Raw genomic sequence first — 57671 nt, 5'->3', positions numbered from 1 at the left:
GTTAACTGAGCGCTCAGTTGCTCTTTATTTTCGCCGCTTTGCATTTGTACTGGTGAGAGCTTTTTAAGTTTAATACTGGCACCAGGTAGGGTGAGTATACCGCCTTTAACATTTTCGCTCAGCTGTGATAAAAATTCACCAAAGGCATCTTCGTCATCAATGGTTATATCGCCATTGCTGGTGGTGGCAAAGGAGAGCAGATCGGGGTTTAATAGTCGTGATATTTCTTCTACCTCTTTAAGTGATAAGTCTTCACGCATACGGGTGAATAAATTAAATTCTAAGTTTTTAAGTTGTAACTTTAAGCTCTTAATTTGTTTTTGTGTTTCACCAATACGGAAATCAAGGGTGTGCAGGCTTTGCCCTTGAGCACTCGTAATAGAGTGTGACAACGACTCGTAGTCATTTTTTAACTGCCTTAGGTTACTTTTGAGAGTGGCTTTATTAACCAGCTCAAATTCACTTTTAAGAGCGTTGAAATCTAAAAACCATTGTTCAATTTGAGTTTGCTTGCGCTCTATATCGCGCGATTGTTGCACGTATAGGCTTTGTTTTTGTTCAAAATCGTGTTTTTCGTGCTCAATGTCTTCAAGGGCGATGTTGAGCTCGCTTAGTTGCTCTTCCTGGTACGTATCAAAATCAATCAGTGCTTGGTCAATTTTTGGCGCATAAGCGGCCAGTTTACCTTTAAGCACGGTTTGGTTTTCTAGCATAGATTCAAGAGCGGCTATGGGCTCTTGCATTGATTCTAGTGCTTTTAATTCGCGTTTTGCGCGGTTTACTTTATCGAATGAACGGCGCCATACTTCGTAAAAGTCGACCTTTGAATTTGACATGTGGCGCTCAAACACACGCAACATAAAGCGCTTAACGTCGTTTGCGCCTAATTTATGTAAATTAAGAATACGACGAAATATTTCTTTGTATATTGCAGAGTCTTGAACGTTGTTGAGGGGGATCATTTTTAAATTGATCTCACCGTCAAATTGCGTTGCTCCGCCTGTCAGTAGGGCGTTTAATTCTTGTGCCTTAAGCTCTATTGGGTTGTAACCTTGCTGCTTTAAGTGGTTAAACAGCTTGGTAAACTTAATAATGGTATTGCCTTGGGTGTACTGGGCTAAATCAAGCTTACCTTGATAGCAAAAGTATTGGTGCGCATAACCGGCAATTTTACCTAAGCCTGCTACACCAATGACAACTGAGCCATGGGGTAAATCGGCTTGCAGTAAAATGTACGATTGATCTGATGAAAAATAAAACTTACGGGTTTCATCTAAATCGTGGCCATCCCACTCGGTAAGGCGTAAATCGTTAATTAGCGGAAATTGCAGTGCATTAATTACTGAGCTTTTACCTGTGTTGTTAGGTGCACAAATCGAGCTACTTTTATCCAGTGGGATCACACATTTGGCATAGCCTGCGGTATTGAGTAGGGCGAGTTTAATCAGTCCGTATAAATTTTTCATTGCTCGTCCTCACTAATAAAGGTCTCTTCGTTTACTTCCATTAAGGCATCAATATAGCGATGAATAGGGGCTTGCAACATAAAGCCACCTTCTAACTCGCGGGCAAGACCTAAACGTACCATGCGTAAATACACATCTTTTCGTAAGTCAGATCCCGAAAATATCTCAAGCTGATCGAACAAATGTTTATTAAGCTGTACCAAGGTTTGCATTAGCTCTAAATCGTTTGGCTCGTCAAATAATGCGCGCATTGGGTCTTTACCTGTATTGGCAAAATGCTCTATTAAAATGTAAATAGTGAGCGCTACAGCGCGTGAAATCTTACCCATGTTTGGGGTGCTTTCATCGCTGGCAAAATAATAAAAACCACGGCTATCGTGTTTTAACTCGTGGCCTAATGCTGTAAATAAGGCAGTATAAGCGTCTATTTGTTGGTCAAGCTCTTGCCACATTACGGTGTCTTGTTCGCAAATGTGGTAACCGGCGACTAATTTTTTATTAATGGCTTGTAAGTGAGAAAGCTCATCTAAGTTTATATGGGTCATGGTAATTACTCGTGCTCGGCTTTATCAGCCTGAGGCTCTGAATTAAAGGGATATAAATTAAAGTGCTGGCCTGCAATGTTAACGCGGGCTTTTTTATCGCTTTGGCTAATTTCTAGGGTGTTATCGCTTACCAACTTTTGATACAAAAACAGCATTTCATCGGCTTCAAGCTCAGGGTAGCTTTCGTCTAAAAATTGCAGCAGAGGCTGTGGTTTTTTACGCTGCTTTTTAAAGCGTTTGGTAAACTGCGCTTTTACATCGTGGTAGTCAGGAATGTTTGGCGTGACAAACGCGGGCACATCATTTTGTTCTGGTAGCTGATATTCATGGTGTTCAAACTCAGCTAGGCTTGCCATATAGGCAACAATATGACGCTGTTGACCCAATGAATACTTTTGCGCATCGCTTACAAAATGGGGTTGCACGGCGCTGAGCATATTATCCACCCCGTTTTTACGAATTAGCCCTAATACTTTTGCTGCTTGGCGGGTAATAAGGTTATTACGGCGCAGCTCTTCACGCAGTGGCATTAGCATATCGGCACTTTTGCGTAAGCTTGTCCGGCCAACTAGGTGCATTTCGAGAATACGGGTACGTAATTGCTCAAGCATACGTTTATCGTTGTACGCCTTGCCTGAGCGTTCAATATGTTCTATTTGGGTGCTAATTTGTTGCTCAATTAGAGTAAAACAGGCATGAAAGTCGCCTCTAATATCGACCATTTCTAGCATGGGTTCTATATATTCATCAAACGCTTCTATCACGGCTTTATAGCGCTTTTGCAGCGATTGCACCGCGTTATTTGATTTGGCTTGTTCAACAATATTTAAAATGGCGTTTTCGTTGTGTAAAAACAGTTTAATTATTTTACGAACCCGATCATCCATAATGCGGCTAAAGCGGCGTAAATCATCAAAATCTTCCATTTCACCAGCATTAGATAGCCGATTACCTAAGCGAGCTAAATCATCAACCAATACGCTAATTTCTTGTGCTAAGCCTAAATGCTCTTCTTGCAGTAAAAAGGTAGCAAAGTCAGCAATAGCACGGTTAATTTCTAGTTGTGACGATTTAGCCAAGGGAATAATAATTTCTTGATTTAATAACCGATTGGTTTCTTTATAAATGCGCTCATTATTCCACGTCGGTTGCTTTTGCTTAATGGCATTTTGAAGATCTTTAATACTAAAGTCGGCCATTTTAAAGCGTTTAAATAATAGCTCTAATACACCCCAATGCTCAGTGAGGGTATTAAGTAGCTTTTTAGCTGGGATCATAAGGCGTTACAACATCCTAGTATTCGTTATTTTATATTTCTTGAGCTTATATGGTATTCGTTTTTGCGACGATTTAATAATAGTTTTTACACCCACATAGTGATAGTATCCGCGCCGAATATAGGCACATAGAATATGTGGGTATATTTTTTACATGGTTTCAATTTTTACTTAACCCCGAAGGTTGTTTAATATCATGGTTTCCTCGATTATCCTGACGCTGATAGCGATTGCATTCTTGCTTATCGTTATTGAGGATGTGATTCACGTTAACAAAGCCAAAACGACATTATTTTTTGGTACGCTTTGTTGGATTATCTCCTTTATTTTTCCTCTTAATGGGCAAAGCCCCGAAACGATTCAAACCCTCCTAGACCACAATATTTTAGAAATTGCTTCCTTATGGCTGTTTTTAATGGCCGCAATGACCTTTGTTGCCTATTTAAACTCCAAAGGACTCATCGAAAATGTTGTGAACCGGATTATGCCAACCAGCATTAGTGAGCGAAAGCTGATGTTTTTGGTGGGGAGTTTTGCGTTTCTATTTTCATCTATTTCCGACAACGTTACAGCCACATTGATTTCCTTGGCAGTGATTATGTCATTAAAGCTTGAAGCCAAAAAACTAGTTAAGTACGCCACCTTAATTGTATTTGCAGTGAACTCCGGCGGTGTTTCACTTATAACGGGTGATGTAACCACGTTAATGATTTTCCTTGATGGTAAAGTCACCATTAGTCACTTATTACTGTTAATTGTGCCAGCGTTATTAAGCGTATTATTACTGGCTACCTTGTTATCAATTGGTATGAACAAGCAGTTAGAGTTTAAAAAGACTAAATTCAAACGCATCGAAAAAACCGACATTACTATTGCTGTTATTTTCTTCACTACGGTTATTTCTACCCTCACTTTAAGTGTTTTATATAGTGTGCCGCCATTACTTACTTTTTTACTCGGCCTGTCTATTATGTTTTTAGTCGCGCAATTTTTAATGCGTAAAAAAGACATCAATAAAGATATGATCGACTTTATACGTGACATAGAGTACGACACCTTATTGTTTTTCGTAGGTGTGTTATTACTTGTTGGCGCATTAAAAGAAGTGGGCGTGCTAAGCCAATTTACAAACCTGTATACAGTGATGGCGCCAGAGTACGCTAACTACTTAATGGGTATTTTATCGGCCGGTGTTGATAACGTGCCACTAACGGCTGCGTTACTAAAAGCTGACATTGTAATGAGTCAACAGCATTGGTTGTCGTTTACGTATGCAACTGGTGTGGGTGGTTCAATGCTGATCATTGGTTCGGCGGCTGGTATTATTGCTATGAGTAAGGTTAAAGAACTTACTTTTGCAAGTTACCTTCGTTTGTCGTTGTATTTGTTAGTGTGTTACACCTTTGGTTATGCTGGCTCTTACTTTATGGGTAGTTTTATTTGATTTTATAATAAAACGACTTGACAGCTAGACGTCTAAACGATAACTTTCAAAGCCGCACTCTTAGTGCGGTTTTGTTTTATTAGCCACTGGTTAATAATACATTCAGAAGAGGTGCGATACTTAGGTACTTAATGCGAGGCAACGACAGCCTACGACCATTAAGGAGGGAAGTACTCGCCGAGGAAAACAATGGGTCGTTACTATTGTTTTTCGGTTTATGGGGCTGAATCCTCAAAACTGTCACCAATTTAGGTGGAGAGCTTCTGGCAGTAGATTTTTCTTATCTTTATTTCCTGCCAAGTTCTTCTTGTTTTATTGCGGTTTGGATGCCGCGAAAGGAGACGAAATGACTACCCAATCAGTGCCACAAGGTTTACAGAGCACAAAATCAGATTACATTGTTGCCAAATTTGGTGGCACCAGCGTGGCTAATTTTGAGGCCATGAGCCGTTGTAGCGAAATCATTGTAAACGATAACAGCGTTCGAATTGTTGCAGTGAGCGCCAGTGCCGGTGTAACTAATCACTTGGTGGCACTTTGCAAAGCCGATATTGATGCCGCAGAGCGTCAACAGCATATTGATGGTGTACTTGCGATTCAGCAGGCAATTTTAACTGATCTGACCCTAGATAATGATTTAGCGCTTGGTTTTAATAACACCCTTGATGAGTTTCAAACTCTGGCACATCAAATACTGACAACAGAGCAGCAACACGATGAGCTACTTAGCTTTGGCGAGCGTTTATCGTCGTATTTATTTACTCAAGTATTACGCTTAAAAGGCTTAAATTCGCAGCGTTTTGATGTTCGCCAGGTGCTTAAAACTGATAGCCAATTTGGTAAAGCCACGCCAAATGTAGCCGCTACAGCGCTTGCAGCTAAAGAGCATTTAATTCCTTTACTAGAGAACACGGTTATTGTTACTCAGGGTTTTATTGGCAGTGATGAAAACAATGTAACCACCACACTGGGTCGCGGTGGCTCTGATTACAGTGCCGCCTTGTTAGCTGAAGCAATTAACGCTAAAAGTGTGCATATTTGGACCGACGTAGTGGGGATTTTTAGTACCGATCCGCGTTTGTGTGCTAAAGCGACACCTATTGCGCGTTTAAGCTTTGATGAAGCGGCAGAAATGGCCACTTTTGGCGCTAAAGTGCTGCACCCAGCTACAATTTTGCCAGCCAGTCGCAGCCATATAAATGTGTTTGTTGGCTCAAGCACAGAGCCAGAGCGTGGGGGCACGTGGATTGAACGTGAAAAATCGCAGCTACCAGGTATTCGTGCGGTCACGCAACGTAAAAACCAAATACTACTGACCTTAAAAAGCCCTGAAATGCTATTAGCGAGTGGTTTTTTAGCGCGTATCTTTACTATTTTAAGTGAATGCAATATTTCGGTAGATTTGGTTACCACCTCTGAAATTAGTGTAGCAATTACCCTTGATAATGCGCCAAATGCATCACGCCCAGAGCTAGATCAAGAGTGCTTAGATAAACTGGCTGAGTTTTGCCATGTATCGGTTGAGAACAATCTAACCCTAGTAGCACTTATTGGGTCTGAAATTGTATTGCGTCAGCACGAAATGAATTTAATGCAGGTGTTGAGCGAATTTAACATTCGTCTTATTTGCCATGGTGCGAGTAAACACAACCTGTGCTTTTTAGTTGAGCAAAATGAGTCCGATGCTGTGGTTCAAGCTATTCATAGCCGACTACTTGAAGGCGAGCTGGCTGCTTAACGTTTTCAATGAGATAAATGAGCACCGCCAGTCGGTGCTTTTTTTTGCCACAACGCTTATATCAAACTGCTCGTTTACATCATTTGTTAATGTGGTGCTGGTTGCATTTAATTGCGTGTTGCCAAGCTCACAAAATACATTAGGGCTTAATAGCTGGGCAATAGGGCGGCTGGTTGCTTTTGCTAATGCCTCTTTTAATGTCCAAAGTCTGAAAAATGTCGCCGCTTTAGCAGCTGTGCACGGTTGCTTAGTTATAAGTGCCACTTCTGCAGCATCATAAAAGTGCTTTGCGAGTTTTTCAAATGGTCGTTTCAAACTGATTTTTTCTATATCAAAACCAAATAGCGAATTATTAATATTTAGGGCCACGCCTACCAAACCATGAGAGTGTGACACACAGCAACTACACACAAAGTTATTATTTATATTTAGCTCAAGCTTGCTGGTTTGTTGATTAAATTCAGAGCTGATGTTGCTCAGCGCTATATCACTGCTGTTAGGTAATACGCTTTTGACTAAATATTTTAGCAATAGTCGCGTTGCTACATACTCTTTTTTTGCTTGTGGTGTTTTACGACGCGCGATGACACTTAATTCAAACGGGCTTAAAAACTGCGTGAGTGTTAGCTCATCAACCTGCAATTGGCTGGCATCAAATAATAAAATGGTGTGGTTATTATTCTCAGCAAGCGGTGTTTGTAATAACTGATTGTCGAAGTAAGCTGAACTCATTATTGCTCGTTAAAAGTGAATACCGATTACATAGTTATCGTTATAAGCTGGATAGTTTGTGAGCGGTTGTTTGCTGTTATGTGCGCTAAGTACATTTTTATTACTCAGTCGCCCTTAAATATGGTTTAATTCACATTCGATAAAATAATAACAGATTTGTAGGTGTATGACACAAGTGCGTGATGGTTTTCAAAGTCGACTTGGTTTTGTATTGGCAGCAGCCGGTGCTGCGGTAGGTTTAGGCAATATATGGGGTTTTCCTACACAGGCTGCTAATCATGGTGGCGGCGCATTTTTATTGGTGTATTTTATTGTTATTTTTTTGCTAGCGCTGCCTGCATTATACACCGAGTTGTATTTAGGCTACAAAGCCCAAGCTAATCCGGTTAAAGCCCTAGGCCAAGCATGGCAAGACCATGCGCCTAAAGTTGGCGCTGCTGCAGGTTATATAGGCTTAGCAGGCGCAATAGTCATGTTAAGCTTTTATTCAATAGTGGCAGGTTGGATGCTTTCTTACGCCATAGAGCCTATAACCACCTTTTTAGGCTTGCAGAGCTTGAGTGAGTTTTTACATAGCGACTCTATGCTACGTAATTTTATATTTACGCCGCTGATGCTTATTTTAACCGCCAGCATTATTTTAAAAGGGGTTAAATCAGGAATTGAAACCTGGTCACGCCGTTTAATGCCATTATTACTTGTTTTATTGGTTGGCCTAATTGCTTACATTGCCACCTTAGATGGCGCAAGCGAAGGGTTTGCTGCCTATTTAGTGCCTGATTTTAGCAAAATACTCGACCCTGATTTAATTATTGCCGCAATGGGGCAAGCGTTTTTCTCATTATCACTGGGTGTGGGCTGTATGATGATTTATGGCTCTTATTTAAAGCCCGGTGCTAACTTACCAAAATTGACTGCAAGTGTTGCTTTACTCGACACCAGCGTGGCATTTTTAGCAGGACTATTAATTATACCGGCTATTTATGTGGCTCAGTTCAATGGCGTTGAAGTATTTAGCAACGGTAAACTAATCGGTGAAGGACAGCTTATTTTTGCCATATTACCTGAGTTATTTGGCACCATGGGCGAAATTGGTTTATTAGTTGGCTTACTATTTTTTGTGTTGATGTCGATTGCTTCAGTTACATCAACCATTTCATCGACTGAAATTCCGGTGGCATTCTTAGTAGAAAACCACAGTGTTGATAGAACCAAAGCCACATGGGCCGTTAGTGCCATTGTACTTATTTGTGCCAGTACTATTATTGTTAATTTTGATTGGCTATTTGGTTTGGTTATTATGGTCTTTACCCAATACCAACTACCGCTGATGGGACTATTTTACTTTGTTACAGTAGGCTGGTTATGGCAGCGTGGTAATAAGCTTCATCAAGCAAGTTCTGGTGCACATTATTGGTTTGCTCAGTACATTCGTTTTGTCTGCCCAGTGCTAATGACCTTAGTATTTGCAAACGTTGCGTTTGGCTAGAATACAGCAATAACTCATGTGTTATAGATAACAAAAAAGCGAACACTATATTTTGTTCGCTTTTTTGTCTTTTTGGTTTAGCAGCGCTATAGCACCTCGTTTGTTAAGCTCTTTCCTTGAGTAACCTCAAATGCATTTTGTAAGGTGATATTGGCAATTTCTGTAAGCGCTTCTTGAGTAAAAAAGCCTTGATGGCCGGTGATCAATACATTTTTAAAGCTTACCAAGCGAGAGAAAATATCGTCTTGGTTTATATCGTCACTGTGGTTTTTAAAAAACAGCTCTGATTCTTGCTCGTACACATCAAGCCCTAAATAACCTAGTTTTTGTGATTTAAGCGCTTTAATACACGCTTTACTATTAACCAAGGCACCTCGCGAAGTGTTTATTAGCATAACCCCTGTTTTCATGGCGGCAAATGCGTCATCGTCTATTAAATGATGAGTGTGCTCGTTTAGCGGGCAATGCAAAGAAATGATATCGCTTTGTGTAAGCAGGGTGTTTAAATCGGTAATAGTGTAATTACCAGCTTGTGCATTAGGGTCGCATACTAAAATGTGAGCGCCAAAACCGGTTAATATATTACACAATGCTTGGCCAATTTTACCGCAGCCAATAATACCCACCGTTTTATTATGCAAGTTAAAGCCAAGTAAGCCGTTTAAGTCAAAATTGTCTTCACGTACGCGGTTATAAGCTTTATGGGTTTTACGGCTAAGCGTAAGCATAAGTGCAATACAATGCTCTGCGACTGCCTCAGGGCTGTAAGCCGGAACGCGCAGAACACGCATACCATGCTGTTTAGCAGCGGCTAAATCTACATTATTAAAACCCGCACAGCGCAGTAAAATGGTGTTAACCCCAAATATAGCCAGTTGATCAATAACCGCTTTATCTACCGAATCGTTTACAAATACGCATACCGCATCAAATTCTTTAGCTAAAACCGCAGTGTGCGTCGATAAACTTTGCTCAAAATAGGTAATAGCGATGTTAGAAAAGCCAGTTAAGCTTTGTTCGAAAAAAGGGCGCTCGTATTTTTGAGCACTAAAAAAAGCAATCTTCATTTATTACTATCCAACTAACCTAGTTACATCAACCATAAACCATTTTTATTATAGATGCCTAACCAAAACGAGTGTTTGCTGTTTTTATAACCGGTGTTGACCCTAAACTGCTTGTTATTACGCTGTGTAATGACTCTGGTTTAGTACGCGGGGCATAGCGCGCAATTAGCTGTCCTTGAGCATTAACTAAAAACTTAGTGAAATTCCATTTTATGGCACGGTTTTGTGCAATTCCACGCGTATGTGATTTTAAATAACTAAACAGGGGATGCGTATCGGGGCCATTCACCATAACCTTATCAAATACTTCAAAATTAATTGCAAAGTGTTTTTGATAGTAGTCTTTTATTGCCATGCCCTCTAATGGTTCGTTTTTATCAAACTGATTACATGGAAAGGCTAGAATAGCAAACCCATCGCTTTTGTATTGTTGGTATAGCTTTTCAAGCGCACATAATTGCGTCGAAAAATGACATTTACTTGCTGTATTTACAATAAGAACCGTTTTTCCTTTTAACTGGCTCAAAGGAAAATCACTGTTATTACAAAGTGGTGCGTTAAATTGATAAATGCTATCCATAGATTACCTACCTAATTTCCTTATCAGGGAAATTTTAAAAGACTTTCATTCGCTTTTTTAGCGGCCGATTGACATAATCGAGCTTATGTTTCTAAGTTATCAGTTAAATAGGTCATTTTTATGTCAGTTAAAATTGCATTTATAGGTTTAGGCGTAATGGGTTACCCAATGGCAGGGCATCTAGCAAAAGCAGGGCACAGCGTATGTGTTTATAACCGCACAGCAGCTAAAGCACAAAAATGGGTCGAAGATTTTAACGGCAGTTTTGCACCTACCCCGCGTGAAGCCGCAAATGGTGCCGATATGGTTTTTATGTGTGTAGGCAATGACGACGATTTACGTTCAGTGGTATACGGCAATGACGGTGTGCTAGCAGGCATGCAGGAAAACACAATTTTAATCGACCACACAACTACTTCTGCTGAGGTAGCGCGTGAAGTTGCGGCAAAAGCGGCTTTACAGCATATCGACTTTATTGATGCGCCGGTATCGGGCGGTCAAGCTGGAGCTGAAAATGGGGTGTTAACCGTGATGGCGGGTGGCAACGAAGCAGTATTTGCTAAAGCACAACCTATCATGGCGGCATTTAGCCGTTTTAGTCAGCTTTTAGGCGAAGCGGGCTCAGGGCAATTATGTAAAATGGTTAATCAAATTTGTATTGCTGGTGTAGTGCAAGGGTTAGCTGAGGGCTTACATTTTGCTAAACAAGCGGGGCTTGATGGCGAAAAAGTAATAGAAACCATTTCTAAAGGCGCAGCCGGTTCGTGGCAAATGGAAAACCGCTACAAAACAATGTGGGCAGGCGAATACGAGTTTGGTTTTGCTGTAGATTGGATGCGCAAAGATTTAGGCATTGCCCTTGATGAAGCTAAAAATAACGGTGCAACACTGCCAATGACAGCAACGGTTGATCAATATTACGCTGATGTACAAGCTCTTGGCGGCGGGCGATACGATACCTCAAGCTTATTAGCACGTATAGAAGCACTGCATAAAAAGTAATGTAATTGGTAAAAGTAAATTATTCACAAAGAGGATAAGAGGCGCTGCGCTTTTAGAGAAAGTGATAAACATAAACAGTAAATGTTGGTTTTATGTGTTTCTCATTCGCTTCTTTTGGTGGAATTTACTTTCGCTTACCTAACTATATACAAAAAACGCGACGCTTTAATTATAAAGGGTCGCGTTTTTATGCATTATATAAACTACAGTAAATTACATGCTTTGCGCGTAGTTATATAAGGCTTTTAAAATTGTAAGATTTTTTTCGCTGTCATCATGTTCATGCGCTAAGTTTTCAAGGGTGATCATAAAATCTTGTGCGCTGATTGATGGCTGATCTTCGCCATGCATTAACTTGCTTTGGCAATATTGACGCCATTGATCAAGCTCTTGCTGGTTGAGCGTTTGTGGCCAGTTACGGGCGCGGTACCTAAATAGCAAAGTATTAAATTTAGGATCTTCAAATTCAAGTTTCAAGCTTGCTAAGTCTTCTGGCTTTGCATCACGAATAATCGCAAATTTGGCTTTATCAGCATGGCTAGTAAAGCCATCATATAATAAATAATCTACATTTGTGGTCGCGCTGTAATCGCCTTGCTCATTAAATACCTCAGTGACTTTATCGCGAAGCTCGGTATTGGCTTTTAAAATGGCTAAATTAGCTAGGCATTGCTCACGATCAATACCCAAGCGAGCAGCGTTCTCAGGCAGCAGCGTTTTAGCAGGCGCTAAAATAGGGCACTTGTTTAAATGCACTAATTTTAAACCTACGGGTAAATCACCCTCCGCTAAATCTATACGTTTGGTGTATAAACGCTTGCGTAATTGCTCTACATTTAAATCAAGTAACACCTGCGGGTTTTGGGTTAAATCAAAACAAATAACTGCGTTTTTATTTACCGGGTGAAAACTCATTGGTGCCACCCAAGTGGTACAACCTTGGGTTGCTGGAATACGAGACGAGGTGTGCACTAACGGGGTCATATTAAATACATCAACCATTTCAGCGAGTGCTTTTTTACCACGAAGGCTAAAAAAGAACTGGTACAGTTTAGGTTGCTTCTCTTTAATTAGCTTTGCCAAGGCAATGGTGGCCGTTACATCACTTAACGCGTCGTGCGCAGCGGCATGTTCAATACCATTAGCGACAGTTAAATGCTCAAGCTTAAAACTAGGGCTACCATCTTCTTTTAACGGCCATTCAATACCCTCAGGGCGCAGTGCATAGCAGGCACGCACTAAATCTATAATATCCCAACGGCTGTTATTGTTTTTATATTCACGCTCGTACGGGTCGTAAAAGTTACGATAAAAGCTATATCGGCTTACTTCATCATCAAAGCGAATACTGTTATAACCAGCCACACAGGTATTGGGCACGCTAAATTCTGCATGAATTTTTGCAATAAATTCAGCCTCAACTAAGCCTTTTTGCATCGCCACTTGTGGGGTAATACCGGTAATTAAACACGCTTCAGGATGCGGTAAATAATCCGCTTGTGGCTTACAGTACTCAATAAGCGGCTCGCCAATAATATTTAAATCAAGATCGGTGCGTACACCTGCAAATTGGCTCGGCTTATCTTTCTGTGGGCTCGCCCCCCAGGTCTCGTAGTCGTGCCAATAGATTGTTGCTTGGTTTTGCTCTTGATAAGCCATTAAAAAACCCTATAAGTTAGCTTGAAACGGTTTATATACCGCCAAGTTACTAAATTTATGAATTATTTAGATTATGGCATAGGGTCACAGAGGTTTATAGGTTTGAATAAGGAAATCTATCAGTCAAAACATGATTTAAGAGTGATTGAAGTGATTATTTATTTTTGAGGTTCTGCGTTAGAGAATTTATTTATAAACATAGTGCTTAATGCTATAAACTTAAACTAACTACTAATCTATTTTAACAATATGAAACTAATAATAAAAACGATTCTATTTTGGGTATTAATCACCTCTACCGCTGTGTTTGCTGAGCTTGCTAAAGTTAAAGTAAATGGCTTTGATATTGAATATGAAATGGCGGGTAGTGGCAAACACACTATTTTACTCGAGGCGGGTGGCTCTGCAGGGCTTAGTGATTGGGATCCCATTTATAAAGCGCTTATTAAGCATGCAAAAGTAATTCGCTATTCTCGAATTGGTAATGGCGGCTCTTCGCAAATAAAGAAAAACTATAGCTCAGAGCAGTATGCTACTGAGGCTTTGCTATTACTTAAAGCGTTAAAAATTGAAGAACCAGTAGTTTATGTGGCGCATTCTTATGGTGCTTATATCGCAAGGGTATTTGCGGCAAGCTACCCTGATAACATTAAAGCGTTAATGTTAATTGAACCGGCCTCAGAGCATGATGTTGATATTATGCGTAAGGTTGATTTACCGCGCGCTGAAAAAGAAATTGCCGCTATAAAACGCGATGATATGAAAAATGGCATGTCGAATCAGTATTTAGACTTTTGGTCGAAGCGACCTTTGCCCGATTACCCACAAATAGCTGATATTCCTGTGACGGTTATTGCCTCAGTTAAAAAATATGAAAATCCATCGGTGTTATTTTTTACTGATAAAGGGCGTGAAATGTGGGGAGAACTGCATGCAAACTGGGCTAATGCTTTTCCTCAAGGTGAGATAGTGCTAACCAGTAAAAGTTACCACTATCCACTATCCACAAAATGATGAGCCAGAGATGGTGAACGCGCAAATCCAAAAATTGCTAAAGCGTACTCATTAAATAAAAAGCTAAGGCAGTTTTTTAGATTGTTTAATCAGTTTAATTAAAATGATAGTGAGTACCACAGCTGGAAGTAACCAAATAAAATCACTCATTGTTATAACTCCTTACAGTAATTCACTTAAGCTTTAGTGTTTAAAAGTAAAGTTAGATCAAAATTTTGGACACAAAGCGTGGCTAAAGCCTTTTTCAGTTAGCAAAAAGGTAGCGCTGGGCGTTGAAAATATATACTCCTCATGAATAAGAAAGGCAATAGTGCCTTTAATTTCTTCACTTTGTTGATCTGAGGCATCGCTAATTACTTGTTTAGGATCTAACTGACTTGGGCTTGGAAAATTATTATAAAGATGCTTAAAAATTAACGTAGCAATGGTGTTAAAGGTTTCGTTATTTTTCATTATTGGAAGTCCTTAATGTATTTTTTAGCAGCAAGCTTGCTGATTTACGTATGATTTTTGCAAATAATAGCACACTATAATAGGTACATTAGCATCCTGTTATTTTTCCAACTTTAATTTTTTCAACTTACTGCTTTCATTTATAAAAATATGATTAATTCTCATGGTTACCCAGCTAAAAAGTAGTTTGTGTGTTACTGATCTGTTGCGCAAAATCATAAAGTGTAATTGAAGAGTTGTAAAAATACGTTATCATTGTAAAACAACATGTAAAATCAAGCAGGTACTTAGCTCACGCTGACCAAGTTCGAGTTAATAATATCAACAAGGCAAGCAAGGACAAATTATGACACCTATGAAACCTTTAGCACTGGCAGTGGCTATGGTTGTATTTTCACATCCGGCACATGCAGATACAGATCTCGATAAAGTAAAGCAGCAATTAAGCAGCTTACAAAAACAAGTGGAAATGCTGCAAAAGCAACTTGCAAAAGCAGAGCAAAAAAGTGAAAAATCAATCGACCGCACCATTGAAGAGAAAGAAGATATAGCCGAAACTCAAGTGGCAAAGCATGATCACAAGCCACAGGGAATTAAAGTTGGCGGCGCTGTGCGAACCAACTACAGCCATACCTCGTATGATGACGACAATAAAAATCGCGGTGGCGATTTTGATTTTGATATTTTTCGTCTAAATTTCTCAGGCGACGTTGGTGATGTAAAATTAAACGCTGAAATTCGTTTTTTTGACTACATGACTGCCGTTAAATACGCTTATGCCGCCTATGATTTTGCTGATGATTGGCAAGTCCAAGCAGGTATTACCAAGGTTCCTTTTGGTAACTGGCCATACAATTCACATAACTACTTTTTCAGCACTAACTATTATGTTGGCCTTGAAGACGATCACGATTTAGGGGTGTTATTTAAGCGTAAGATTGCTGATAACTGGCAGCTTGATCTGGGCTTTTTCAAAAATGATGAATTAGGTGGTGTTGATGGTTATGTAGATAACCGCAGCGATCGTTATTCTTACGACATTGTTGGTTTTAGAGAAGCCGGCGATGGTGTTTATGCTGAGCCAACTAATGCTATAGGCGAGTACAATACGTTCTCAGGCCGTTACGGCTATCACCTAGAACATGAAGGTGGTAAAACTGAAATTGGTGTATCAGCACTTGCTGGTGGTTTACATGATGGTGTTGACCGCGCAGGTGATTACAACGCTTGGGCATTACATTTAAACAGTAATATAGGCCCATGGAACTTACAACTTCAACACGGCGAATACAATTACGATATTGATAACGTAAACCGCATTGCTGTAGGCGCTTACTCGTTTTACGACAGCATGGCGGCAGAGGCAACAATGTCGAGTGCAAACGTAGCATACAGCGTACCGGTACAATGGGGCGCGGTGACAAACTTACAGTTTTACAACGACTACAGTGCTATTTACGACAAATCTGACAACAGCAGAGATACCTGGATGAACGTAACTGGTTTCTCGGTAGCTGCAGGTGGTTTATTCACTTACTTTGACTTAGTTCATGGTAAAAATATGCCGTTTGTTGGCGGTTCATTAGCGGGCGACAGCAGCGAAACTGAGCGTCGCTTTAACATTAATATTGGCTATTATTTCTAAGCCAATATTAATAAATACACGCCCACACATGGGCGTGTGTTGCTATTGTTTTAAATTTTATTTTTATCCTACCAATTTCAGCACTTACAAATTGATAAATCCCTAATCAACTTCTAGTATAAAAGTTCAAATGGACTTAAATAAATAATCCATATAGCTTAGCTGGAGGCTAGACATCGATGATTGTAGTTAATGAGCAGGTATTATCAGATGTAAATAAAAACTTTATTATTCCACCAAAGCCACAAATCTTAAATGAGCTTGAAATATTAGCATCTGCTCAAGAACCCTCACTTTCAGACGCCGCAGAGATCATTGCTAAAGATGTGGCTATTTCATCGGCTATTCTAAAAATTATTAATTCACCATCGTATGGCTTAGTGCGCAGTGTGTCTGATATTAAACAGGCCATTATGTTTTTAGGTTGGAACGGTATTGAGGCGCTAGTACCAAGCTTAAAATTAAAGCAAATGTTCACCCAAAAAGAATGCTGCATTAGCTTAGAACGCTTTTGGGATACCGCCACCGAAATTGCAGAGGTAAATATGATTGTTGGCCAATGTATAAAAGATAAAGTGCCAATAGAATATTTGTATACGCTGGGTTTATTTCATGATTGTGGCATTGTGCCGATGGCAGTTAAATTCGATAACTACGTGAGTGCTTTGCATACTTCAAATAATACTCATAAAGAAAGCTTGATAGATATAGAAGAGCGTTTATTTGGAACTAATCATGCCACTGTGGGTTATTACTTAGCGACCAGCTGGCATTTACCCATAGATATTTGTCAGCTTATTTTACGTCATCACGATTTGAGCATGCTAAGTAACATAACTGGAAGTAACCAACAATTGTGTTATAGCGTTTTAAAAATGTCTGAAAATTTGGTCAATAGTGTTTTACGCGGCGACACCACCAAAGATTGGGATGATATAGAAAAACGCGTATTAGCAACACTAAATATGTCAGAAGATGATTATATTGATGTGCAAGAAGAGGTGATTGATTTTTTGAACTGTTAAACGCTTTTTATCAGCGTAAAGTCTATAGGTTAGTTTTTTTCACTTATTGGTTTGTTTTTAATCGTTTGTCGAAATGAAGTAAAAACTCTAAAGTTCAGTTGTCGGCAACAAGCACGACTAACCAAATAGGAAATTAATCATGAAACGCTCACTTATCAAAACCATCGCTCTTGGCTCTTTATTAACTTGCTCAGCTGCTGTAATGGCTGATCAAAGTGATTACAAGTTAATGGTTATTGAAGAGGCTAAAACAGCCCCTCAAGAATTCGAAGTTGCATTTAACGACTGCGCATTAAATGTAAAATCAAAAAATTACAGCCAAGCTGAAGCAATCTGCTCAAAAGCAATTACTTTATTACAACAAAGCACTGGCCCACGCTTTAAAGTACGTGAGCTTACGTCATTTGCTTTAAGTAACCGTGGTGTAGGACGTTTAATGGCTAAAAACGAAACGGCTGCATTATCAGACTTTTACGAAGCACAGCAAATGTCTGGTAACGAGTTAGTGTCGCACAACTTAACACGCGCTAAGCAAGACCTCGCACTGTAATATTTATTACTGATTCAAAAAGCCCATGCTGTTTTAGCATGGGCTTTTGCGTTTTTAAGGGTTAAATATTATTTAGTATAATTTGGGTCAGCTGTTTTAAGCCTTTACCTTTGTTTGTTATTTTCCATGCAAGGTATAAGTCTTGAATAGGGCGTGGTTCGGTAAGTTCCACAACATGCAGTTTGTTAGCTTTTACATGTTCAGCAATAAGGTTTGCAGGTAAATAACCAATGCCAATAGCAGATAAAATAGCGGTTATTTTTTGGCTTACAGAACTTACATAAAAACGTTGATTACCTTCGATTAAATTAGCTGACCACGGAATACTTTGTTTTGCAGAATCATGTACTATAACCGTAGTGTATTGACCAAGTTCGCTGGGCTCAATAGGCCTTTTTAGTTGCGCTAGCGGGTGGCTAGGGTGAACCACCAGAACATTTTGAATATCGGCTATTTTTACCGCTCTGATCCCCTTTTGATTTGGAACCGGAGCTGGTGCACCAATCACTAAGTCAACGTCATCCTCAATTAAAGCCTCCCAAGTGCCATTAAGTACTTCTTCTTTAATATCTATCTCAATATTTTTATGCTCATTTAAAAATAGCTGCAAATTGTTAAATACGTGACTTATTTCAAAAATAGAGTCATAAGCAATACGTATTCGAGGCTCCCAGCCATTAGCTATAGTTTGTGTTTGCTCCGATAAATTATTTATAGCATTGAGTACTTTACGCCCCTCGAACAGTAAATGTTTACCTGCGGGGGTTAAAACCGCGCGTCGACCTTGACGCTGAAACAAAGTTACATTTAATTGCTCTTCAAGTTTATTAACAATATACGACAAGGCTGAGGGCACTTTATTAAGTTGCTCAGCGGCGGCTGCATAACTGCCACGATGCTCAATGGCGTCTAATACCAATAGAGCTTCTATGCTGATAGGGGGTGTATTCATAATGATACCCAAAATTAACTGTTCAAAATATTTGAACATATAGAGCAAATAATAGGAGTTATTTAATTTTAATTCAACTTATACAATAGCTGCATACTCAATTGGAGCAATACAGGTTAAAACTATGACGATTAAAAATATCACAGCTGCCATCACAAAAACTGAACAGTCTTTTGCAACACTACCATTAAGGCTTATTGCGGGGTTAGTGTTTAGTGCTCATGGCGCTCAAAAATTGTTTGCGTGGTTTGGTGGCTACGGATTAGAAGGCACGGGGCAATGGATGGAATCGATTGGCTTAGCACCGGGCTATTTAATGGCATTAATGGCCGGTGGCGCAGAATTTTTTGGTGGGTTACTACTCATCGTTGGTTTACTGGTTCGTCCTGCGAGTTTTGTACTGGCTATCACTATGGTGGTTGCTATTTTTACCACGCACATAGATAACGGTTTATTTATGAGCAATAACGGTTATGAATTTGCGTTATCGCTGTTAGCCATTACCCTAGCTCTACTGATCCAAGGAGCTGGAAAGCTATCTGTTGATGGAAAGATTCATAACAAATTAAATTAATAAGCGGATCACATAAGTGATTAAACTTTAAGCTGCCAATCTGCGTAAGGTTGGCACATTCTATAAACTAAGGAGACGGACATGGGATTACTTGTTAACGGTGAATGGGTCGATAAATGGTACGACACCGAAAAAAGCGACGGTAAATTTGTACGCCAAGATAGCCGCTTTAGAGATACGATTTCATCAGCGCAAAACAGTAAATTTAAACCAGAAGCGGGTCGTTATCATTTATATGTGTCGTTGGCTTGTCCTTGGGCGCACCGCACCATTATTTTTCGTAAATTAAAGCAGCTCGAAGACATCATTTCTATGAGCATTGTTGAAGCTCCGATGATGGAAAACGGCTGGGAATTTGGCGAGCAGGGCGATCCACTTTATAACTTAGATTACGCTTACCAATTGTATTTAAAAGCCGACCCTAGCTATGAAGGGCGTGTTACCGTGCCTATTTTATGGGATAAAAAAACGCAGACTATTGTAAACAACGAATCAATAGAAATAATTCGCATGTTTAATAGCGCGTTTAATGAGCTTACAGGTAACACCGACGATTATTATCCAGATGCGCTACGTGAAGAAATAGAAATAGTGAATACCCGTGTTTATAACACCATTAATAATGGGGTGTATAAAGCCGGGTTTGCTACAACTCAAAAAGCGTATAACGAAGCTTATATTGCCTTGTTTGATAGCTTAGATTGGTTAGAAGCACGATTAGCAAAACAGCGTTATTTAGTAGGCGACACACTCACTGAAGCCGATTGGCGATTATTTACCACACTTATTCGATTTGATGCGGTGTATCACGGGCACTTTAAGTGTAATCGAGAAAAGTTAAGCGAGTTTCATCATATTAGTAACTACATTAATGAGCTTTACCAAGTACCTGGGATAAAGGAAACGGTCGATTTAGAATACACAAAGGTGCATTACTACGTAAGTCACGTAACCATTAACCCAACGCAAATTGTGCCTTTAGGTGCTAAACACACGTTTGATGCTGCCCATGATCGAGACCGTCAGTACTAAATGACGCAGAGATAACGTATAGGAAAAAATATGCTTACTCATTACCCAAAAAATAGCTTAGGCCATGCTGATCATGGTTGGCTCAAGTCAAAGCACCACTTTAGTTTTGCGAATTACTATAATCCTGCGCGTATGGGATTTGGCACTTTGCGTGTAGTTAATGATGACTGGGTAGCCCCAGGTATGGGGTTTGGTGCGCACCCGCATAGAAATATGGAAATTATTAGTTTTATCCGCAGTGGTGCCATTACTCACCAAGATAGTATGGGCAATAAAGGGATCACCGAGCAAGGTGAGGTGCAGGTAATGAGTGCAGGCACCGGCATTACCCACTCAGAATATAACCTAACAGATGAACCACTAACGTTTTATCAAATTTGGATTCAGAGTAATCAACATAATGTTGAGCCGCGCTGGGAAAGCAAGAAGTTTCCTACACAAGCGGCAAGCACCCTTAGCTTACTGGTTTCGGGTTATCCAAAAGATGCCGATAGTGCACTGTTTATTAATCAGCAGACGCGTATTTACGGTGGAAAGCTGGCAAAAGGCACTTCAATAACACAACCGATTGATTATCAAGCCTACGTACTGGCATCGGCAGGGGAGTTTATTATTAATGATGAGTTAGCCTCAATTAATATGAACGAAGGTGACGGCGCAGAAGTTACAAAGGTTAAAAACATCACCTTAACAGCAACTACTGAATGTGAACTGATTATTATTGATACGAAAAATTAGGCCTTAATAAAGCGGCTTGTTAATTATTAAGCCTAATTAAAACTCAAATAATGATGCAGCAGCTACTGCATCATTATTTATCTTTATATTTATTACACTTACATACACTATTCCCTTAAAATACGGCTAATTGGTTCATTTTTATAAAGGAATTCTGCCGTAAATGAATTCTATTCAGCCTAGTGTATTTGGCCGCATTTTTACTGCGCATCGCTTTTTAGACATAAACCCACAAGGTTTAGTGCTCAGCAACAAAACACAAACAACCACACTGAGTTGGCGTGATTTAACGTCGCCCATTCGCTATGAATACGGTGTGCTTGGGCAAACACTGCGCTTGAATACCGAGTCTAAGCAGTATCGTATTTGGATGAGGGCCTATGGCAGTAATAGGGTATTTAAAGCGCATACCGATATGCTGTGGGTTAAAAGCAATATTGCTGTGCTTAATGAGGTGTTGAGTGAAATAAACCAATTTGCTCATACTCAGTTTTTGCGCCAATCATATGTGGCTGATATAAAAAAACAGGTAGATGAGCAATATAAACGCTGGCTACCTTGGATAAAAAGCAGCGATGTTTTAGCACCAGTCAGCACACAAATAAAATTGCTTGAGCAATACAGCCAGTGGAGCGATTCACTCACTCGCTTTTTTCAGCATAAATACACCCAGTCACAATTAAAGCACTACCACGATTTTTTTAATGGCGTTGAAACAAATCCACTCACTGAGCAACAACGCCGAGCTTGCATAATAGACGACGATAATAACTTAGTGCTAGCAGGGGCAGGTACAGGAAAAACCAGTGTGTTAGTGGCTCGAGCGGGCTATTTGGTTAACAGTAAACAGGCTAATTACAACGATATTTTATTACTCGCCTATGGTAAGCAAGCCGCTTGCGAAATGGACGAAAGAATTAAACAAAAGCTGGGCACTGAGTCCATTAAAGCGGCCACGTTTCATAGTGTGGGTTTAACTATTATTAGCGATGTTGAGGGCAAGCCGCCTAAAATATCTAAACTTGCTGAAAACGAAAAAGCTAAAATAAAGTGGGTGGAAGGGTGTTTGGAATCGCTAGCCAATGCTAAACCACAGTATGCTAAAGCATTGGTAAATTACATTAGTAACACTCTTTATGCCGTTAAAAGCGATTTAAAATTTAGTGCTGCAAAGCCTAACCATATAGCGCTTTTAAAAGAGATAAAAGCCAGTGGTCATTTAACTAAATTAGCGACTGTGTTTAGCCAGTTAATAAGTGCGTATAAAACCGCAAATATAACACTTGAGAGCGATTCAAAGCAGATACAGCAAGCGTGGAAATTATTAAAGCCGTTGTTTGCCAACTACAACCATTATTTACGCACACAAGGCGAAATAGACTTCGACGACATGATCATTAAAGCCCTCGATTATGTAAACACAAAAAAATTTACATCGCCTTGGCGTTATATCATGGTGGATGAATTTCAAGATATATCGCCGCTGCGAGCTACACTTGTAAAAGCGCTGCGCGATAATAAATCGAATAGTTCACTGTTTGCAGTAGGAGACGATTGGCAAGCTATTTACCGTTTTAGTGGCGCAGATATGCGACTTACTACCGAGTTTGCCGCACATTTTGGCTTTACAACACAAACTCTATTAGATAGGACCTTTCGCTTTAATAATAAAATTGGCGAGGTTGCCGCAGGTTTTATTATGAAAAACCCAGCGCAGTTAGCTAAAAACATTCACTCAGTTGCAAAGGTAACTAAACCCGCCGTTAGCGTGCTCAAAACGCTAAATAGTGGCTCAGCTAAAAACACCAAAATAGCGGAGCTAAATAATGGTGCAATTAAGCATTTACTACAGGGGATTAAGGGTCATTCAGGCAAGCCTGTCACTGTGTATTTACTTGTACGGTTTCGATTTCAGTTACCTTCACTGGCCGATATAAGTGCTTTACAGCAAGAGTTTTCAGCACTGCATATTGAGTGTGATACGTTCCATGGCTCAAAAGGCAAAGAAGCCGATTATGTCATTATATTAGCAATGAATGGCGGGGCGTATGGATTTCCAAGCATTAAGCCAACGTCTCAAATTTTAGAGGCATTATTACCCGCAAAAGATAATTTCGCACACAGCGAAGAGCGTCGCTTATTTTATGTGGCGCTCACTCGCGCTAAACATAAAGTGTACATAATAACTGATGATAGTAACCGCAGCAGCTTTGTTGATGAACTTATAAACGAGCATAAAATTGAAGTACTTGAGTTAAAAAATAAAGCAGTCGCGAAAGCGATTACTCAAGTGCAAACCGCTTAATACCGTAACCAGCATTAAGCGGCTTTTAGCATTAGCTAGCCAGCAACCGGAGTGTTACCTGTGGGTATTTTTTTCATACTTTTTATAAGCATGTAAATACAGGTAGTAATTAAACAGCCACCTAAGTAAATAAGCACACCATGGCTTTTATCTGAAAAGTGGGTGGCCATAAGCGGCCCAAGAACCGAGCCCACACTGTAACTTAATAGCATTATTTCGGTGGCTGAGACTATTTTTGCCATAGGCAGTGAGTCGCACGCCAACGTAATAGCAATTGGGTAAAGTGCAAAGCTGCATGCACCCAGTATAAAATAACTACTCACTAGAGCCGCAAAGCTATTTGCATGTAAAATACCCACCACACTGGCGGTGCCAATAAAGCAAAAAATCGCCATTAATAAGCTTTTAATAATGCGGGTTGATAAATAGCTCACTAAAGGCTGAACTAACATGCCACCTAATATAATCACCGCCATAAGTAACCCAGTATAGTGTGCCTGCTCTGATTGCGCCGCAATATACACAGGCAGTAAGCCGTAAATAGGCCCAAGTAACAATCCCGACACTAAACAGCCCAAAATAGCGGGGCGGCTCAGGGTTTTAAGCTCTTTAAGGGGGAGTTTTTGTAAATTTTGCGTATTAGGTTGCCCTTGGGTAATTAATAGCGGCGCTAAAATCGCAACAGCTAACAAAGCAATAACAAATAAATAGGGCATGGCATCTGTCGTTCCTAATGGTTTAATAGCAAGTTGCCCTACGGCACTGCCACCGTATAGGGAGGTCATATATAACCCCAAGCGCTTTGCTCGCGCTTTTGCGGTGTTGGCCATTAACAACCACGACTCTACCACCACAAATACGCCAGCTACTGCCATGCCAGCCACAAATCGCGCGACTAACCACATAGTGGCAGTTGGGCTGATCAACTGGGCAACAACACTAACAATTAGTAAGGCTAAAAACCCGATAAAAGCCAACCTATGACCGATTTTCACCACTACGCGCTCTATACATAAAGCACCAATTAGTAAGCCCAAATAAAACACACTGGCAAGCCATGGAGCTAAATCAATATTTAAGTTAAATGCATTAAGTGATAACGGGATCAGGCTCATTAAAAAGCCCGACGCAATAGCAAAAAACGATAAGCCAATAACCGGCGCTAAGGGGTTATTTGATTTACTATCAGCGGCAAGTTCCACCATTAGATTGTTCCGATAAAAGGGGGTTAAATAATTACTGACTTTAGGGGGATAGATAAAGCAATTATTTTAAGCAGGTTAATTTTGCGGCGAATGTAGGCTGGTTTGACAACGAAGTAAAGAGATTTTTAATTGCTAAATGAAAATAGTATTTAAAATGTTTTTTTACGTAAATTAAACGCTTACATGCTATTTTTTTGTAGAAGTAAGTTAGCTTTATTGTTTTAAAATTGTTGTATTTTTAAGCCTTGTTTTAAATTAAATAACACTGCTTATAAAACCAAAAAAAGCCCACTTTGGGCTTTTTTGATAAAGACTATTTAACCTGAGCTCTAGATAAGAGATTTATTATCCAGAGTTTATATTATTTAACTTATGGCTACGGCGAGTTGGTGATACAAACCAATTCCCACAATAACATTAAATGGAAAGGTGACACCTAACGAGCTGAGCATGGCAAGACCAATATCCGCTTTGGGAATAGCTGCTTTTATGGCCGCAGGTGCGGCAATGTAAGAGGCACTCGCCACTAAGCTGCCCAGTATACCACCGAGCCTAATTCTAAATTAAGCCAGGTGCCAACAATAACGCCAATGGTGCCTAAAAATAATGGTGTAATAATGGCAAAAGCAGCCAATTTCCATTGTTGCCAAGGGAAAGGGCGAAGCGTTTGTGCAGCTACTAAGCCCATTTCTAGCAAAAACAATGCCAGTACCACTTTAAAGCTATTGGTGAGCAAGCTGGTAACTTGGCTACCTTGCTGGGTGCCATACATCATACCAATAATTACACCGCCAACGAGCAAAATCACACTCTTATTGGTGAGCGTTTCGTGCCACAGCGCTTTTAACGATAAGTTAGTGTTTTCACTGTGTGCTTTGTCGAGCTTACGATACAGCAGTAAACCCACAATGATAGCGGGTAATTCAAGCATCACCAGATACAAGGTAACTTCTGCGCCCACTTCTAATTTAGCCGATTCTGCATACGCTAAGGCTACCGCAAATGTACCTGCACTAACCGAACCATAGTGAGCCGCAATGCTTGCGCTATTAGCTACGCTTAGCCTAACAACGTATTTTAAAATAGGGTATAAAGTCAGTGGAATAAGCCCACCAAGTAACATTACCGAGGCCATTTCGGGCAGTAATTGCCAGCTTAAATTGCCATGAAGGACCATACCACCTTTTAGGCCTATGGTAAGCATGAGTAGCAAACTGAGGGTGTCATATGTAGCTTTGGGTATAGCTAAATCAGAGCGAAGGATACCCGCCACTAATCCTAAAATAAAAAACATCACTACAATATCAGGCACGCTGTTCTCCTCTTTGTTTTCGTTGTTACTAATTCATTTTGTTGAGCGGCGCCATTATAGGCAAATCTTTATATAGTAAATAATAAAATGAATGCTACCATCCTATAGATAAAAATCTATGAGGTGTGTATGAACATAAGGCAACTTTCTTTTAGACTACTTGAAGTATTTATGAGTGTAGTAAAAACCGGCTCTATAAGCGAAACGGCGCGCAGGCTTCATTTGACTCAGCCTACGGTTTCTTTACAAATTAAACGCTTACAAGAAGCGGTAGGTGAGCCGTTAATAATTATGCAGCAACAAAAGTTGCAAATAACCGAAGCCGGCATGGCCTTGTTTAGAACCTGTCAGCAGGTTTTTGGTCATTTTGAAGACTACCAAGATTACCTAGCGGAGCTAAAAGGGGGGGAACGTGGACGATGTAAAATTGCCATGGTTAATACCGCCCAATATATTTTACCTAAGTTGCTAGGGCCATACAGTAATGAACACCCGCATGTAGAGCTGCCACTTGAAATAGGTAATCGCTCTGCTGTTTTAGCACGCTTTGAACGCGGAGAAGATGATATTTATGTATTTAGTCACCCGCCATCATTAGAGCATGCCCAAGCAGCTAGGTTTTTACATAATCCTTTAGTGTTTATAGTGCCGCTAAATCATCCGTTAGCCGATAAAACCGCGTTGACACTGGCTGATTTAGTTCCGTATCGTTTTTTACTACGCGAGACAGGCTCCGCAACGCGCATGTTATTTGAGAGCGAGCTGCAAAGTAGAGGCTTGGTATTAAGTGACAGTGTGCAAATGGCCAGTAATGAAGCGATTAGAGTGGCGGTGGCTTCAGGTATGGGGATTGCGGTGCTTTCTCAGCATGTGCTACCTAAAGGTGATAATAGCTTTAAAGTGCTTAATGTTACCGACACCACTTTAGCCAGTCATTGGTATTTTGTGGTGCGTACAGACCGACACATATCACATGCTGCACGCAGTTTTTTAAAGTTTGCTGAACAACACTTAGAGCAATATTTAGATGAAAAATGGGTGCGAAATGAGCTAAGTGGGCTTAATTTGAAATAAAAATATCAATTGGTATCAAAGTTGCTGTGTTATTACAGTTAAGCAAAATGGATTTCAGCTAATGACATCAATAACCTTTAAAAATCAATATAGTAGTTATAACAGCCCCGTTAACAAAGCGGCAAAAGCGAGTGATGTTGTGCCGACGTCTGCCGCTGCGGCAACAACCAGTGCCGCTGAAAATCAAGCACCCCCCAATTTTATCGCTAAGCCAGCAGACAAAAGCTTTTTAGAAAATGCGCAACAGGCATTAATTTATCAACGTTTAGGTGTTGATAAAGAAAAAATAGCTGAGCTAAAGGCAGCAATAGCAGCGTTGGCAGAAAAACTAGAAGAGCAAGGTGCTGATGTAGACGCCATAAAAGAGCAGATTGCCGAACTACAAAAAATGTTAGAGCAAGAATTCGAAAAAGGCACTCAGCGAATGGCAATGCAACCCACACATGAAAAAGGCAAGCTGGTAACCGCATTAGCTTAGATCGCGGTATGTTGAAAGCTTATTTATTTCTTACTTTAAATAGATTTTAAGTGATTAACGCACAAAGAGGGTGAAGAGGCGCTGCGCTTTTAGAGAAGTGAACTACACCATAACTTTTTGTGGCTTCTCATTTACTCCTCATTCGCTTCTCTGTGTTCAAATAGGGTTTAGTGAATTATGCACAAAGAGGGCGAAGAGACGCTGCGCTTATAGAGGAGTGTACTAGACCATAACTTTTTGTGGCTTCTCATTTACTCTTCATTCGCTTCTCTGTGTTCAAATAGGGTTTAGTGAATTATGCACAAAGAGGGCAAAGAGCCGCTGCGCTTTTAGAGGAGTGATCTAAACAACAACTTTTTATGGCTTCTCATTTAGTCCTCATTCGTTTCTCTGTGTTCAAATAGGGTTTATTGAATTATGCACAAAGAAGGCGAAGAGACGCTGCGCTTTTAGAGGAGTGATCTAAACCATAACTTTCATCTGTAACCAAAATACCAAGCTGGGGCTTATAAAAAGCAACAGCATCCCTACACTCAGTAAGTTACCTTTGAAGAGGTTAAAATCATCAAGAATTTTGTGCCACTTATATTTAAATACATATCTGCCCACAACAATATCTAAACTAAGCATTATTGTTAGCCAAACTAAGCCCACATTTAAACAATCTAAGTACGAAATAGGGTTAATCCATGGCAAAGTGATCCACGCAATGGCATAAATAATCGCAGTGCCGGAAAATAAGCTGAGCGTTTTAGCGCGCTTTAGAGCGTAAAATTTATGTAAGATCCTTACTCTAATATTGCCGTTAACGACCTCACCCAAAGCGAGCAAAAGGCCAACGGCGAGTGCCTTTAAAAACATGCAAACGTCCTCGTGATGATCACGTTAATTATTAACGATGACTTTACCTAATTTATAGCAATAACGCATTAAACTACTACTTACTTAGTTTTATTGATTAACTCTCGTTATCAGTTGTTATTATGTGGCTTTTTTTATAAGGTGAGCTTTGCTTATAAAAAATAACAACAGGAACATCGCCATGAAAACCCTTGAACAACAGCTCGGCCAGTATGGTTTGTACCATCGTTCTAAACGAAATGTATTAACCCATTTTTTTGGTATTCCACTTATTGTGTTTGCCGTTTTATGTTTACTTGCACGAATTGAAATTCCTATTGCCAGTGCTAACATTGATGGTGCGCAAATTTTTGTATTAGCCTCTGTGGTTTACTATTTTATGCTGAGCTTTTCGCTTGGTTTGATAATGGGCATTATTTTTACTTTATTACTGGTAGCTGCACAACCAATAGCCGCTATGGCTTTGGTGCCATGGTTAACAATTGGAGTTGGGGTGTTTGTATTTGGCTGGGTATTACAATTTATTGGTCATTATTTTGAAGGTAAAAAGCCCGCTTTTGTTGATGATTTAGTTGGCTTAATTATTGGCCCTTTGTATGTCACTGTTGAGCTGTTATTTTTAATGGGCTTTTACAAAAACTTAGAACAGCAAGTGAATGAAATAGCAGGTCCAACTAAAGCATAATTAATAATATAAGGTAAACCATGGATTATAATAATAAAACAGTGTGGATCACCGGCGCATCATCAGGTATTGGTGAAGAACTTGCCAAGCAATTTGCAGAGCAAGGTGCAAAGGTCATTTTATCAGCGCGAAATGTGGATAAACTCAACCAAGTAAAAGCCGAATTAAAAGGCGAGGGGCATCGTGTTATCCCCCTTGATTTATCAAAGCCCGAAACCGTACTGCAGGATGTGTCAGCACAAATAGACAGCTTAGGCCCCATTGATATTTTAATAAATAACGGCGGCGTATCACAGCGTAGCTTATTTTTAGAAAACGACTTTAAAGTGTATCGCCAACTTATGGAAGTAAACTATTTTGGCTTAATTGCACTCACTAAAGCGGTATTGCCTTCAATGGTAACGCGTAAAAGCGGTTCAATAGTGGCTATTAGTAGTGTGGCAGGTAAAGTAGGCTCTAAGTTTAGAACTGGTTATTCAGGCAGTAAATACGCTGTAGTGGGCTTTATGGACTGCTTACGCGCCGAAGTAGCAGAGCACAATATACATTGCTTAACTATTTGCCCAGGCTCAATTAAAACGGCGATTGCTCATAACTCATTGAACGAGCAAGGGGAGGCGCAAAACAAACCTGAACCTTCAATAGAAAATGGTATGAACGTAAATGTCGCCGCATCAAAAATGCTCACTGCAATCTATAATAAAAAAGACGAAGTTGTGATAGGCCAAGGGTTGAGTGGCTGGGCACCGTTTATAAAACGGTTTTTCCCAGGGCTATTTAATCGCTTAACCGCTAAGGTGGAATATAAATAACTAAGTACAGTACTTAAACGCCAGCATTGAGCGCTTAGTGCTTAGCTTTATGGCTGTTTTTGTACTTTCCAAGGAGGGTTTAAGCGGTTTTCTCCAGCTTTGTAGAGTTTAATTTTATTTCCTGAGGGGTCTTTTAAAATCGCTTCCTTCCATAGGTACCTTTGCTCTGTGGGTTGCTGTTCGAATACGATCCCTTTTTTGATTAACTGCTGGCACAATTGCTCAAGGTTATCGTTTTCAAAATAAATTACAGAATGATTTTCAAAAAATTCACTTTCTAAAGACAATGAAAATGTAGAGTCACCTTCAGGGCAACTAAAACGTGCATAATGAGGTGTATCAACAATTTGGGTAAAGCCAAGTGTGCGATAAAACTTCACCGCTTCAATCATATTGTTTACCGGCAAGGTGACTTGATTCAGTTGCATTAAAACTCCCACTACAGAAATAGATAAATTTATATGGATTTACTTACGCCCTGGCTCATGTCGCTCATAGCGAGGAAGCTGGGCATCTAAATCCTCCCAATTTGCCTTTGAGGTGATGAAATTATGCGATATGGGGCGCTCTGTTATATCGCAGGTCAAAGCGCCTAACCGAAGGCGATACCTTTGAGGTGATTGAGCGTTAGCACTATATATTGGTGCGCCGCAGGTTTTACAAAAGTACTTACGTTTACCTTCACTACTTTGGTAAAAAGTAAGTGTGCCATTTTTGTCAGTTAATGTCAGATCGCTCGCATTAATATATCCATTAGTAGCAAAAGTACTGCCACTGGCCTTACGACAAAGCGAGCAGTGACAATGGATAATATCAGTAACAGCACAATTAATTGAAAAGTTGATTGAGCCACATAAACAACTACCTGTGTACATCTGTATTCCTCGGTATAATCTTAAATTATTATAACTTTTGTATTATATTGCACGCTTGCCAGTACACTGAGACACGTTTTTAGCTTGAGCACATAGTTTATTAAAAATGCGCTCACCGGCACTTTCATAATCATTAGCACTTAAATATTCAGCAATTTCAAACAAGGCATCAAGCCCTTCGGGAGTTTGATTAATAGTAAAAGTAATATGCTTACGCAATTGCTCAATCGCGTTGTCATCTTTTGATATTGCATAATGTGCGGTGAGTCTTTGCAATGTTTCGTTGGGTACATTGACTGTAAAGCCATACTTTTTAGATAATTGAGTGTAGTGCTTTTTTAGGCTGTCCAATCCGGCAATTTTTACCTCATAGCTTGGCTGCCAATTGGTAAATGTAGACTGCAGCGCAAACTGCATTGAAGGGTGCTTTGTTGTTCTATGGGTTTGCTCGGGGAACTTTTTAAATACAAATTTCTCTTTAGCTAGACCACTCAGTTTTTGCGTTAAATTACTAAAAGGCTGTTGCATATGCTCACCTTCATTTGCAATTGTTATTGCTAGCGGTGCTTTACTTTTTAAAGACTCAATGTCTGATTGAGAGATCATATCGACAATATAGCCATCATCAACAGAGGGGCTAAAAGCAAAATAGCTTGAAAAAGCAGCGGGATTATTTAACCAATAATCCAAGACAAAACGTCCTGAGTTCGAATGTCCAGACAAAATGCTATACGGTGCTATTCGATAATTAGCATTGACGTAGGTGACGACTTCTTGCGAAATAAACTCAGCAAATGGTGTTACCTTACCCTTATTAGGGCTCAGCTCTTTTCCGCTACTTTGTACACCTATAACTATAAAATTTGGGATCTGATCTGCTAACAAATCAAGCGTTGCTAAGGTCGAAAGCATATCCCATTGAGCGTGCAATACGTATAACACAGGGTAGGTAGCGCTATTCTCATAATATTGATTTGGAAGCTTAATTAATAAGTTTCTGTCTTCTCCTAGTGAGTCTGACTTTAACGTAATTTGTTTCGCTAAGATTAAATCAGATGCAGATGAAAATAGTGAACATAGTAATAAAAAACTAAATAACAAAACCTTCATTGGTCACTCTCCTTGTTGATAATAATTTATTAATGGGTCTTTACGACCGACTTATTGATTTATTGAAGATCACGATAGAGAATATAACTTCTGTTATGCTGCCAACAAAAGCACCAATGACGAAGTTAGCATTTAATAAGATACAAACTACTCCCGCTAGCATAAGCACAGCACCTAAAAGCCAATAAACTTTTGCGCCATATAAAGTATTAAAAATTAAATAACGCACACCTACTGCCAACAGCATTATTGGATAAAACCATTGTAGATGCAGCTTAGAAACATAGAAGGCGATGAAAAAACCAACAAATAAAATAACGGTACTTTCTAAAGCAAGTTTGCCTAATGGGTTGGTTGAGTCATGTTGTCCAGGGCGCTTAAGTACTTTTGATAGCAACATAGCCAGTGGGTGTATAAACATACCTCCAATAAACAGGGTAAGCATACTTGCTTGAGTTGAATACAGTACTGCAATTAAACCTGCTAAACACCAAATTAATCCAGAAATAACAACACCTGTTGCGCCACCAAAATAGGCGAAATCCATATCTTTTTGCGCTTGCTTAAATTCCATAAACATCCCATGAGCTAAAAATGAATATCCCTCAAGCAGAGGAAAATAACTATTGGTTAATAATTCCACTAATTAACTTTGATGTAAACAACTGATTATGCGAGAAATAAAATGGCTTTTAACTATACATTAATAGGACTGTAATAACGTGATGGGAGAAATGCAAATTAAACCTTAAGAATTGTATTTAATTTTCCAAGTTGGGTAAATGTTTATAGAAGTTATTTAGTCGGGGAAATACAACCCCCGCACTGTTAATGCGGGGGTAGGTTCAAACTTATTTGGTGAAATGTTTACTTAGTTTTTTTGGCTTCGAGTGTTTCTATTTCACTCCAGATTTTTTCAGCCTCGTCAGTTAACATCGCATAGCTTTTAATATCGCCTTTTCTTTGAGCTTGCATGCCTTGCTCTAATTTTGCGTCGTATTCTTTACGTAATTTTTTGATTGGATCTGGCTTTAAAAATGAAAACATCAACACCCTCGTTGTTTATTAGCTAATTACAGTAACAGTACGCAGTTAAGCTGCAAAAAGTTTGCTGTTACTGTAATTAGGTGTGTTAAATGGCTACTTAGGATCTAGGCGAACAATGCCTTGGCCATCTAAGCCTAAATAAATAGTACCGTCAGGGCCTTGAGCTAAGCTGCGAATGCGGCCAACGCCTTCAAGTAGTTTATGTTGCTTAACCACCTTGCTGTCGGCTAATTCAAGCACGCTAACAAAGGCGTACTTCATTGAAGCAAGTAGCATTTTTCCTTTCAGCTCAGGGTATTTATTACCTTTAACCATGAGCATATCAGAGGGGGCAATAGAGGGAGTCCATTGCGAAACTGGCGCTTGCATGCCCGGTTTATCGGTTAAATCAGTAAATGAGGTACCGCTGTAGTTAATACCGTAACTCACCACTGGCCAGCCATAATTGGTGTTAGGCTTAATTATATTAAGCTCATCGCCACCGCGTGGACCGTGTTCGTGCGACCATAGGGTGGTTGTTTGTTGATCAAACCACATACCTTGTGGATTACGATGGCCATATGACCAAACGGCGGGTTTTGCATTTTTTTGCGCAACAAACGGGTTATCGGTAGGAATTTTACCGTCCTCGTGTAAGCGATAAATTTTACCACTATCACGGCTTAAGTCTTGTGGGTTAACATCGCGCGAGCCACGATCGCCAATCGAAAAATACACATAGTTTTGGTTATCAAATACAATCCGGCTGCCGTAGTGCTGGCCTTTTTTAGAATTATGTTCCCCTTTGTATAATTGTTGTGGCTCAAGCAGTTGGCTGTGATCGTTACTTAGCTTTGCACGCATAAGTGCGGTGTTGCTGCCTTCACCATCACCTTCACTACTTGAGTAGGTAAGGTATAACCACTGGTTGTTTGCAAAGTCAGGGTGCAATGCTAAATCGAGCAGGCCACCTTGGCCGTTGTCATCAATTTTGGGTAATCCTGTAACCTTTATTAGTGCTTCACTATCTTTACGCAGTAAATACAAGGTGCCACTGCGCTCAGTAATTAATAAGTCGCCATTAGGTAGTGGTTGAATTGCCCAAGGAACAGCGATCCCTTTAGCAATTGTCATGGGTTTTATATTCAGGTTTAAAGAGTCTAGTTCTTTAAAATCAACAGCATGAGCATTAAGGCTGCCCAGTGCACCAAGCAATAAACTTGTTGTTACCGTTGTGATTAGTGCGCGTTTTTTTAGTGTTTTAAGTTTGTTCATAATGGCTTCCAAAATTAACAATTCCAACCAGCCTAGCATGCTATTAATCATAATGTTAAATATTTAAGTTGAATGAAAAACAACCGTCACTCAAGGGGGTATTGCTTGCTTGTTAAATACCTGCCAGTAAAAAATTCGAATAATTACTCTATTAGGCTTGAAATTTAAAAATGTCAGCGTACACTTGTGCGCTGAAAGTTGAGCTTACACGTGTAGGCTCAAATAATTAACCTAATTGATGCGTGTTACTTAACGCGCTCATTGGGATATAGATTTAAATAGAGAAACAATCACTATGTTTATTAAGGCGTTAAACCAATTTACAAAATTGTTTTTACATCATCAAAGCTTTGCCGCTTACATAGAGCCAATTATGCAGGTGTTTAAACCAGCATGGCGCGCAGGATTTTTCAGCGCAAAAGTTATAGCGGTAAGCCCTTGTAGCCACGATTTTTTGAGTGTTACCTTAAAACCAAGTAAACAGTGGCGCTCGCATATTGCTGGCCAGCATATTAGTTTAACGGTTGAAGTTAATGGACGATTATTAACCCGAGTGTTTACCCTTGCCAGTAGTCCTGACTATTTTAAAGCGACAGGGTTAGTGCGCTTACTGATAAAAACCAGTTCACTAGGGCAGTTTACCGGCCAGTTACAACAGGCATTAAGTTTGCAGCCGTGGTGTAATATATCGCCAGCTCGTGGCGACTTTGTATTTAAAAGTTGGCACAAGCCTAGCGTTTTTGTAGCGGGTGGCTCTGGCATTACCCCAATGCTTGCCATGCTTGAGCAACAACTTGGCAATACAAATAGCCCGATGCAATTATTGTACTTTGCTAAGGCGGATGCACACCAGTGTACAAATGAACTTACGGCACTGGCAAAGCGCTTTGCGCATTTTAGTTTTTCATTACTCACACGCGATGCACTAACACCATTAACACAGCACATAAACCTTGATGCGCAGCCAGATATTTATTGCTGCGGCCCTAGTGGTTTTATGCAGCAAATTGCAGATTTTGCTAAGCAGCATAAGCTTGGCTACTTTCAAGAATCCTTTGGCCTAGCCTTGCCCAACTTGACTGACGATAGCCAGTTTTCAGTGAAAATAAACAAAGACACGCACGTAGTGACTAGTAATGACGTGTTACTAAGCCAATTTGAAGCAAAAAAACTCCCTGTGCAGCGAGGCTGCGGCATTGGTATTTGTCATCAATGTCAGTGCATTAAAAAGTCTGGAGTGGTGCGTAATTTAAAAACTAATCAATTATCAGATACTGGCGAGCAGTTAATTCAACTGTGTGTGAGCCAAGCCGTTAGCGATTTGGAGTTACAGCTATGACAACCATTAATTATCAACAGTTAGCCGATGATTTAGATGAAATTAAAATGTCTACATTAGCTACAGTTGGGCAAAAGGATGCAAACTATATTCGTTCTATTGTGCGTAAACAGCGGTTTTGCGAAATAGGCGGACGGATTTTATTGATGCTTGGTTTTGTGCAGCCATTATTGTGGGTAGCGGGTGTATTGTTACTTGGTTTGGCTAAAATTCTCGACAACATGGAAATTGGCCACAACGTAATGCATGGTCAATACGATTGGATGAACGACAAACAGCTTAACTCTAAAACTTACGAGTGGGATATAGCCTGCGACGGCCAAAGCTGGAACCGCGTTCATAACTTTGAACACCATACTTACACTAACATTATCGGAAAAGATCGTGACTTTGGTTATGGCTTATTAAGATTGAGCAATGACTTTAAATGGCGGCTAAAAAATACATGGCAGTTTATTACCTATTTAAATCTGAGCGTGCTGTTTCAGTGGGGCGTGTCGTATCACGAGCTCGCAGGCGAGCGAGTCTTTATAGGTAAAAAGAAACCAAACCGTGAAGGTGCTGTGGCGCATAGCACCTTAAAAAAGCGCTTTTTTAGTAAAGGTGCACGCCAACTAATTAAAGACTATGTGTTATTTCCAGTTTTGGCGGGGCCACTATTTTTGTGGGTATTAAGTGGTAATTTGCTGGCAAACTTAATTCGTAACCTATGGACCTCAACCATTATCTTTTGTGGCCATTTTACTGAGCAAACCCATACCTTTTATGAGCAAGACTGCAAAAACGAAAGCCAAGGGCAGTGGTATTATCGCCAAGCGCTGGGTTCGTCAAACATTAAAGGGGCGCGTTGGTTTCATATTTTAACTGGGCATTTAAGCTTTCAAATAGAGCATCATTTATTTCCTGATATGCCGTCGTCGCGTTATCAAGAAATTGCGCCTAAAGTGCAAGCTGCATTACAAAAGCAGGGGATTGCTTATAATACTGGCGGATTTTTTCAGCAATACACCTCAGTGTTAAAGCGTATATTGCGTTATTCATTTAAATAGAGGTTAATAAAATAGCTGCTACTATAATGTATGCATTAAATAATCAGCTAATCTTAAAATGTTAGCTGATTATTGCATTAAAGAGTTAGCAAGCGCTTTTTTGATTAAACAATCATCAGTACATGCAAAAAATTCTTCTAATTAATTTAAAAACAGCTCGTTTTGCTATGGTTAAATAGTAGCTGGTTGTCATACAATGGAGAAAAATAGACCACACAAGAGAGAATAAAAATGGCAGCATTTGGTACTGTGTTTATGCCGCAGATGATTCAAGCTAAGTTTTCTGACAACCAGTGGGGCGAAAGCTCAATTGTTCCTTGCGATAAGCTTGAGTTACATGCAGGTGCACACGTTCTTCATTATTCAAGTACATGTTTTGAAGGGTTAAAAGCCTTTCGCCACGAAGATGGCTCGGTTAATATTTTTAGAATGGACGCTAATATTGCGCGTATGCAGCAAAGTTCTGAATTGTTGAGTTTACCTGCTGTTGATGGCGAGATGCTAAAAACAATGATCATCGATATTGTACGTGAATACGCCGATGAAACGCCGCTTCCTCCAGGTTCTATGTATATTCGCCCAACCCACATTGGTACGGAAGCTGCCATTGGTAAAGCGGCTGCACCGTCAATGAGTTCATTGCTTTACACGCTATTATCGCCAGTGGGTGATTATTTTTCAGGTGGCGCAACTGCGTTACGAATCTTACTTGAAGAAGATGGTATGCGCTGTGCACCGCACATGGGCATGATCAAAAGTGGTGGTAACTATGCCAGCGCGCTTGGCCCAATTTCAGCAGCACGCACTAAATATAAAGCCGACCAAATTTTATTTTGCCCAGGCGGTGATGTGCAAGAAACCGGCGCGGCAAACTTTATTTTAATTGATGGCAACGAAATCATTACTAAAGCACTTGATAGCACATTTTTACACGGTGTAACTCGTAATAGCATTTTAACTATTGCTAAAGATTTAGGTATGACGGTTAGCGAGCGCAACTTTACTGTCACTGAGCTTTTAGAGCGCGCAGCAAAACCAGGTACTGAGGCAGCACTTTCAGGCACTGCGGCAGTATTAACCCCAGTAGGGACGTTTATCCATAACGATAAAGAATACAAAGTGGGTAACGGTGAACCAGGGCCAACTACGGCACGTTTGCGCCAAGCATTGAACGATATTCAATGGGGTAAAAGCGAAGATAAACACGGTTGGTTAACTAAAATCTAATCGGGTTCTAGGGTCTGTTGACCTTTGCGGATTAAAATTTGTTCAAACTAGGGGCGGTTTAATCGCGGCGCGAGGTTTGTAACCTAGTGGGCTAAGTAAAAACCGAGCAAAGCTTCCGCGTCCTGCTCACGCCCCTTACCTACATCCATGTAGGCAACAAAGAGTAAATCGTCCCTAGGCAGAACCCTTCGGGCAGCGCCTGTTTGGCATTGATGCTGCGTTATCGCCTATTTATGGGGAATAACCACACCACATAGGCTCTGCCTTGCCTAAATACCAAACAGACTGCTGCAAATTTAACCTTGAAAGATCAACAGACCCTAATCTATTAAAAAGCCACACTATTTAGTGTGGCTTTTTGGTTTAAGCTACAGCTTAAAACTTCATTTCAATTTTGCCGTATACATAACGGCCATTAAAACCAAATGGTGAAAAGCCCGAGTACGAGAACAAGCGAGAGAAAGTGGTTACATCGCTCACCAGCTCACGAGTTGGATCTGGGTATACATCAAACACATTATTAGCGCCTAAGCTCAGAGTAAGATTATTATTGAGTGCATAGGCAACATCTAAATCGGTGATCCATTTAGGTTCTAACACTTCGTTACGCTCTGGGTTTTCAGATGGGTCTTGTGTTTCACCGTAGCGAGTACTACGTAGTGTGGTGCGCCATTCGTTAAGTGTCCATGTTGCGCTAAGGTTGTATTTATTGCGCGGCGTGCTTACTTCAAAACGACGTAGCTCGTTACCCGAGAACAAATTATCTTGCTCAACCCCAACACTTTGTAATTGTGCTGGTGGGTCAATAATATCGGTGACTTGGTTTTTACCGTAGTTGTAACCTAAGTTAAATGCTACATCACCGAAGTTGTCGGTGATTAAATTATAAGAAGCCACTACGTCAACGCCACGGGTTTTGCTATCAATCGCGTTTAAGAAAAATCGACCTTGGTTAGCGCCTGTGCCCTCAAGTAAGCTTGCAACGCCTGCGCCCGATAAGTTATTTGATAACACAATACGGTCATCAATTAATATTTGGTAGTAATCAACAGATAAGCTGAAGTTGAAGTCGGTTGACCACGTAAAGCCAACACCGTAGTTAGTAGCTTCTTCTGCATCTAAACCCGGTGAACCTAATGCAACGGCAACATCGCTGCTTGGCGCAAAGGTACCTGTTTGTGTTGGTTCGCCATCTACAAATACAGTCGCTACCGAGGTAAAGTATTGCTGTTGCAGAGAGGGCGCTCTAAAGCCGGTTGATACAGAGCCGCGTAGTGCTAAGTCTTCTGTAAGTGTATAGCGGGTGGCAATTTTACCATTAAGCGTGTCGCCAAAATCAGAGTAGTCTTCGTAACGCGCGGCGATGGCAACATTCCAGTTATCTGTAATAAAGGCTTCTAAGTCAACGTAAAGGCTAACATTGTGGCGGCTGTTGTCACCCGCAGATTCAGGTGTGAACCCCGGGAACACTTGTGAACCTGCAGAGCCGAATGGGCCATTAACCGGATCGGTCACGGCACCACCTGGGCCAAAATTACCACGCGCATAAGAGGCTTCTTCACCCGCTTGAATTTCGTAGCCTTCGCGGCGATACTCAGCGCCCACTGCCACGTTAATTCCGCTGGCTAAAAAGTCAGCATCAATCTCACGGCTAAAATCAAGATTAATAGTCAGCTGATCATAAGTAAGCGTGCCTGCATCAAAACTAGTTTGGCTACTTGGCCCATATGAAGTGTTTAAGCTATTAATAACACCAAAGTTAAAGGCATCTTGGCCGTATACCGCAGAGGCATCGTAGTTCCATTCATTAGCAAAGCCTTTCACACCTAAAGCCAGTGAAAAGTCATCAATGTCTGAGGTGATCACCGGCAAAAAGCCATCAGGGTATATTTGTGTAACGTTACGGCTGTCTTGGGCGCGACGATAAAAACCACCGCCTTCCCCTTCACGCTTGCTGTAAGAGCCAAACGAGTAGAGCTCAGCATCGTTATTTAGCTGATAACCTGCGTTGTAAAACAACGCAAAGTCTTCAACAGTGCCGTTACCAAAGTTGTGGTTGTAACGATCCCATGTGAATTCGCGTGGGTCGAGAGAGCCATCAGGTAAACGAGGATAGTTTTCGCGTTGGTCGTAATCAGAGCGGTTGGTTGAGCTGCGATCGCGATATTCACTAGAAATACTCAAAAAGCCGTTATCGCCTAATTCAAACCCCATATTACCTTGCAGAGTTAAAGTTTGGCCGTCGGTAAGCGAGCGGTCGCCGCCCTCAGTAAAAGCTAAGTCACCATTGGCGTCCTCAGAAACCGATTGTAACTGCGCGACACCGTCCATATCGGTAATATTTGCACCATAAACGGCACCCAAACTACCGCCACTGCTATTGCTTTTAAGGACGATATTAATCACCCCAGCAATAGCGTCTGAGCCATATTGAGCTGCGGCGCCGTCGCGTAATACTTCAATGCGTTCAATCGCGTTTGCAGGTATGGCGTTTAAATCAACCGATGACGAACCACGACCCGTTGAGCCGTTTAAATTAAGTAGCGCGTTACTGTGGCGACGTTTACCATTTACGAGCACTAAGGTGTGATCAGGAGCTAAGCCACGCAGTTGAGCTGGGCGCACATGGTCGCTGCCATCGGTAATTGATGGCTGTGGGAAATTAAAACTTGGTAATAACGTACTTAACAGCGCATTAGTTTCTGTTTGTCCTGAACTTTTTAAGGCGTCGCCACTAATAATATCTATGGGAACAGGGCTATCTTCGACCGTGCGACCTAGTCGGCGAGAGCCAATCACACTAATTTGTTCAATGTTTTCTTGCGCCTGAGTCTCTTGCTCAGCGGCGTTAACCGTCCATGAGCCAACAAGTGCAGCTGCTATTGTTAAAGAGATGGTTTTTTTTGCTGTAAATAGTGGTGTAAGTTGCATGACTAATTTCCCTCATTCGATGCTCTACAGGTGGTTTCAATTTAATCTTTTTAAATTAATGAACTAATTGAAATTACTGTTGTCAAGGTAGACCATTTCTACAATCGAGGTCAATTGAATTACATTCAATCTACAATTTATTTACAGCGAGTAAGCAGAGGCGTTTATTATAGCGATAGCGTAAGTAGCCATTTACCATTTGATTTTGCCAATCAGCATATCTTTAAACATGACCCAATCGCCCCATAAACTGTAAAACGGGTGCTTAAATGTGGCAGGGCGGTTTTTTTCAAAAAAGAAATGCCCAACCCATGCAAAGCCATAACCAATCAGCGGTAATAACCATAACAATACGAATTGTGAGCTAATAAACGCATAACCGATCAAGAGCAACACTAAACTACTGCCAATAAAATGCAGCCTGCGACAAGTTTTATTACGATGCTCTTTTAGATAGTAAGGGTAAAAGCGTTTAAAGCTGGTAAAAGATTCAGTTTCTGTCATTACTCAACCTGTTAGTGTTTAAAAGTTGTTCATCTATTTAAGCGCAACTAGGTGCAGGTTAACAGCGATAAATGACGTTTAACGCAAGTTGATAGACAAAAGCGGTAAAAGTTAATAGTTTAGACTGACTATAAATAAAATAACGGTAAAGCAATGCTTAAAAAAACACTGACATGTGCGGTTGTAATCGCACTTGCGGGTTGTTCACAACCTGCAGAAAACATCACTCAAAATGAAGTAAAAACAGCAATGAAAGCAGTAAATTCTTTAGATTACCCTGAAACTAAAAAAGGCGCTGTGGTTGACACTTACTTTGGTGAAACCGTGGCTGATCCGTATCGCTGGTTAGAAGATGATATGAGTGAAGAAACGGCTCAGTGGGTTAAAACACAAAACAAGCTTACCTTTTCGTATTTAGAGCAAGTGCCTTACAGAGACACACTTAAACAGCGCCTTGAAAAACTAATGAACTACGAAAAAATCAGCGCGCCGTTTACTGAAGGTGATTACACTTATTTTTATAAAAATGATGGCCTGCAAAACCAGTACGTTTTATACCGCAGCAAAGACGGCGGTGAAGCTGAAGTGTTCTTAGATCCTAATACTTTTAGTGAAGATGGCACCACTTCAATGTCGGGTTTATCATTTTCAGAAGATGGTTCATTGTTAGCGTACCAAATTTCAGAAGGTGGTAGTGATTGGCGTAAAATCATTGTTATAGATACCGAAACCAAAGAGCAGGTAGAACAAGCACTAGTTGATGTTAAATTTAGTGGCGTTAGCTGGCTAGCAAATGACGGTTTTTACTATTCAAGCTACGATAAGCCAGAGGGCAGTGAGCTTTCTGCAAAAACTGACCAACATAAAGTGTATTACCATAAGTTAGGTCAAGATCAAGGCGAAGATACTTTAGTATTTGGCGATACAGCAGAACAAAAACACCGCTATGTGGGCGCTAAAGCAACCAAAGATGGTCGTTACTTGTTTATTAGTGCCAGCGTATCGACCTCAGGTAATAAGTTATTTATTAAAGATTTAACTAAGCCAGATAGCGAATTTGTTACTGTAGTGGGTAATACAGACTCTGATACCAGCGTGATTGACAACGAAGGCAGCAAGCTATTTTTAGTTACTAACTTAAATGCACCAAATAAAAAAGTAGTGACGGTTGATGCAAGCAATCCACAGCCAGAAAACTGGCAAGATTTTATCCCAGAAACTGAAAACGTACTTAATGTAACGCTTGGCGGAAATACGTTTTTTGCCAACTACATGGTTGATGCTATTTCTAAAGTGAAACAGTACAACAAACAAGGTGAGTTGATCCGCGATATTAGTTTACCAGGTGTTGGTACGGCGGGTGGTTTTGGCGGTAAAAAAGAGCAAACTACGCTTTATTATTCATTTACTAACTATAAAACCCCAGGCACAACTTACAGCTTTGACGTGCAAAGCGGTGAGTCAAAAGTATACCGTAAATCGGGGATTGATTTTAATAGCGATAACTATACCTCTGAGCAAGTATTTTATACCTCTAAAGATGGCACTAAAGTACCGATGATTATCACTTATAAAAGTGATATTAAATTAGATGGCAGCAACCCAACTATTTTATATGGCTATGGTGGCTTTAATATAAGCTTAACACCTCGCTTTAGCTCTACAACAGCGGCTTGGCTTGAGCAAGGCGGCGTATACGCAGTGGCTAATATTCGTGGTGGTGGTGAATACGGTAAAGAGTGGCATAAAGCAGGTACACAATTGCAAAAGCAAAACGTATTTGACGACTTTATTGCTGCAGCTGAATACTTACAAGATAAAAAATACACCTCTAAAAAGCGCTTAGCACTGCGTGGTGGTTCAAACGGTGGGTTATTGGTGGGTGCTGTAATGACCCAGCGACCTGACTTGTTTCAAGTTGCGTTACCTGCGGTAGGCGTATTGGATATGCTTCGTTATCATACATTTACAGCGGGCGCTGGTTGGGCATACGATTACGGAACTAGCGATCAAAGTAAAGAAATGTTTGATTACTTAAAAGGCTACTCGCCAATTCATAACGTAAAAGCAGGGGTTGAATATCCGGCGACTATGATCACTACGGGCGATCATGATGACCGCGTTGTACCGTCGCATTCATTTAAATTTGCAGCTGAACTTCAAGCGAATCAAGCGGGTACTAACCCAACGCTTATCCGTATTGAAACCAATGCAGGCCATGGTGCCGGCACACCAACCAGTAAAATTATTGACCTTTATGCCGACATGTACGGTTTTACGCTTTACAACATGGGCATTAAATCACTGTAGTGTGATTTTATAAACTAACGAAAAGCCGAGTTACGTAAGTGACTCGGCTTTTTTATGTTGACTAACCTGAGTTCAGATTAGCTAACTTATTGTATGGGAGAGAACAACCGTTGATAGGTTTTATAAGCGTATTCGTCGCTCATACCGCTTAAATAGTCACAAATAATACGCATACCTTGATTGTGTTTTTCAGCTTCAAGGTACAGTGCCTGCGTGGTTTCGGGTAATAAGCGCAGCGGATCGCTGGCAAACGCAGTAAATAATTCTATGAGTAGATTTTGCCCTTTAAATTCTATTTGCTGCATTTGTGGGTCGCGTATTAAACGCTGAAATACAAAGTGTTTGAGGATCTGTAACACATTTTCGTATTGCTGATCTAATTTTGCGGTATGCCTTAAAATAGGGCATTCAAATTCATCGTTTTGGGTATCTAAATGAATATGAATAATAAAGGTATTCACCAGTTCGCCTATGGCGTCTTTTCGCTCATGTTCATACTTTGAAAATAACCGCTTGGAGAGTGACTCCAGCAAAGTGTTTAACCAGTCATAGTCAAGTGCTTGTAAATGCGGTAATGCATGAGTAAGCCAGTCGTCTAAACTGAGCACATCGGTAGCTATGGCATCTTCAAGGTCGTGAACGGCATATGCAATGTCATCAGCCAGTTCCATAATGGCACTATCGAGTGATTTATAACGGGTTTTAGCGCGATAAGCATCTGCGTGTTCTTGGCTAGATAATAACGCTTTATCACTTGCGCTAAGAGGCTCAATAATCCAATTAAATATCGCGGCATCGTCATTGTAAATACCTTTGGCTGGTCGCCAGTCATCGGCTTTAATAAATGCACGCTGTTTATTTTCTTGTGGGATATTATGCCAAAGGTTATCAATAAAAGCTGGGTACTTAATAAATCCTAACAAGGTGCGTCTAGTTAAGTTCATGCCGTAGCCGTTACTGTAGGGCTCTAGCTTAGCCACAATGCGCAGTGTTTGTGCGTTACCCTCAAAGCCACCATGAGCACGCATCATATAGTTAAGTGCAATTTCGCCGCCATGCCCAAACGGTGGATGGCCTATATCGTGGGCTAAGCATAAGGTTTCGAGTAATCCGGTTGATGGAAAATGCGCAAAGCTTGGATGCTGAGCTTTTAAGTGGCGTAATATGCCAGTGCCTATTTGCGATACTTCTAAAGAATGGGTAAGGCGAGTGCGGTAAAAGTCGTTTAAGCCAATGCCCATTATTTGGGTTTTAGCTTGAAGGCGTCTAAATGCGGCAGCATGAATGATTCGTGAGCGGTCTATTTGCCAAGCAGAGCGGTTATCGTTAGGGCGGTGCTTATATTGCTCAATTATTCTATTTTGCCACTGTTTATCCATGTCACAACCTATCATTTCATTTACGACTTTAACGCTTAGTATATTATAAATAGCCTACAATAGGCGTATGAATTTTATTCAGTTGTTCGGTATTCGCGTTTATAAAGTGGCTTAGGTATAATGTAGTTTCGTATGTATGTGACTACACCATACATAACTTAGAGTTTAATTGAGATAATACATGTTAAAAACTATTTTTCAGTTGTTGTTAGCCGCCGTTGTTATTTGGGCACTTACTCATCCGTTTATTGATACAGATGGATTGGTTTCAGATGAACAAACCAGCACTAGCGACATTAAAAAACAGAAGAAGAAAGAAAAACCATTGCACAGCGTTAAGTTGCCAAAGTTCTCAGAATTCACTGATGTGAAAGAGAAAAAGCATGCGTTTTTTAACTTCATTAAGCCCCATGTAGAAGCCGAAAACAAAAAGATTTTACAGCAACGTGCAAACCTTGAAATTGCACGCATGATGCTAGAGCACGACGAGCCGCTTAGTAAAAAACAAGCGAGTGATATTAAAAAAATACTTAAATCGTACGGCTTATCTGAAACCTTAGATACCATTACCCTCAGCCAAGCACTGCGCCGCGTAGATATTATTCCTAAAGAAATGGCCTTAATGCAAGCGGCCAATGAGTCGGCATGGGGTACTTCACGTTTTGCCCGTATTGGCTTAAACTTTTTTGGCCAATGGTGCTATAAAAAAGGCTGTGGCATGGTGCCAAGAAGACGCAACAGCGATGCAGAACACGAAGTGGCGGCATTTAAATCGGTTCGCGCAGCAGTAAGCTCTTATTTTAGAAATATTAATACTCACAATGCTTACAAAGAGTTACGTACTATTCGTGAAGACTTACGTGCACAGCAAAAGCCAATTTTAGCGACTAAATTAACGTATGGTTTAATGTCTTACTCTGAACGCGGTGAAGCGTACATTGAAGAACTAAATACCATGATTAATCAAAACCGAGCGTACTTTGATGAATAAAATGGTATTAAAATTAGTTACAGCCAGCTTTTTAGCAGTAGCGGCTAGTAGTGCGGTTGCTAAAGAATTTGTGATGTCGTATGACGGTTTTTACGACCGTTTAAAAGTGGTTAACAAAGGGGACTTTCAGTACGCCCGCGTAAACTTTTATATTAGCGATATTGGTACTAACGAGGTATGTAGTATTAAAAGCGGTACTATTTTAACTGAAAAGAATGAGTACCCGCTTAATTATACCGACAAAGCACAATTGCTATTACCGTTCGATAAACAGCTAGATACCGATAAAGCCGTGATTGTGGTTCAGCCACAAAATCCGGTTCACGATTGTCAGTTAAAGTTACAAATAGAAGCTAACGAGCTTGAGGGTCTAGCGTTATCAAAACAATCATTATTGGTTATTAATAATGAGCTTGAAGAGCTATTAACAGATCTATCAGGCTTTTTTGTTAGCAAACTAATGTGGTTTTTATTGCCTGAACAAAAAGGCGTGGTTGTTACCTTTAAAACTCCAAAGCAATTTGATGATGAGCGTATAACGTGCGAAAAGTCAGTGTGCTATTTTGAAGTAACCGATAGCTGGGAAGATAACACAACCGTATTAGCTGATATTAACGAGGTTGTTAAAGTAACGCCTTGGATCAGTAAGTAACCATAAAAATAGTAAACGTATAAAAGCGGCATCCATTATGATGCCGTTTTTTTTATGACTAAATGATGGCAGAGGGGGCTTTTGCTAATAGGCTTTTTTCGTCATGGGTGACCACTTTATTTCGGCCTGTTTCTTTAGCAAGATAAAGCCGTTTATCGGCTTGTAACAACAGGGCTTGCATATCTAGCTCGCGGACTAACATGCTACTTACCCCAGCACTTACAGACAGTGCAATGCTGTGGCCATTAAAATAAAACGGGTATTCATTAATACTACTGCAAAGCTTTTGAGCTAACTGCCTAGCTTGCGCTAAGTTTTGTTGATTAAGAAAAATAGCAAACTCTTCGCCGCCAATACGAGCAGTAACACCAAGCTCAAAAAACAATTCGTTAATATGTTGTGCAATCCACTTTATCGCTTCATCGCCGGTTTCATGGCCGTATTGGTCGTTCACTTGTTTAAATAGGTCAATATCGAGCATGATCAACGACACTCTGCTGTTAAGAGGCGCGGTTTTAGTAATTTTTTTACATAGACGAAAAAATCCACGCCTATTTAAAAGCTGTGTTAACGGGTCGTGATTCGCTAGATTAATTAGTCTAGATTCAGCATTAGCAAACTTAATAAACGGCAAAATTAGCGCACTGGCGGTGGTTAAAAATAAATGCGTTACTAATAACAGCTGTAAACCTGACGCTAGGCTGGCTTGACTGATTTGGCTTGAGTAGAGCAAAACAAGAAGTACAACTTGCAACAGCATTACCACACTGTGAAGTGCAAAACAGGCTATGAGTAAGCGTTGTTGTACTACAGCCACACTTGGGGTTTTAATCATTAAATACGCAGCGTAACTAAATAACACAGCAGTAATAATACTGGTAATAATTTGCCCTGCATCAATAAGGTACACTGCAAGTAAAAGCGTACAGCACATGGCGCTGGCATAGTATAAAGGTGTTACTTTTATCGCGGGCGCTTGGCTTTGTGGTATTAACCCTAAAATAACCAGTAATGGGCTTAAAATAATAAAAACGTAAGCAAAAAAGTGGGTTAAAAGGGGAAAATCAATAAAGTCTCTTAAACCTATTAATGCTATAGCGGTAATAAATGAGCAACAGGCAGTAGCAAAATAAAAATAGCAAGGTTGCTTTTTGTATCTATAAACAGAAAAAAAGAACACCGCAATAAATAAGTTAAGAATAAAACAGAGGCTAATTAATGTAGGTAAATGAAGCATGTTCAAGGGGCTCTTTTAGCTAAGTGAAGGCGTTTATATAACAATAAGTATTAGGTAGTAACACTAAAATAGCAAGGGGGTAAAAAGTATTGACTTTTACCCCCTATTACAAACTTAACCCGTTAAGGTCAGTGCTAAACTAAACTTTTTAATGCAGCGTCTATTTTAGTAAAGTGAAAACGGTAGTTATGGTCTAAGGCTTTTTTAGGCACCACATACTGACCGGTAGTAAGTAAGTCAGCCATTTCACCCATTAATATATTAAGCACCCCAGCTGGCATAGGCATAAACGCAGGGCGTGACAATGCTTTTCCTAATGATTTACTAAACTGCTTGTTACTTACCGGCTCAGGAGCTGTGGCGTTGATAGCACCAGATATTTCACTATTACGAATTAAAAATAAAATCAGTTGCACCATGTCATCAATGTGGATCCAAGACATACCTTGCTCACCATGGCCAATTGGCCCACCTACGCAAAGTTTAAAGGCGGGTAACATTTTACTCAGCGCGCCGCCTTTTTTAGCCAGTACAATACCGGTACGCAATAAGCACACACGGGTGTCGTCAGATTCAGCCTGTAAAGCTGCCTGCTCCCAATCTTTACAAAGTTGATGGCTAAATTCATCGTGAGGCTCGGTATTGTTTTCATCAACTAGGCTGTCGCCTTGGCGACCATAATAACCAATTGCACTGCCAGATATAAAAGTATGCGGCGGAGTATGGCATTGATTTATAGCATCACTAATTGCTTGCGTGACAATAATTCGGCTATCGCGAATAACCGCTTTTTGTTTATCACTCCAACGTTTATTAACAATAGGCTCGCCGGCTAAATTAATAACCACGTCAACGGTATTAAAATCAACATCCTCAAGGCTATCAATAGCGTTAACCTGATGCCCTAACAATACTTTTGCTTTGGTTGGGTTTCTGCTTAGCACTGTAACGTCGTGGTGATGCAACAAGAAGGGGCAAAGGTGCCTACCAATTAAGCCTGTGGCGCCAGTAAAAAATATATGCATTGCAACTCCAAAATTATAAATAAAGCAGGATGTTTAAAATTTATACTCTCCAGCTCAACGATTTGCAAATTTATACGTACCAATAATTTTTATGATCACCTAGGGTCTGTTGGTCTTTGCGGATTAATATTTGTTCAAACTAGGGGCAATTTAATCGCGGCGCGAGGTTTGTAACCTAGTGGGCTCGATAACTGCTCCTGCGTTATTCTACTGGCTTACATCCATGTAAGAATAAGTAAAAACCGAGCAAAGCTTCCGCGTCCTGCTCACGCTCCTTACCTAAATCCATTTAGGCAACAAAGAATTAATTGCCCCTAGGCAGAACCCTATGGGCAGCGCCTGTTTGGCATTAATGCTACGTTATCGCCTATTTATGGGGAACAACCACACCACATAGGCTCTGCCTTGCCTTAATACCAAAAAGACGGCTGCAAATCTAATCTTGAAAGGCCAACAGACCCTTAAACATTTCATTCTATTAGCTTTTGCCTTACACTAAAGCCAAATAACAGCAATAGGATAATGGTATTGGCAAGTTTAACTGGGGTAAATAAAAGCTTAATAATTTTTGCCGCTTTGGTAATTGTGCTAGCGGGTGTTAAAGCCGCAAGCGCTATTGTTATTCCGTTTATTTTGGCAGCATTTATAGCCATAATTTGTAGCCCACTCATTAATTTTTTTGCTCGTTACCGTATTCCAAAAGGCATAGCGGTAGTGCTTGTAGTGCTTATTATTATGGGCTTAGGGGTTAGCTTAGGCGGTTTAGTAGGTCAGTCGGTTAACGACTTTTCAAAACAATTACCTGAATATAAAGCACAATTAAAAGAAGAATTTGTATGGTTGGTTGATGTGGCCTCGCAATACAATATTTTAATTAATAAAGAACAAATTTTGTCTATGTTTGATCCTGGCAAAATGGTTGATGTTGCCACCAATATGCTAACGGGTTTAGGTAGCGTAATGGCCAATATGTTTTTAATTATTTTAACAGTTGTTTTTATGCTGTTTGAAGGGCCGATACTTGGCAAAAAAATTCATTTAGCACTGGACGATCCCGACAGCAAAATTAAGCAAATTGACCGTTTTTTAGACTCTATTAACTCTTATTTAGCCATTAAAACCTTAGTGAGTTTAGCTACCGGTGTAATTGCTGGTTTTTACCTGTGGATACTCGATGTTGATTATTTTGTACTATGGGGCGTATTGGCATTTATGCTCAATTACATTCCTAACATTGGTTCAATCATTGCGGCTGTGCCAGCACTGTTACTGGCGCTTATTACGCAAGGCCCATTAGTGGCAGGGCTCGTCGGCGCGGGTTATTTAACTATTAATACCGTTATGGGGAATATTGTAGAGCCAAAATACATGGGTAAAGGCCTCGGGCTTTCTACCTTGGTGGTGTTCTTATCATTAATATTTTGGGGCTGGTTATTAGGCTCTGTGGGTATGCTGTTATCGGTGCCGTTAACCATGATTGTAAAAATAGCACTAGAAGCCAGTGACGAAGGGCGTTGGTTAGCTACCATGCTTGGCACAGGTGAAGAAACCGTCATCAAATCAGAAGACTAATACCTTACAAAGGCGTGCCTACATAGCACGCCTTTTAAAAAATCTAAGCATCTATTAAATTAGCTAATGCGCTATCTACAGCGTTTATAGCCCCCTCTAAATAGCCTGCTTCTTGCTGTGCAAACTCACTTCCCATAAAATGCACTTGTAACTGTTTAAGCTGCTCGCTAAGTCCTGAAAAATTAAATTCAGGATGCTGCGATACACCTATTTGGTCATCTTTGTTGGCAACAAATTCATCCTCAGCCCAATCCTTTATAATGCAGCTTTTCGCTGTATAGGCTTGCTCACCGTAAAAATAGCTGAGCTGATCAAGGCAAGCTTGGGTTAATTGTTCTCTCGTCACTTTACTGCGCTGCAAGTAAGGCACGCCAATAAAGCCAAACAAAGCAGGGTGAGAATGCTCACTGGCTGACGCATCATGAACTTCTACCAATGGGCCTACACGGCTAAAACATTGCCCCGATAAGTTTTTATCTCGCCAAAAAGCGTGTTCAAAGGTGGCAACAAACTTTGCTTGGCCTGCCATCCACGTAGGCACCGACGCTAAACGCTGTGCTAAAACATTATTAGCCCATAAATGCGGGGTTAAATGCTGGCTGATCATTCTAGGGGGTAACGCCAACATTAACTGATCGCAAGTGTAGTGCTGGAAACTCCCTTGGTAGTTAGCGCTAATATGCCAGCCATCGGAGAGCTTTTTCACTTCGCTAACAGCGTGCTCTAATTTAACGGTGTTTGGCTCAAGCTGCTGATAAAGCGCATTGATAAGCTCGTCCATACCGTTTTGTATTCTAAATAACTGCATTTCGCCAGCTCCTGCAATTTGCTGTGCAGGAGCAATTTGTGATGCTTGATATAGCACATCGCCACGGGTGTATTGCTCAAACACAGGGATGTTTAAAGCGGCAACTAACTGTTGAATATTAGGCTGATGCGGAAATATCCAGGTAGGGCCTAAATCGTGGCCAATGGTGTTGTTGGTCGGTAAATAATGAGAGGCAATTCGGCCTCCCAAACTGGCTTTGGCCTCTAATAATAAAAACGGAATATCACGTTTTTTAAGGCTGTAAGCAGCATATAAGCCCGCTAAGCCACCACCAATAATAACTACAGGTTTATGCATTTTAAAATCACTTTAGCTAAGTCAATCTACTGGTAGGTAGTTTGTGGTTTTTGTGCAGTTTTGTCAAAACGTTTTAATCAACAAAATCGAGAACGCTTAAAAAGTCATATATTAACTACAGAGCAAATCAACTTAGGTATATAAAACATCCAGATAACAAGCTGTTTAACAATGACAACCAACAGTGTTTCTGTGTCGCTTATTTTAAATACCTTATGTTTGCTTATGATTATTGAGCATTGCTGCTATCTTTGTTTATTACTAGTTCAAGTCGAAAATAATATAAACAAGAATAAGGGCAAAAAACTGTTATGACTCAAAATAATAAAATTAACTATATTGAAATTCCCGCACAAAATATTGCAGCGACCAAGGATTTTTTTAGTGACGTGTTTGGCTGGTCATTTATCGATTATGGTCCAGAATATTGTAGTTTTATTGGGCAAGGTGTTGATGGTGGTTTCTTTAAATCTGACTTGGTTGTTGCTACTAAAAATGGAAGCCCGTTAATTGTGTTATACAGTAATGAACTTAAAGCGACTCAAGATAAAATTGAGAAAGCGGGGGGGAAAATAATTAAGCCTACATTTTCATTTCCAGGTGGTAGACGATTTCACTTTAGTGATCCAAATGAAAATGAATTCGCGGTATGGTCAGAGTAACCAAAAAACAAAGTATAAAAAATTGACAAAAATGCAGCCTTTAAGGCTGCACTTCCCAAAACATCAATAAACTAACCTTTAAAATACCAAGCCAGTATACACATCGCTTACTTTTGAACTTGTTAAAGCCCCATTTTAAGCTGCTGAATAAATTGCTCTGTCATAGCTATTTCACACTCTTTGTAGGTGACTACCGCTTCTGGCGCATTGGGTTGTTTTAACATGTAACGCCACTGGCAGCTTTTTTGAATGTACTTGTCTTTGGCGTTAAGACTTTGTTTAAACAGTGACAAAATGACGGTATTACCGGTTTCACTTTCTAATTCAACCAGTTCAAAGGTGCGCTTTTGGATCCAGCTATCTTGTTGCTGTTGCACTTTATTTAATTTGGCGTCTAAACATTGTGTGTAATCTTTAATTTGCTCGGGTAGGGCATTGTTTTGCAATGTACACTCTTGCGCAGCAGCTATACTTTGCTGCGCCCATAAAAATAAAAGGCTTAAGCTAAAACAAAGGATGTAGTTACTTTTTTTCATGGTAATTAAACTCGAGAATAAATTTTGCACCGCCTAAACGTTGCGACTGAGATATAGTTAACAGTCCGTGATACGACTTAACCAAGTCAGATACTATAGCCATGCCAACACCGTGGCCGCTTTCGTAGGTATCTAGGCGCGTACCGCGTTGTAATAACGATTCGCGCTTATCTGGCTTAATGCCTGGGCCGTCATCACAAATGCTTATATTGAGCGTTTTAGCTTGTGAAACGTTAATACTGACTTGGGAGCGACAGGCTTTACAGGCATTATCTATTAAGTTGCCTAATAACTCCATTAAATCGGTTTTATCACCTAAAAAGTAATCTTTATCGCTCACTTGGCAGTTAAATATAATGTCTTTATCGCGGTATACTTTACTCATTGCGCTTAAGATAGAATCGATAACCGGCTTGATAGGGGTTTGTTTTTTCCATGTATCGGAAGCACCCGTGGCGGCACGTTTTAATTGGTGCTCGATCATCACATTAATTCTGTCGAGTTGTTCTTGTGCATCTGCATCGTTAGCGAGTGGGCTTGATTTTAATACCGCTAATGGCGTTTTAAGTGCATGGGCTAAATCGCTAAGAGAGGCGCGGTATCGTTCTTTTTGACGTTGCTGCGACTCTAACAGTAAATTTAGGTCGGCTTTAATCGTTTGCAGTTCAACGGGGTATAAGCCTTTAATTTCTTGAATATCGCCTGATTCAATGGCTTTTATTTCTTTATCTAAACGCTGCAGTGGTCGTGCACTCCAAATAAAACCAATGGCCATTAACCCTGCAATGGCAATCCCCATAATAAACATCCAATCGACTAAGGTTTGCTTAAAGCCATCCATTAAACGCAGTAGGGCATCGTTACGTTTTAATAAAATAAAGCGTGCTTGCTCTGATTGGTCAATATTATTAAGTATTACCGTTAAACTTAATTGCCAATAGGCAGTGTTGTTATACACCACACGTCTAAAGTCGGCGGCGCCTGCTTTGGGCTCTATATATTGGGGAACAAAGTTAACGTTAACCGCCGACTCAGAATGCCAAATAGGCACGTCGTCACGGTATATCATGGCGTAGGTGTCTGAGTTTAAATTGTTGAGTTCGGGGGTTAATATAGAGCTGGGCATAATAATACCGCGCTCGGTAAAATCAACTTCGGAAATAAGTGAATACAGGTGTGCTTCGAGGTTTTTTTCGGTGGCATCAACAAGTGACGCATAATATGCCTTACCTATAGAGTAAAACAAAATGGGTAGGGCGACTAACAAAACAAAGACAAGGATAAAACCTTGCCTTATTTTTAACGAAATTTGCGGTGCTACCACTGGCTTTTAAGCCTGTAACCACGTCCGCGTAATGTTTCCACTGGGTTAAGCACGCCATCTGGGTCGAGTTTTTTACGCAAACGTAGTACAAACACTTCAATAACGTTCGAATCAAGGTCGAAGTCTTGATCGTAAATATGCTCTGTAAGCTCAGACTTTGAAATTACTTTTTGTGGATTAACCATTAAGTATTCAAGTACTTTATATTCGTATGCGGTTAAGCTCAGCTCTTTGTCGTTTACCCATACTTGTTGTGAACGGGTATGAATTTTAATAGGGCCTGCTGTCATTTCAGGGTTTGCTTTACCTGCACTGCGACGAATAAGCGCATTACAGCGAGCAATTAGCTCTTCCACATGAAACGGCTTAGTTAGGTAGTCATCGGCACCGGCATCTAGGCCTTCTACTTTGTCTTGCCAGCGATCGCGCGCGGTTAAGATCAAAATAGGGATAGTTATCCCTTGGGCACGTGCTTTATTTATTAGCTCAATACCGTCTATTTTAGGTAGGCCTAAATCAACTACAGCCATGTCTAAAGGGTATTCAGTGATGTGAAAAAGGCCAGCCTCACCATCGTGACATAAATCAACGCTGTAACGCTCTTTTTCTAATGCATTGCGCAGGTTGTCTGCCAAATGTAAATCATCTTCTATTACTAAAATTCGCATTGGTTAATCCTTTTTCACTTCGCCAGTTTTCTTGTTTATTTTCAAATCGACGACGTGGCCGTCAGCTTTTAAGATTCGTACAGTAAAAAAAAGTGTTTCTTCAGAAATTTTTAACGTTGTACCGTCTGTAGTTTGCTTTGCAAGTATTACTGCTTTCTTTTTGCTTACCTCAACTTTATCGGCTTTGCTTTTGGTATTGTTTGCATGGGCAAAATTAGCCAAACACATTACCGCGATTAAGTTGAGTATTAATAATACACGCATTGCGAAACTCCTAGAACAGACCTGCTTAGCTCAGAAACTAAGCCACTAAAACTTTAATACCACGACGTGTATTTAAGTTTTTATAAGGCAAAGTCTAATTAAAAATGAGTGAACAAACCCTGAATTACTGGTTGCAGTTAAACAGGGGTCACAGTTTAATTAAGCAGGGAACACTTTTTTAAATGGTTTAACGATAGAATTTTCATATACGCCACCGGCAACATAGGGATCATCTGCGGCCCATTCTCTGGCGTCTTCTAAAGAATTAAATTGAGCAATCACTAAAGAACCCGTAAAACCTGCGTCTTGAGGGTCTTCACTATCAATGGCCGGAAGAGGGCCTGCGGTTAATAGTCGGCCTTCGTCTTCTAGGATTTGTAAGCGCGCTAAATGAGCTGAGCGTGCCGCTTTACGGTGCTCTAAACTATTTTGGACGTCTGTTGAATAAATCATATACAACATAAAAATACTCTCAAAACTTGTTAAATTTAATTAACTGCATACTAGCATAGCGTTGATAAATGGTGAATTAAAAGTGTTTATGGCGATGTTTACAGCAAGAATGTTTTTTTACACGGTAATTGCTTGAAAAGCGTTGCGTAACACTGGTAGAGTCCCTTGGATAAGATAAATAATAACAAGGTTATTACATGAGTGAAAATAGAGAGCACTTTAGCTCCCGCTTAGGATTTATATTGGCAGCGGCAGGTTCTGCTGTGGGTATTGGTAACTTAGTAGGCTTTCCAGTTTCTGCGACTAAGAATGGCGGTGGTGCATTTTTGCTCGTCTATGCTTTGTTCGTCGCATTCATTTGTTTACCTGTAATGATGGCCGAAATGGCCATGGGTCGTCATGCACAAAAAGACCCGCTTGGTGCATACAAGGTATTAGCTAATAACGACAAAAAATGGAAGTTTGCTGGCTTTTTAGCAGTATTAACGCCATTTATGATTGCTGTTTTTTATATGGTGATCACGGTGTGGATTTTTGGTTACTTAAGCCAAACCGCACTGGGTAATTTAGATATGCTGGCAAACCCTGGGCATTTTGGTGAGTTTATAAATAGCTACACCGTGTTTGGTTATATGGCACTGGTTGTGGTTATTGTTAACCTTATTTTGGTCGGTGGTGTAAAAGACGGCATAGAAAAAGCGGCTAAATTTTTAATGCCTGCTTTGTTTGTCATGCTAATTATACTGGTGGGTTATGTACTCACCCTTGATAACGCAATGGCGGGTGTTAAGTACTACATTATTCCTGATTTTAGTAAAATGAATGCCAGCGTGCTTAACGGTGCACTGAGCCAAGCGTTTTTCTCATTGTCGTTAGGTATGGGTATTTTAATTACCTATGCCTCTTATATTTCGAAAAAAGATGACATCGTAGGCAGTGCTAAAATGGTCGCTATTACCGACTCACTGGTTGCGTTTGTAGCAGGCTTAATGGTGTTACCTGCTATTTTTAGCTTTGACCCAAATACCGATCCGGCTAAGTTATCTGACTCGTCAGTTTCAATGATTTTTGTCTATCTTCCAAAAATCTTATTAGCGCTACAAAATGATATTGGTTACTTTGGCGCATCAGCCGTGGCATTTATTTTCTTCTTATTGGTATTTTTTGCTGCGATCACATCATTGGTATCTATTGTTGAAGTTCCAACAGCAACACTAAGCGACCGTAAAGGCATTAGCCGTAAAAAAGCGTTGGGCATACTTACTTTATCAACTGGTATATTAACTATTTTGTGTATTATGTCGTTTGGTATGATTGACAGCCTAACTACTTTTACTAGCTACGGTAGTGGTAATAAGAGCTTTTTTGATGTTGTTTATGACGTATTCTACGACACAATATTGCCTTTAAATGGTTTAATGGTGTGTTTGTTTGTAATGTATAAATGGAAAAAAGTTCGCTTAAGTGAAGAGCTAAGACAGGGCTCTCCTAATTATGCTAATAGCTTTATGGAAAAGTACGTTAACTTTTCACTGCAAACCTTTATTCCAGCGATATTATTAATCATTTTTGTAAATACCGTTGCGACTAAGTTTTTTGATATCAGTATTTTTGGTTTTTAATTTAAACTAAATCTAAATAAGCCGCGCCTGTCGCGGCTTTTTTGTGTTAGTTAATTTAGTGCACCAGAATCTAAATAGTCACCCATTCCTAGGGTAAACATCCATATGCCCCATAAGCTGTGCTCAAGAACACAAGCAAAGGTTGAGCGGCTTTGTGCGTAGGTATAAGCAAATAGTAATCCGCCTATAAACGCTAAACTTACTGCAACCCAATTAGCGTAAACAATATGTGCCAGTGCAAATACACTCGCACTGACAATAATGCGTAACCATTTACTGGGCATAATGCGTTTATAACGATGAAAAAAGTAGGTTCTAAATATTAATTCTTGCGGGATCACCGACAACAAAGGGTAGAGCAGCAATAGCATCAGCCAGTCGGCGAGGTTTTCTCGAGGTAAAGTAAACCAGTGTCCTTGGTAAAGTAAGTTGTAAAATACCCCCGAAAATAACGCGCCAATAAAGAAAAAGCTAAACATACGGCGCTTCACAGCAGAAAACTGCCCCAAGCTAGTTAATCTAAAACGTTTAAAGTGAGTGTCGTTTAGTAGCAACATACAACACACACTCATGAGGATGATCAGTGCCGGAATAAGCCAGTTAGATAAATATTGGCGAATATTAAAGCCAATTAAAGGCAGAATAATAAAAATAAAGGCAAATTCAAACCAGCGATATTGATTAGCGTTCACGTTTGCTCACGGTGATTTTTATCTCACCCTAGCAAACGATTAAGTCATCTTTATGACCATAAAACAGCCAAGCTGATTATATTTAAACCCACTGACTCTTACTAAGGC

At 40.2% G+C, this 57671-nt stretch carries 53 protein-coding genes, 2 pseudogenes and 1 riboswitch (1 of these 56 running past the window's edge); of the genes and pseudogenes, 25 read left to right on the top strand and 30 right to left on the bottom strand.

Annotation, left to right across the window (positions count from 1 at the left end):
* The 3 genes in view from P20311_RS02455 to P20311_RS02445 are tightly spaced (at most 5 nt apart) and all read right to left on the bottom strand, a layout consistent with a single transcriptional unit that may run on beyond the window.
* Window positions 1-1466: the 5' portion of a hypothetical protein gene (locus P20311_RS02455; RefSeq protein WP_008109275.1), read on the bottom strand. The gene continues 1327 nt to the left of window position 1, outside the view; the window shows 1466 of its 2793 coding nt (coding positions 1-1466); its start codon is at window positions 1464-1466; the stop codon falls past the left edge of the window.
* Entirely contained in the window at window positions 1463-2011 is a 549-nt protein-coding gene (locus P20311_RS02450; protein WP_008109273.1) for a hypothetical protein, read from the bottom strand. The genes P20311_RS02455 and P20311_RS02450 overlap by 4 nt, the downstream gene beginning before the upstream one ends.
* 5 nt (window positions 2012-2016) lie before the next feature.
* The gene (locus P20311_RS02445) at window positions 2017-3288 is read right to left on the bottom strand and encodes a hypothetical protein (RefSeq protein ID WP_008109272.1); all 1272 of its coding nucleotides are present in this window, start codon (window positions 3286-3288) and stop codon (window positions 2017-2019) included.
* A gap of 196 nt (window positions 3289-3484) precedes the next feature.
* Between P20311_RS02445 and nhaD the strand changes: the two genes are divergently transcribed.
* Window positions 3485-4732 (top strand): sodium:proton antiporter NhaD, encoded by a 1248-nt coding sequence (nhaD, locus tag P20311_RS02440; protein ID WP_008109270.1) that lies wholly within the window; start codon window positions 3485-3487, stop codon window positions 4730-4732.
* A 98-nt stretch (window positions 4733-4830) separates the two neighbouring features.
* Window positions 4831-5003, top strand: a riboswitch (Lysine riboswitch).
* A 75-nt stretch (window positions 5004-5078) separates the two neighbouring features.
* Window positions 5079-6470, top strand: coding sequence for a lysine-sensitive aspartokinase 3 (lysC, locus tag P20311_RS02435; RefSeq protein ID WP_008109268.1), 1392 nt, complete (start codon window positions 5079-5081; stop codon window positions 6468-6470).
* Here the strand turns inward: lysC and P20311_RS02430 are convergent.
* Window positions 6444-7202 (bottom strand): 4'-phosphopantetheinyl transferase superfamily protein, encoded by a 759-nt coding sequence (locus P20311_RS02430; RefSeq protein WP_008109266.1) that lies wholly within the window; start codon window positions 7200-7202, stop codon window positions 6444-6446. The genes lysC and P20311_RS02430 overlap by 27 nt on opposite strands.
* Before the next feature lie 166 nt (window positions 7203-7368).
* On the opposite strand from P20311_RS02430, the gene P20311_RS02425 reads away from it, so the two are divergent.
* A complete protein-coding gene (locus tag P20311_RS02425; RefSeq protein WP_008109265.1) occupies window positions 7369-8691 on the top strand; it encodes a sodium-dependent transporter in 1323 nt (440 codons plus the stop codon).
* Window positions 8692-8777: 86 nt separating this feature from the next.
* On the opposite strand, the gene P20311_RS02420 is transcribed toward P20311_RS02425, so the two are convergent.
* Together P20311_RS02420 and P20311_RS02415 are read right to left on the bottom strand one after the other, a co-directional pair.
* Window positions 8778-9758: a 2-hydroxyacid dehydrogenase gene (locus P20311_RS02420; RefSeq protein ID WP_008109263.1), complete on the bottom strand. Its 981-nt coding sequence runs from the start codon at window positions 9756-9758 to the stop codon at window positions 8778-8780.
* Window positions 9759-9816: 58 nt separating this feature from the next.
* Window positions 9817-10338: a glutathione peroxidase gene (locus P20311_RS02415; RefSeq protein WP_008109261.1), complete on the bottom strand. Its 522-nt coding sequence runs from the start codon at window positions 10336-10338 to the stop codon at window positions 9817-9819.
* A gap of 120 nt (window positions 10339-10458) precedes the next feature.
* On the opposite strand from P20311_RS02415, the gene P20311_RS02410 reads away from it, so the two are divergent.
* On the top strand, window positions 10459-11340 hold the full coding sequence (locus P20311_RS02410; protein WP_008109259.1) for an NAD(P)-dependent oxidoreductase: 882 nt from the start codon (window positions 10459-10461) through the stop codon (window positions 11338-11340).
* Window positions 11341-11553: 213 nt separating this feature from the next.
* Here P20311_RS02410 and sbcB read toward each other — a convergent pair whose 3' ends face one another.
* Window positions 11554-12999 carry an exodeoxyribonuclease I gene (sbcB, locus tag P20311_RS02405; protein WP_008109257.1) on the bottom strand — a complete coding sequence of 482 codons (1446 nt, stop codon included), beginning with the start codon at window positions 12997-12999 and terminating at the stop codon, window positions 11554-11556.
* A gap of 249 nt (window positions 13000-13248) precedes the next feature.
* Here sbcB and P20311_RS02400 point away from each other — a divergent pair.
* A pseudogene (locus P20311_RS02400) lies at window positions 13249-14068 on the top strand (alpha/beta fold hydrolase).
* 152 nt (window positions 14069-14220) lie between these two features.
* Here the strand turns inward: P20311_RS02400 and P20311_RS02395 are convergent.
* The gene (locus tag P20311_RS02395) at window positions 14221-14466 is read right to left on the bottom strand and encodes a hypothetical protein (protein ID WP_008109253.1); all 246 of its coding nucleotides are present in this window, start codon (window positions 14464-14466) and stop codon (window positions 14221-14223) included.
* A 346-nt stretch (window positions 14467-14812) separates the two neighbouring features.
* Between P20311_RS02395 and P20311_RS02390 the strand changes: the two genes are divergently transcribed.
* The 3 genes from P20311_RS02390 to P20311_RS02380 all read left to right on the top strand — a co-directional run bounded on the left by P20311_RS02390 (window position 14813) and on the right by P20311_RS02380 (window position 17686).
* Window positions 14813-16111, top strand: coding sequence for a porin (locus tag P20311_RS02390; RefSeq protein ID WP_008463969.1), 1299 nt, complete (start codon window positions 14813-14815; stop codon window positions 16109-16111).
* A 179-nt stretch (window positions 16112-16290) separates the two neighbouring features.
* Window positions 16291-17136 carry an HDOD domain-containing protein gene (locus P20311_RS02385; RefSeq protein WP_008109250.1) on the top strand — a complete coding sequence of 282 codons (846 nt, stop codon included), beginning with the start codon at window positions 16291-16293 and terminating at the stop codon, window positions 17134-17136.
* Window positions 17137-17275: 139 nt separating this feature from the next.
* Window positions 17276-17686, top strand: coding sequence for a hypothetical protein (locus tag P20311_RS02380; protein ID WP_008109249.1), 411 nt, complete (start codon window positions 17276-17278; stop codon window positions 17684-17686).
* 61 nt (window positions 17687-17747) lie between these two features.
* On the opposite strand, the gene P20311_RS02375 is transcribed toward P20311_RS02380, so the two are convergent.
* Window positions 17748-18638, bottom strand: coding sequence for a LysR substrate-binding domain-containing protein (locus tag P20311_RS02375; protein WP_008109248.1), 891 nt, complete (start codon window positions 18636-18638; stop codon window positions 17748-17750).
* Window positions 18639-18762: 124 nt separating this feature from the next.
* Here P20311_RS02375 and P20311_RS02370 point away from each other — a divergent pair, with 124 nt between their 5' ends.
* The 4 genes from P20311_RS02370 to helD all read left to right on the top strand — a co-directional run bounded on the left by P20311_RS02370 (window position 18763) and on the right by helD (window position 23287).
* Entirely contained in the window at window positions 18763-19212 is a 450-nt protein-coding gene (locus P20311_RS02370; RefSeq protein ID WP_008109247.1) for a DoxX family protein, read from the top strand.
* Window positions 19213-19293: 81 nt separating this feature from the next.
* On the top strand, window positions 19294-20244 hold the full coding sequence (locus tag P20311_RS02365) for a glutathione S-transferase family protein (protein ID WP_008109246.1): 951 nt from the start codon (window positions 19294-19296) through the stop codon (window positions 20242-20244).
* Window positions 20245-20274: 30 nt separating this feature from the next.
* On the top strand, window positions 20275-20982 hold the full coding sequence (locus P20311_RS02360) for a pirin family protein (protein WP_008109245.1): 708 nt from the start codon (window positions 20275-20277) through the stop codon (window positions 20980-20982).
* 163 nt (window positions 20983-21145) lie between these two features.
* A complete protein-coding gene (helD, locus tag P20311_RS02355) occupies window positions 21146-23287 on the top strand; it encodes a DNA helicase IV (RefSeq protein WP_008109244.1) in 2142 nt (713 codons plus the stop codon).
* Window positions 23288-23322: 35 nt separating this feature from the next.
* Here helD and P20311_RS02350 read toward each other — a convergent pair whose 3' ends face one another.
* Complete coding sequence (locus P20311_RS02350; RefSeq protein WP_008109243.1) at window positions 23323-24492, bottom strand: MFS transporter; 1170 nt, start codon at window positions 24490-24492, stop codon at window positions 23323-23325.
* A gap of 365 nt (window positions 24493-24857) precedes the next feature.
* Window positions 24858-25804: pseudogene (locus P20311_RS02345) on the bottom strand (sodium-dependent bicarbonate transport family permease).
* A 129-nt stretch (window positions 25805-25933) separates the two neighbouring features.
* Between P20311_RS02345 and P20311_RS02340 the strand changes: the two are divergent.
* A complete protein-coding gene (locus P20311_RS02340) occupies window positions 25934-26878 on the top strand; it encodes a LysR family transcriptional regulator (RefSeq protein ID WP_008109240.1) in 945 nt (314 codons plus the stop codon).
* Between the two features lie 61 nt (window positions 26879-26939).
* The gene (locus tag P20311_RS02335) at window positions 26940-27356 is read left to right on the top strand and encodes a hypothetical protein (protein WP_008109239.1); all 417 of its coding nucleotides are present in this window, start codon (window positions 26940-26942) and stop codon (window positions 27354-27356) included.
* A 462-nt stretch (window positions 27357-27818) separates the two neighbouring features.
* Here P20311_RS02335 and P20311_RS02330 read toward each other — a convergent pair whose 3' ends face one another.
* Window positions 27819-28217, bottom strand: coding sequence for a hypothetical protein (locus P20311_RS02330; protein ID WP_008109238.1), 399 nt, complete (start codon window positions 28215-28217; stop codon window positions 27819-27821).
* A 181-nt stretch (window positions 28218-28398) separates the two neighbouring features.
* Here P20311_RS02330 and P20311_RS02325 point away from each other — a divergent pair, with 181 nt between their 5' ends.
* Together P20311_RS02325 and P20311_RS02320 are read left to right on the top strand one after the other, a co-directional pair.
* Complete coding sequence (locus P20311_RS02325) at window positions 28399-28902, top strand: DUF962 domain-containing protein (protein ID WP_008109236.1); 504 nt, start codon at window positions 28399-28401, stop codon at window positions 28900-28902.
* 20 nt (window positions 28903-28922) lie between these two features.
* Window positions 28923-29714 (top strand): SDR family oxidoreductase, encoded by a 792-nt coding sequence (locus tag P20311_RS02320; protein WP_008109234.1) that lies wholly within the window; start codon window positions 28923-28925, stop codon window positions 29712-29714.
* A 47-nt stretch (window positions 29715-29761) separates the two neighbouring features.
* On the opposite strand, the gene P20311_RS02315 is transcribed toward P20311_RS02320, so the two are convergent.
* The 6 genes from P20311_RS02315 to P20311_RS02290 all read right to left on the bottom strand — a co-directional run bounded on the left by P20311_RS02315 (window position 29762) and on the right by P20311_RS02290 (window position 34000).
* Window positions 29762-30142 carry a VOC family protein gene (locus P20311_RS02315; protein WP_008109232.1) on the bottom strand — a complete coding sequence of 127 codons (381 nt, stop codon included), beginning with the start codon at window positions 30140-30142 and terminating at the stop codon, window positions 29762-29764.
* A 39-nt stretch (window positions 30143-30181) separates the two neighbouring features.
* Window positions 30182-30589 (bottom strand): GFA family protein, encoded by a 408-nt coding sequence (locus tag P20311_RS02310; protein ID WP_008109230.1) that lies wholly within the window; start codon window positions 30587-30589, stop codon window positions 30182-30184.
* A gap of 42 nt (window positions 30590-30631) precedes the next feature.
* Entirely contained in the window at window positions 30632-31699 is a 1068-nt protein-coding gene (locus P20311_RS02305; RefSeq protein ID WP_008109227.1) for an alpha/beta hydrolase, read from the bottom strand.
* Between the two features lie 40 nt (window positions 31700-31739).
* Window positions 31740-32342: a hypothetical protein gene (locus P20311_RS02300; RefSeq protein ID WP_238529421.1), complete on the bottom strand. Its 603-nt coding sequence runs from the start codon at window positions 32340-32342 to the stop codon at window positions 31740-31742.
* A 224-nt stretch (window positions 32343-32566) separates the two neighbouring features.
* On the bottom strand, window positions 32567-32746 hold the full coding sequence (locus P20311_RS02295; RefSeq protein WP_008109224.1) for a DUF6435 family protein: 180 nt from the start codon (window positions 32744-32746) through the stop codon (window positions 32567-32569).
* Window positions 32747-32839: 93 nt separating this feature from the next.
* The gene (locus P20311_RS02290) at window positions 32840-34000 is read right to left on the bottom strand and encodes a PQQ-dependent sugar dehydrogenase (protein ID WP_036932621.1); all 1161 of its coding nucleotides are present in this window, start codon (window positions 33998-34000) and stop codon (window positions 32840-32842) included.
* Between the two features lie 295 nt (window positions 34001-34295).
* On the opposite strand from P20311_RS02290, the gene P20311_RS02285 reads away from it, so the two are divergent.
* From P20311_RS02285 to P20311_RS02275, 3 genes are all read left to right on the top strand, one after another.
* A complete protein-coding gene (locus P20311_RS02285) occupies window positions 34296-35339 on the top strand; it encodes a flavin reductase family protein (protein ID WP_008109220.1) in 1044 nt (347 codons plus the stop codon).
* The gene (locus tag P20311_RS02280; protein ID WP_008109218.1) at window positions 35336-36388 is read left to right on the top strand and encodes an acyl-CoA desaturase; all 1053 of its coding nucleotides are present in this window, start codon (window positions 35336-35338) and stop codon (window positions 36386-36388) included. Before P20311_RS02285 ends, P20311_RS02280 begins: the two co-directional genes overlap by 4 nt.
* Before the next feature lie 225 nt (window positions 36389-36613).
* The gene (locus tag P20311_RS02275; protein ID WP_304645892.1) at window positions 36614-37615 is read left to right on the top strand and encodes a branched-chain amino acid aminotransferase; all 1002 of its coding nucleotides are present in this window, start codon (window positions 36614-36616) and stop codon (window positions 37613-37615) included.
* A 375-nt stretch (window positions 37616-37990) separates the two neighbouring features.
* On the opposite strand, the gene P20311_RS02270 is transcribed toward P20311_RS02275, so the two are convergent.
* On the bottom strand, window positions 37991-40546 hold the full coding sequence (locus P20311_RS02270) for a TonB-dependent siderophore receptor (protein WP_008109214.1): 2556 nt from the start codon (window positions 40544-40546) through the stop codon (window positions 37991-37993).
* 192 nt (window positions 40547-40738) lie between these two features.
* Window positions 40739-41050: a DUF962 domain-containing protein gene (locus tag P20311_RS02265; protein WP_008109212.1), complete on the bottom strand. Its 312-nt coding sequence runs from the start codon at window positions 41048-41050 to the stop codon at window positions 40739-40741.
* A 153-nt stretch (window positions 41051-41203) separates the two neighbouring features.
* Here P20311_RS02265 and P20311_RS02260 point away from each other — a divergent pair, with 153 nt between their 5' ends.
* Complete coding sequence (locus P20311_RS02260; RefSeq protein ID WP_008109209.1) at window positions 41204-43360, top strand: prolyl oligopeptidase family protein; 2157 nt, start codon at window positions 41204-41206, stop codon at window positions 43358-43360.
* Window positions 43361-43446: 86 nt separating this feature from the next.
* On the opposite strand, the gene P20311_RS02255 is transcribed toward P20311_RS02260, so the two are convergent.
* Window positions 43447-44739, bottom strand: a complete 1293-nt coding sequence (locus tag P20311_RS02255) for an anti-phage deoxyguanosine triphosphatase (RefSeq protein ID WP_008109207.1) — start codon at window positions 44737-44739, stop codon at window positions 43447-43449.
* 181 nt (window positions 44740-44920) lie between these two features.
* Between P20311_RS02255 and P20311_RS02250 the strand changes: the two genes are divergently transcribed.
* On the top strand, window positions 44921-45730 hold the full coding sequence (locus P20311_RS02250) for a glucosaminidase domain-containing protein (protein ID WP_008109205.1): 810 nt from the start codon (window positions 44921-44923) through the stop codon (window positions 45728-45730).
* Window positions 45723-46382 carry a DUF2987 domain-containing protein gene (locus P20311_RS02245; protein WP_274377837.1) on the top strand — a complete coding sequence of 220 codons (660 nt, stop codon included), beginning with the start codon at window positions 45723-45725 and terminating at the stop codon, window positions 46380-46382. The genes P20311_RS02250 and P20311_RS02245 overlap by 8 nt, the downstream gene beginning before the upstream one ends.
* Window positions 46383-46440: 58 nt before the next feature.
* Here P20311_RS02245 and P20311_RS02240 read toward each other — a convergent pair whose 3' ends face one another.
* A complete protein-coding gene (locus P20311_RS02240; protein WP_008109200.1) occupies window positions 46441-47619 on the bottom strand; it encodes a GGDEF domain-containing protein in 1179 nt (392 codons plus the stop codon).
* Between the two features lie 134 nt (window positions 47620-47753).
* Window positions 47754-48644 (bottom strand): TIGR01777 family oxidoreductase, encoded by an 891-nt coding sequence (locus P20311_RS02235; RefSeq protein WP_008109199.1) that lies wholly within the window; start codon window positions 48642-48644, stop codon window positions 47754-47756.
* Window positions 48645-49172: 528 nt separating this feature from the next.
* Here P20311_RS02235 and P20311_RS02230 point away from each other — a divergent pair.
* Window positions 49173-50216, top strand: a complete 1044-nt coding sequence (locus P20311_RS02230; RefSeq protein ID WP_008109197.1) for an AI-2E family transporter — start codon at window positions 49173-49175, stop codon at window positions 50214-50216.
* A 43-nt stretch (window positions 50217-50259) separates the two neighbouring features.
* On the opposite strand, the gene P20311_RS02225 is transcribed toward P20311_RS02230, so the two are convergent.
* Window positions 50260-51342, bottom strand: a complete 1083-nt coding sequence (locus tag P20311_RS02225) for an FAD-dependent oxidoreductase (RefSeq protein ID WP_008109195.1) — start codon at window positions 51340-51342, stop codon at window positions 50260-50262.
* A 311-nt stretch (window positions 51343-51653) separates the two neighbouring features.
* Between P20311_RS02225 and P20311_RS02220 the strand changes: the two genes are divergently transcribed.
* Window positions 51654-52004, top strand: a complete 351-nt coding sequence (locus tag P20311_RS02220) for a VOC family protein (RefSeq protein WP_008109193.1) — start codon at window positions 51654-51656, stop codon at window positions 52002-52004.
* A 122-nt stretch (window positions 52005-52126) separates the two neighbouring features.
* Here P20311_RS02220 and P20311_RS02215 read toward each other — a convergent pair whose 3' ends face one another.
* The 5 genes from P20311_RS02215 to P20311_RS02195 all read right to left on the bottom strand — a co-directional run bounded on the left by P20311_RS02215 (window position 52127) and on the right by P20311_RS02195 (window position 55258).
* A complete protein-coding gene (locus tag P20311_RS02215; RefSeq protein WP_008109191.1) occupies window positions 52127-52540 on the bottom strand; it encodes a hypothetical protein in 414 nt (137 codons plus the stop codon).
* Window positions 52527-53864, bottom strand: coding sequence for an ATP-binding protein (locus P20311_RS02210; RefSeq protein ID WP_036932625.1), 1338 nt, complete (start codon window positions 53862-53864; stop codon window positions 52527-52529). The genes P20311_RS02215 and P20311_RS02210 overlap by 14 nt, the downstream gene beginning before the upstream one ends.
* Window positions 53858-54532, bottom strand: a complete 675-nt coding sequence (locus P20311_RS02205) for a response regulator transcription factor (protein WP_008109187.1) — start codon at window positions 54530-54532, stop codon at window positions 53858-53860. The genes P20311_RS02210 and P20311_RS02205 overlap by 7 nt, the downstream gene beginning before the upstream one ends.
* 3 nt (window positions 54533-54535) lie before the next feature.
* Window positions 54536-54796, bottom strand: a complete 261-nt coding sequence (locus tag P20311_RS02200) for a PepSY domain-containing protein (RefSeq protein WP_008109182.1) — start codon at window positions 54794-54796, stop codon at window positions 54536-54538.
* Window positions 54797-54955: 159 nt separating this feature from the next.
* Window positions 54956-55258, bottom strand: a complete 303-nt coding sequence (locus P20311_RS02195) for a YciI family protein (protein ID WP_008464000.1) — start codon at window positions 55256-55258, stop codon at window positions 54956-54958.
* 188 nt (window positions 55259-55446) lie between these two features.
* On the opposite strand from P20311_RS02195, the gene P20311_RS02190 reads away from it, so the two are divergent.
* Window positions 55447-56871, top strand: coding sequence for a sodium-dependent transporter (locus tag P20311_RS02190; RefSeq protein WP_008109178.1), 1425 nt, complete (start codon window positions 55447-55449; stop codon window positions 56869-56871).
* 50 nt (window positions 56872-56921) lie between these two features.
* Here the strand turns inward: P20311_RS02190 and P20311_RS02185 are convergent, their stop codons facing one another.
* Window positions 56922-57563, bottom strand: a complete 642-nt coding sequence (locus P20311_RS02185; protein WP_008109177.1) for a CPBP family intramembrane glutamic endopeptidase — start codon at window positions 57561-57563, stop codon at window positions 56922-56924.
* Window positions 57564-57671 lie beyond the last annotated feature (108 nt).

Origin of the sequence: Pseudoalteromonas sp. BSi20311, from assembly GCF_000239875.1 — a bacterium.
GTDB lineage: Bacteria > Pseudomonadota > Gammaproteobacteria > Enterobacterales > Alteromonadaceae > Pseudoalteromonas.
This window is presented reverse-complemented; position numbering and strand designations above follow the sequence as displayed.

What these genes read in the sequence shown, in the direction of transcription:
- P20311_RS02450 (WP_008109273.1), bottom strand. Translation starts at nt 2,011, where the DNA reads ATGACCCATATAAACTTAGATGAGCTTTCTCACTTACAAGCCATTAAT.
- P20311_RS02445 (WP_008109272.1), bottom strand. Translation starts at nt 3,288, where the DNA reads ATGATCCCAGCTAAAAAGCTACTTAATACCCTCACTGAGCATTGGGGT.
- nhaD (WP_008109270.1), top strand. Translation starts at nt 3,485, where the DNA reads ATGGTTTCCTCGATTATCCTGACGCTGATAGCGATTGCATTCTTGCTT.
- lysC (WP_008109268.1), top strand. Translation starts at nt 5,079, where the DNA reads ATGACTACCCAATCAGTGCCACAAGGTTTACAGAGCACAAAATCAGAT.
- P20311_RS02430 (WP_008109266.1), bottom strand. Translation starts at nt 7,202, where the DNA reads ATGAGTTCAGCTTACTTCGACAATCAGTTATTACAAACACCGCTTGCT.
- P20311_RS02425 (WP_008109265.1), top strand. Translation starts at nt 7,369, where the DNA reads ATGACACAAGTGCGTGATGGTTTTCAAAGTCGACTTGGTTTTGTATTG.
- P20311_RS02420 (WP_008109263.1), bottom strand. Translation starts at nt 9,758, where the DNA reads ATGAAGATTGCTTTTTTTAGTGCTCAAAAATACGAGCGCCCTTTTTTC.
- P20311_RS02415 (WP_008109261.1), bottom strand. Translation starts at nt 10,338, where the DNA reads ATGGATAGCATTTATCAATTTAACGCACCACTTTGTAATAACAGTGAT.
- P20311_RS02410 (WP_008109259.1), top strand. Translation starts at nt 10,459, where the DNA reads ATGTCAGTTAAAATTGCATTTATAGGTTTAGGCGTAATGGGTTACCCA.
- sbcB (WP_008109257.1), bottom strand. Translation starts at nt 12,999, where the DNA reads ATGGCTTATCAAGAGCAAAACCAAGCAACAATCTATTGGCACGACTAC.
- P20311_RS02395 (WP_008109253.1), bottom strand. Translation starts at nt 14,466, where the DNA reads ATGAAAAATAACGAAACCTTTAACACCATTGCTACGTTAATTTTTAAG.
- P20311_RS02390 (WP_008463969.1), top strand. Translation starts at nt 14,813, where the DNA reads ATGACACCTATGAAACCTTTAGCACTGGCAGTGGCTATGGTTGTATTT.
- P20311_RS02385 (WP_008109250.1), top strand. Translation starts at nt 16,291, where the DNA reads ATGATTGTAGTTAATGAGCAGGTATTATCAGATGTAAATAAAAACTTT.
- P20311_RS02380 (WP_008109249.1), top strand. Translation starts at nt 17,276, where the DNA reads ATGAAACGCTCACTTATCAAAACCATCGCTCTTGGCTCTTTATTAACT.
- P20311_RS02375 (WP_008109248.1), bottom strand. Translation starts at nt 18,638, where the DNA reads ATGAATACACCCCCTATCAGCATAGAAGCTCTATTGGTATTAGACGCC.
- P20311_RS02370 (WP_008109247.1), top strand. Translation starts at nt 18,763, where the DNA reads ATGACGATTAAAAATATCACAGCTGCCATCACAAAAACTGAACAGTCT.
- P20311_RS02365 (WP_008109246.1), top strand. Translation starts at nt 19,294, where the DNA reads ATGGGATTACTTGTTAACGGTGAATGGGTCGATAAATGGTACGACACC.
- P20311_RS02360 (WP_008109245.1), top strand. Translation starts at nt 20,275, where the DNA reads ATGCTTACTCATTACCCAAAAAATAGCTTAGGCCATGCTGATCATGGT.
- helD (WP_008109244.1), top strand. Translation starts at nt 21,146, where the DNA reads ATGAATTCTATTCAGCCTAGTGTATTTGGCCGCATTTTTACTGCGCAT.
- P20311_RS02350 (WP_008109243.1), bottom strand. Translation starts at nt 24,492, where the DNA reads ATGGTGGAACTTGCCGCTGATAGTAAATCAAATAACCCCTTAGCGCCG.
- P20311_RS02340 (WP_008109240.1), top strand. Translation starts at nt 25,934, where the DNA reads ATGAACATAAGGCAACTTTCTTTTAGACTACTTGAAGTATTTATGAGT.
- P20311_RS02335 (WP_008109239.1), top strand. Translation starts at nt 26,940, where the DNA reads ATGACATCAATAACCTTTAAAAATCAATATAGTAGTTATAACAGCCCC.
- P20311_RS02330 (WP_008109238.1), bottom strand. Translation starts at nt 28,217, where the DNA reads ATGTTTTTAAAGGCACTCGCCGTTGGCCTTTTGCTCGCTTTGGGTGAG.
- P20311_RS02325 (WP_008109236.1), top strand. Translation starts at nt 28,399, where the DNA reads ATGAAAACCCTTGAACAACAGCTCGGCCAGTATGGTTTGTACCATCGT.
- P20311_RS02320 (WP_008109234.1), top strand. Translation starts at nt 28,923, where the DNA reads ATGGATTATAATAATAAAACAGTGTGGATCACCGGCGCATCATCAGGT.
- P20311_RS02315 (WP_008109232.1), bottom strand. Translation starts at nt 30,142, where the DNA reads ATGCAACTGAATCAAGTCACCTTGCCGGTAAACAATATGATTGAAGCG.
- P20311_RS02310 (WP_008109230.1), bottom strand. Translation starts at nt 30,589, where the DNA reads ATGTACACAGGTAGTTGTTTATGTGGCTCAATCAACTTTTCAATTAAT.
- P20311_RS02305 (WP_008109227.1), bottom strand. Translation starts at nt 31,699, where the DNA reads ATGAAGGTTTTGTTATTTAGTTTTTTATTACTATGTTCACTATTTTCA.
- P20311_RS02295 (WP_008109224.1), bottom strand. Translation starts at nt 32,746, where the DNA reads ATGTTTTCATTTTTAAAGCCAGATCCAATCAAAAAATTACGTAAAGAA.
- P20311_RS02290 (WP_036932621.1), bottom strand. Translation starts at nt 34,000, where the DNA reads ATGAACAAACTTAAAACACTAAAAAAACGCGCACTAATCACAACGGTA.
- P20311_RS02285 (WP_008109220.1), top strand. Translation starts at nt 34,296, where the DNA reads ATGTTTATTAAGGCGTTAAACCAATTTACAAAATTGTTTTTACATCAT.
- P20311_RS02280 (WP_008109218.1), top strand. Translation starts at nt 35,336, where the DNA reads ATGACAACCATTAATTATCAACAGTTAGCCGATGATTTAGATGAAATT.
- P20311_RS02270 (WP_008109214.1), bottom strand. Translation starts at nt 40,546, where the DNA reads ATGCAACTTACACCACTATTTACAGCAAAAAAAACCATCTCTTTAACA.
- P20311_RS02265 (WP_008109212.1), bottom strand. Translation starts at nt 41,050, where the DNA reads ATGACAGAAACTGAATCTTTTACCAGCTTTAAACGCTTTTACCCTTAC.
- P20311_RS02260 (WP_008109209.1), top strand. Translation starts at nt 41,204, where the DNA reads ATGCTTAAAAAAACACTGACATGTGCGGTTGTAATCGCACTTGCGGGT.
- P20311_RS02255 (WP_008109207.1), bottom strand. Translation starts at nt 44,739, where the DNA reads ATGGATAAACAGTGGCAAAATAGAATAATTGAGCAATATAAGCACCGC.
- P20311_RS02250 (WP_008109205.1), top strand. Translation starts at nt 44,921, where the DNA reads ATGTTAAAAACTATTTTTCAGTTGTTGTTAGCCGCCGTTGTTATTTGG.
- P20311_RS02245 (WP_274377837.1), top strand. Translation starts at nt 45,723, where the DNA reads ATGAATAAAATGGTATTAAAATTAGTTACAGCCAGCTTTTTAGCAGTA.
- P20311_RS02240 (WP_008109200.1), bottom strand. Translation starts at nt 47,619, where the DNA reads ATGCTTCATTTACCTACATTAATTAGCCTCTGTTTTATTCTTAACTTA.
- P20311_RS02235 (WP_008109199.1), bottom strand. Translation starts at nt 48,644, where the DNA reads ATGCATATATTTTTTACTGGCGCCACAGGCTTAATTGGTAGGCACCTT.
- P20311_RS02225 (WP_008109195.1), bottom strand. Translation starts at nt 51,342, where the DNA reads ATGCATAAACCTGTAGTTATTATTGGTGGTGGCTTAGCGGGCTTATAT.
- P20311_RS02220 (WP_008109193.1), top strand. Translation starts at nt 51,654, where the DNA reads ATGACTCAAAATAATAAAATTAACTATATTGAAATTCCCGCACAAAAT.
- P20311_RS02215 (WP_008109191.1), bottom strand. Translation starts at nt 52,540, where the DNA reads ATGAAAAAAAGTAACTACATCCTTTGTTTTAGCTTAAGCCTTTTATTT.
- P20311_RS02205 (WP_008109187.1), bottom strand. Translation starts at nt 54,532, where the DNA reads ATGCGAATTTTAGTAATAGAAGATGATTTACATTTGGCAGACAACCTG.
- P20311_RS02200 (WP_008109182.1), bottom strand. Translation starts at nt 54,796, where the DNA reads ATGCGTGTATTATTAATACTCAACTTAATCGCGGTAATGTGTTTGGCT.
- P20311_RS02195 (WP_008464000.1), bottom strand. Translation starts at nt 55,258, where the DNA reads ATGTTGTATATGATTTATTCAACAGACGTCCAAAATAGTTTAGAGCAC.
- P20311_RS02190 (WP_008109178.1), top strand. Translation starts at nt 55,447, where the DNA reads ATGAGTGAAAATAGAGAGCACTTTAGCTCCCGCTTAGGATTTATATTG.